The sequence below is a fragment of the Mesorhizobium sp. WSM4813 genome (genome assembly GCF_055811555.1).
Genome location: NZ_JBVVQU010000047.1, coordinates 1 through 54,909 on the forward strand (window position 1 = coordinate 1; position 54,909 = coordinate 54,909).

Here is a 54,909-nt window from a genome sequence, read left to right on the forward strand (position 1 = left end):
AGCAAGCGAGGCGAGGTCATCGCCGAGCTACGCGGCGAACTGATCGGCATCCTTGACTTTGCCAATCCTCGGCAAAACCATCAGACCGGAGAGGTTAGGACAGAGGTCAGAGCCTGTCCCCGCAACCAAAATTAGCCCGCAAGTTCAACGACTTGCGGGCTTTTTGATTCCGGCATCTCTGCTTGTCGAGTTTGGTCCGGAATCAAATCGGAATCACCTGGGGGCAAGCCCTGGCGCGAATTTGGCGGTAAGCTGAGGCGGTGGTCGGTGGTGACGTTGCCGCTGCGATCTAACCCGGATTGAAGTTGGTTCTGGCCCATTGAGAGGACCAGGACATGAAGTGCAGCCGCTTTTCTGAAGAGCAGACCATTGGAATCTGAAGGAGCACGAGGCCGGTGTGTGCCCGCGCCGGTGGGTGCCAGCACTTGACTGATATCGATGCGGCAAGCTGTGCGATCTCCTTCGAGACAAACACCTTCGCGCCATGCCGCTCCAACAGCGGGTTCGATGGAATGATGGTCTCGCGACCGGGACCCTCTCAGACGCGATTGTCGAAAAGTGCGAAAGCCCCCAGCGCATTGCCCGATTGGGTCAGCTCGTTGGCGATGTAGACACCGCCGAGACCGTCGTCGAGAAAACGCACGCCGCGTCTATCGACGACGATCCCGCTCGCCGCCAGCTCGTCGACCCAGGGCAGGGGCCATAAGCGGTTGTTGGTGAAACCGCCGACTGACAGCACATGGCCGTAGAAGCGGGAAAGATTGCACAACGAGGCATTGTGGGCCGCTGCCACAGCAGGCAGTCGCCACCGCCGGTGCCCGCTCCACGCTGTACATACTCGCCCGGCGCCACGCCTATGTGTTCTTTGACAAGCGCGCCATACCCCTGAAAACCACCGTCAGCAAAGACGATGTGACCCACAGCCAGCAAGCCCTCTGTCGCCTGCCACACGATTTACGATTTCGCGACGACAAAAAGCGTCACTGCCGCAGCGGTGACGACGATTGGCGCATACGATAGCAGGCCGAGCTTGCATTTACACGCTGTGCTCGGCCTTTCCGATGGTTCAACTCGCGGCGGCCAAAGGCCTAATCGCTGACATAGCGCGAAGAAAGCCTGCGGCAACCCCGCATACGACGAGTGATGCGCCGTGGCATACTTCAAGCTCTCGCGCAGGCTCTCCATCCGTCCTGCAAGGATCCGCGCCGTGGCCGTGTTCGTCGCAGGTCTGGAGTAATCTCCTTCCGAAGGTGGACGCCGACGCTCCCAGGGTTCCGTAATTCGACGATGCGAGGCCAAACGGCACGCAGTGGCCGATCCGGGTTGACCCTGACTGGGCGTTTGGCGCAAACCTGACAATGGGGAGTTCCAGTGTCCTACATCATTCGTAATGATGGGTCGCGTGTTCGAGTCATGCAAGCGGCACCAAATTTCCTCAGAAAAATCAAGTGTCTAGATCCAACGATCCGGACGCTGAGTTGGAGACATCGCTTTCCGCCAGACATTTGTCTCCGCGTTGTCTCCAGAAAAATGCTTGCTACCGGATACGGACGGCGAGCAGCGGCGGCGTTCCTGGCCTCGACGCTCTGCGCCAATCCATATTCGGCGTGGTCGAAGCTGTTAATTGCCACTGAGAAGTGACCCAGTCGTGGCGTCGGATATCATCGAGCTTGTCCCCCGGCTTCAAGGTGCCGGAATCCGACGAGGCATTAGCCGTTCGGATCGGAATCAATTCGGGCCGCGTCGTCGCTGGAGTGATCGGCAACCGAAAGTTCGCCTATGATTTGTGGGGCGATGCAGTGAACGTGGCAGCGCGCATGGAAGAGACAGGCGAGCCCGGGCGTATCCAGGTGACCGACACGTTTGCAGATCACCTGCGTGACGGATTTATCTTCGAGGCTCGTGGCGAGACCGAGATCCAAGGAAAGGGCATAGTGCGAACCAGTTTCCTCCTTGGCGAAAGAGCAGGAGAACCCGGCGCCAACCAAAATGCTGTGCCGGGAGTTGCGAGCGTATGCTGAGTGGCGGCGGTCGAAGCCGACGCACCTCAGCTTAGCGATGAAATCGTCTGTCCAACTGATGAATCTCCCTCATAGCTACATACCAATCAGGCGGACTAGTTGATCAGGATATCGCGTTTCCGGGAGCTAATTGAAGTGGAACTCTCGAAGTTGCCGTCGAGGCTCGCTTCCACCTCAACGGGGGAGAAGACCAGCCAAACTCTCATCTTCGGGTTTTCGGTAGACAGTAAAGACCGGTCGTGACATGAATCGTAGTCATGTCTCTCTTACGCACCAAAATTCCATCTCCACAGTCGCTGTTTGCGTTTGTCGCCGCTGCTGATGCGCTGAATTTTTCCAGGGCAGCAGAAGAACTCAATGTCACCCAATCCAGCATTTCCCATTCTATCAGGAGTCTTGAGCATCACCTCGGCACACAACTCTTCATCCGTGCGAACCGAGGAGTGATGCTCACTGGCCATGGCAAGCATCTGTTCAAGGCGGTCAGCGGCAGCTTTGCGACAATTGAGACTGCAATCGACGAACTTCAGAGGCAGGAACTGAGCTTTATTACCATAGCCGCATCAACGTCGATGGCCACAAATTGGCTAATCCCTCTTTTCCATGAGTTTCAAAGCGCACACCCAGGGATAAAGCTCAAAATACTGACGATCGATAGGAATGTTGAGCCGGACGACTCTATTGATCTGACCATTCGGCTTCTACCACTCGCGACAGAGCGAAAAAACGCTTGGCTCATGGCTAGGGAGACTGTGTTCCCGGTTTGCTCTCGGCTATATTTGGAAGGTGCTGCGCCGTTGCGGGAGATTGATGATCTGCCAAATCATAAGCTCCTCTCGTATGAAGACCCGTATCGACAAAGGATAAACTGGCCGGAGTTTCTTGCGGCCTTGCGAATGACTCCTAAATCCCTCGAGCCGGCGGCGATATTCAATGATTATCAGCTCGTTTTGCACTCGGCGATTGCCGGCGAGGGGATCGCGATTGGCTGGACTTTGACATGCAAATTTCTTCTGGAGCAGTCCCTGCTTTGCCGTCCTTTGCAGGCCGAAGTGACCACTCAACAAGGCTTCTTTGTTCTGGGGCAGCCTGGTAGAGCTCTTCGCAGAGATTCAAAGTTGCTGGTGGATTGGCTACTCAAGCAGTCGCATGAGCTTCGCTAGAAATCAGAGAGGCCTCGGATGCCCGGTCGGTGAAGAGCCTTGAGGACGAGAACCGCAGGCTGAAGAAGCTTCCGGCGGAATCGATGCTGGACGTTGCGACGGTGAAGGAAGCGCTGGGAAAGTTCTAACGCCCAGGACAACTAACCGCTTCGTGGCCTGGGCAATCGAAGAGAAGTGCTACTCGCAGCGGCGCGCCTACGTTTGGTCGGGCTCGACCCGAAGACCTATGCGTAACGGCGACCGGACAATGCCGCCATGCGGGCGAGGCTAAAGGAACTGGCGATTGAGCAACGCCGGTTCGACAATCTTCGGCTGCATGTCCTGCTGCGGCGGAAAGGCGCCGATCTTAACTACCAGAAGCTGTTCCCATTCTATCGCGATGAGCGGCTGACGTGAAGAAGCGCGGCGGTCGCACGCGGGGGCCGATGACGGGGCGACATCAGCACCCGTTTCGCGAGAGGCCATTTGTGAGGCCATCCCCGGTGCGTCCAGCATGCTTACGGCCGGCGTCTGCCGACAGCTTAAGATCTCGTTGTGCGATCTCTGAACGCGTATCAGCCGAAAGACGCCACGGGTTTTCCAAACTGGGCTTCATCTGGGATGATACCAAGGCCTGGTCCGGTGGGCAGCTTGATGTGACCGCCCTCGATCTTGACCCCGTTTTCCGGATCGTAGTTGCCTTCCACATAGGGCTGGGCGATCCATACACCTTCAAGCAGACGCGGTTGAACGGTTGCACCGATATGGGTGCTAGCAGCCGCGATGATGTCCCCGCCCCACGCATCGTCGCAGGTATGCGGCATTGAACGGGTCTCGCAAATGTCCCGGAAGGTCGCCATCGCATGCAGGCCGCCGAGACGCGTGCCCTTCATTGCGAAGCCATCGCAGATGCCATCGCCGACAACACGGAGCACGGTGTTCAGATCCTCGCAGCTCTCGTCCAAATAAAGACCGTGATTCAGCTGACTGCGGATCGCCTTGTGTTCTTCAATCGTGTTGCAGGGCTGTTCGATAATAAAGGGAATGTCCAGGCACTCGCGGCTGAGACGTAGCGTATCCCGCGTCGTCAGCGACCGGTTGCCGTCGATAGCAAGCCGCATGCGGGTGCCTACGCGCTCCCACACCTTCCTGACACACGCGATATCGACTTCCATCGGACGGCCGCCGCCGACCTTGATCTGCATGCGCGGATAGCCTTCGTTAGCGCGTTCTTCGGCGATTCGGGCGACCTCGTCCGGCTCGCCGATGCCGCATGCATAGTAGGACGGAACGCGCTCGGTCATCGCGCCGCCCAACAGGTCGGCGACGCGCATGTTCACCTGTTTTCCCAGAACGTCGTAAGCAGCGATTTCCAACGGTGCCTTGGCGTAACGGTGACCGTTGAGAAGGCCGTCCATCCTACGACGTAAAGCCAACGGCTGAAGCGGGTCGGCACCGATAAGTCCCTGGGCCATCTCTTCCAGCGCGGCCAAGGCGCCTTTCGAGTGCTGGGGCTGGTAAGTCTGGCCGATCGGGCAGGTTTCGCCCCACCCGAAAAGACCATTGTCGGCGACGATCTTCACCAAGGTCGTCTCGAGCGCGTGGACAGTGCTGCTTGCAATCCTATAGGGGCCGTTCTTGACAGGCAATCTGTGCGAATAGACGTGAATTTCTCTGATCTTCATTTGCGGTATCTCCAAAAAAAGCGGCCTTCCATGGAAGAAGGCCAGTTGGGGAGAAGTAAAAATTAATTCCTCGCCCCCTATAACAGAAATACTATTGAGTAAGCCTGATGGAAATCCAACATTGTCAGCGTTTGCTGCAAGCTTTAGGACCGTTAGTGGCATCATCTCACAGGCTTCAACACCGACCGACAGGGGCACCCCTATAAAAGGCACTGCAAGTGAGTTTGCTGAGCCTACATCTTGGTGCGCTCTGACTTCGGGTCGTACATGGGGCGAAGCGATGCCTCCGCTGCGTATCGAACGCCCGCGATCTCGATCTCGTAGTTTGACGTGAGAACCTGGTCCTCGCTTTCACCCTCGCAGGGCACATAGCCCATGCCAATCGCGCCACCCAAATAGTGGCCATAGTTGCCGGAGGTGATGATCGAAACGATTTTCCCATCGCGAACCAAAGCCTCGTTGTGGAACAGAAGTGGCGCTGGGTCCTTCAACCGGAACTGCAGCATTCGGCGCTTCAGCCCCTCCTGTTTTATCCGCAGCACCGCTCCGCGCCCGATGAAATCGCCCTTGTTCGGCTTGACAGCAAATCCGAGTCCGGCCTCCAGAACATGGTCCTCATCGGTGATGTCATGACCGAAATGCCGGAAGCCTTTTTCGATACGGCAACTGTCAAGCGTGTGAAGGCCGCAGAGCTTCAAGTCGAACTCCTGGCCGGCGCCCTCAATCGCCTCGAAGACATGTGCGGTCTGGTCGCTGGAGACATAAATCTCCCATCCCAGTTCACCGACATAGGTCACGCGATGCGCACGCGCCAAGCCCATGCCGATTTCGATTTCTTGTGCCGTTCCGAACGGGAAGGCTTCATTGGAGAAGTCGTTCGGACTAACGCGGGTGATGACGTCGCGAGCCCTTGGCCCCATCAGAACCAAAACGGATTCGGCGGCCGTGATATCCGTGATGACGGCAAACTCTTCGGTCTTGATCTGTTTGCGCATCCAGGCGAGGTCGCGCTGCAAGGTGGCGCCGGGGACCACAGCGAAGAAGGCTGTGTCCGACAAGCGGGTGATGGTCAGATCGCTTTCTATGCCGCCCCGTTCATTTAGCATTTGCGTATAGACTATCTTGCCAGGAGCGACATCCATCTGATTGGCGCAGAGCCGTTGCAAGAAGGTCAGCGCGTCGCGACCCTCGATGCGGATCTTTCCGAACGACGTCATATCGAACAGACCGACGCCATTGCGGATCGCCAGATGCTCTTCCTTCTGGTTCTCGAACCAGTTCTGCCGTTTCCAGCTGTAGCGGTATTCACGCTCCTGGCCTTCCTTGGCGAACCAGTTGGCGCGCTCCCATCCTGCGACCTCACCAAACACGGCGCCGCGCGCCTTCAAGTGCTCATGCAGGGGTGAGCGGCGCACGCCGCGCGATGTTGCCATCTGCCGATACGGAAAATGGTCGGCGTAAAGCAGGCCTAGCGTTTCCGAGACACGCTCCTTGAGATAGCGACGGTTCTTCTGGAACGGTTGGGCACGACGGATATCGACTTCCCAGAGGTCGAAGGGCGGCTCGCCGTCATCCATCCACTGCGCCAGCGCCATCCCCGCTCCGCCAGACGAGACGATGCCGATGGAATTGTAGCCGGCAGCAACCCAGTAGCCCTTCAACTCCGGCGCTTCGCCAAGATAGTAGCGGTCATCGGGCGTGAAGCTCTCGGGACCGTTGAAGAAGGTGTGGATACCCGCTGTTTCCAGCATTGGCATGCGGTTGACCGCCTTCTCCAGGATGGGTTCGAAATGCTCGAAATCCTCAGGCAACTGATCGAAGCAAAAATCCTCGCGTATGCCATCTATGCCCCAAGGCTTGGCTTTCGGCTCGAAGGCGCCGAGCAGCATCTTGCCTGCATCTTCCTTGTAGTACGCGCATTCGTCGGGAACGCGCAGCACAGGCAGACGGGCAAGGTCAGGAATCGCCTCGGTGACGATGTAGAAGTGCTCACAGGCATGCAGTGGCAGCGTAACTCCGGAACGGCTGGCGAGATCGCGACCCCACATGCCGCCGCAGTTGACGACATGATCGGTCTCGATCGTACCCTGCTCGCCGCCCTGCACCCACGAGACGCCGGTGACATGGCCGTCACGGTCGTGCACCGCGGTGACCTTGACGTTCTCGATCACCTTGGCGCCAAGCTGGCGTGCGCCTTTGGCCAGCGCCATGGCGATGTTGGCGGGGTCGCACTGACCGTCGAGAGGCAGGTGCACAGCCCCGAGCACGTCGGAAATGTTCAGATGAGGATAGAGGTTCTTGACCTCCTGCGGCGAAATCTCGTTGACATCGATGTCAAAGGCGCGGGCAAGGCTGGCCTGACGGTAAATCTCTTCCTTGCGTTCATCCGTCAGCGCCACGGTGATCGAACCGTTTTGGCGCATACCGGTGGCAATGCCAGTCTCCTCTTCCAGCTTGACATAGAGATCGGCCGAATATTTCGCCAGTCGCGTCATGTTCTGCGACGCGCGTAGCTGGCCGATGAGACCGGCGGCATGCCAAGTGGTGCCGGATGTCAGCTGCCTGCGTTCAAGCAGGACGATGTCCGTCCACCCCAGCTTCGCTAGATGGTAGGCGACCGAGCATCCAGAAATGCCGCCACCGATGACGACAGCTCGTGCTTTTTTGGGAATATTGCTTATCATCGTGGTTCCGTAGAATGGGCGCCGGCTGGCAGCGCGGTCCGTCCTGAGTGGACGATGGGAGCGGCGAAAACTATCAAAGTGCCCTCTGCAACGCCGGTAGGACGTCGAATAGATCACCGACGATGCCGTAATCTGCGACCTGGAAGATAGGCGCTTCCTCATCCTTGTTGATGGCGACGATCACCTTGGAGTCCTTCATGCCGGCGAGGTGCTGGATCGCGCCGGAGATGCCAACGGCGATGTAGAGCTGCGGCGCCACGACCTTGCCGGTCTGCCCAACCTGCCAGTCGTTCGGCGCGTAGCCGGCATCGACGGCGGCGCGGGACGCCCCGACCGCGGCTCCTAGCTTGTCGGCGACGGGCAGGATGACCTCTTGGAACTTCTCCGAAGAGCCGAGCGCGCGCCCACCCGAGATGATGATCTTCGCCGAGGTCAGCTCCGGACGGTCGCTCTCCGACAGCCGGTTCTCGACAAAGGTCGAGAGGCCCGGATCGGCGGCGGCCGACACGGTCTCGATCGGGGCCGAGCCGCCCTCGCCCTGTGACTGGAAGGAGGCGGTGCGCACCGTGACGACCTTCTTCGGATCGGCCGACTGCACCGTCTGGATCGCGTTGCCGGCATAGATCGGACGCTTGAAGGTATCCGGGGCGACGACCTCGATGATCTCGGAGATCTGCATCACGTCGAGCAGGGCCGCGACGCGCGGCAGCACGTTTTTGCCCAGGGTGGTGGCCGCCGCGACGATCGTGTCGTAGCCGCCCGCGAGCGACACGACGAGGGCCGCGGTCGGCTCGGCGAGCCGTTCGGCCAGTTCGTCGGCTTCCGCGAGCAGCACCTTGCCGACGCCCTTCAGCTTGGCGGCGGCGTCGGCTACAGCCTGTGCGCCCTTGCCGGCGACGAGCACATGCACGTCCGAACCGATCTTCAGCGCGGCGGCGAGCGCCTTCGCCGTCTGGTCCGACAGTGAGGCATTGTCATGGTCTGCGAGGAGGAGAATGGCCATGGTTCTGAGATCCTTCTCTTAGAGCACGCCGGCTTCGTTCTTCAGCTTGTCGACCAGCTCGGCGACGGTCTTCACCTTGACGCCCGCTTTGCGACCGCTCGGCTCCTCGGTCTTCACGACCTTGAGGCGCGGCGACAGGTCGGCGCCGAAATCGACCGCCGTCTTCTCGTCTAGAGGCTTCTTCTTCGCCTTCATGATGTTGGGTAGCGACGCATAGCGCGGCTGGTTAAGACGCAGGTCGGTCGTCACGATCGCCGGCATCTTCAGCTCGACCGTCTGCAGGCCGCCGTCGATCTCGCGCGTCACCTTCAGCATTTCGCCGTCGATCTCGATCTTCGAGGCGAAGGTGCCCTGCGCCCAGCCGAGCAGTGCCGCCAGCATCTGGCCGGTCTGGTTGGCGTCGTCGTCGATCGCCTGCTTGCCGAGGATCACCAGGCCCGGTTTCTCCGCCTCGACCACGCCCTTCAGCACCTTGGCCACACCCAGCGAATCGGCGGTCTCGTCGGTCTTCACCAGGATCGCGCGGTCGGCACCCATGGCAAGTGCGGTGCGCAGCGTCTCCTGCGCCTGCGCCGGGCCGACCGAGACCACGATGATCTCCTCCGCCTTGCCCGCTTCCTTCAGCCGGATAGCTTCCTCGACGCTGATCTCGTCAAACGGGTTCATCGCCATCTTCACATTGGCAAGCTCGACGCCCGTTCCATCCGGCTTCACTCGGACTTTGACGTTGTAATCAATGACCCGTTTGACAGGCACGATGATCTTCATAGCTAAGCTCCAGATCTCAAAAACTGTGCTGATCCTGTCGATCGCGCACCTGAACGGAAAAGCAGCCCGCATCTTTTACGACCAAAAAAACTCCTTTTCAACCATGAAATTTTTGTCTTGTTTTTTCACCAGGGTGCTGATATCTCTTATTTGTTAGCTGTCGCGCAGTGGGCGGAGAAGTTAGATGTTGTACCGGTGAACGCATGAGGTTATTCGGTAGAGGTGGTTTAGAAGGGACGATCGTGCCACCACGTGCCGTTGAAAGAACTGAAGATATCGAAGAGTTAACTGTCCAGGAGGACTTGATCGGCCTCCAGATCAGAGAACTGCGGAAGGCGAAGGGCATGACGCTTCAGTGCGTGGCGGATGCTGTCGGCATCTCCGTCGGCTATCTAAGCCAGATTGAGCGCAACCAGTCTCAGCTGCCGATCGGAATCCTGAAGAAGATCAGCACAACACTAGGCGTGCAGATTAACTGGTTCTTTCATGCCAGCGATGCTCCGGCGGACGAAAAGGACATAATTGTTCGCGCTGAGAACAGGCGAAAGCTGACTTTCACGAAGCTTGGCATCCAGGAGGAACTGCTCTCGCCCAATCTCAGCGGACCGCTGGAAATGTTGATGAGCACGATCGATATCGGAGCAGACAGCGGCGACTACAGTCACGAAGGCGTGGAAGGTGGACTGGTGATATGCGGCATTCTCGACCTCTGGGTTTCAGGTCAGCATTTCCGGCTGAACGCAGGCGACAGTTTCTCGTTCAAGAGCACAGAAACGCACCGTTGCGCCAATCCGGGCGACGAGCCGACTAAGGTCGTTTGGATAATAACGCCGCCCCAATACTGATCGCGCGCGGCGCCCGATCGAGTTCGCCGATAACGCTCTGAATCAACGCGCCTCGTCACCAAACATAAGCGACCCGCATCGTTTGTCGTCATCCTGACAGCTGATAGGCAACCCTGCGCGACGTATTCCTTCAGGAGGCCTTTTTGGCCGGCCGCGACACGGCGGTTAGACAACGGATGGAATGGGACCGCTATGAGAAAGCTTGGGACAGTCGAGGCACTTTGGCGATACCCGGTCAGTTCAGTCTGCGGAGAGCGTCTCCAACATGCCGAATTCACCGAGGCCGGCCCTGTTGGCGACCGTCTTTTCGGAATCTTCGATGCAGAGACACATGAGATCGTCTTTCCATCGCGTCAGAAGCACTGGAACCTCGCACCGCTGGTTTCAGCTAGACTCGACCATGACGATAAACTCCAAATGTCTCTTGATGAAGAAAACTGGCACGATCCCGACGACGTCCGGTTTCAGCAAGAACTTGGAGAACTATTTGGGCGTCCGGTGACTGTCGTAAGGTATGGAGCTGAACTAGACGGGCAGTCTGCCAAACCCCGATATCAACATAGTCCCATTCATCTTCTCAGCCGCCAATCCATCGAAGCCTTGAAAAGGTTGCTTCCGGAAAGCGTGATCGACGAACGGCGTTTTCGCCCCAACGTGCTTGTCGATTTCGAAGGGAGTGCCGCAACATCACCGGAATACGGACTTCTCGGAAAAGAGTTTCGAATTGGCACCCTCCGCCTTCGCGGCACGCGCGAATGCGGTCGATGCAGCTTCACGACGTTGGCACAGCTCGGCTTGCCAGAAGACCGTAGTGTGCTGCGCGCGTTGATCAGCAAATTCGAGAAGAACTTTGGCATCTACTGTGACGTTCTTGATAAAGGCACGATGGAGACCGGAGACGAGGTAAGCATCGCGATACCGGCCGAGCAGGAGAAAACCGTGCTCATCGTTGGCGCCGGACAGGCTGGCGGAATGGCTGCAAAAAACTTGCGTGACCTTGGTCATGTCGGCCCGATATCCATGTTCGGAGACGAGAGGCACACGCCGTACGAACGTCCGCCGCTGACTAAGCCCGCGAAAACACCTGGCCCTGATTTCGCTCTGACAAAGGTTCTGTCGGGTGCGGAGGCGGTTGATCTTGGCGTCGATATTCACCTGGACGAAACGATCGTTCATATCGACCGCGCCAGCCGGACGATCGAAACCGCCACAGGCGCAAAGCATGCCTTCGATTGCCTCATTCTTGCAACCGGCGGGTCACCGCGCCGCCTTGCTCGCGTCAGCCGCGGCTTTAACCGCGTGCATACGATCAGAACCGCCAACGACGCCATGGCGCTACAAGCAGCAATTGGGAGCGCAACGCGCATATTCGTGGTCGGCGGCGGCTGGCTCGGCCTTGAGATCGCAGCTATGGCGCGTTCAGCGTCCATCGCAGTAGATCTCTTCGCGCGGGATGCCCGTCTCTGTTCAAGAACGCTTCCCGCCGCTGTCGGCGATTTCCTCGCCGAGGCTCATCGGGCGAACGGCGTAGAGCTCCATCTGCTGAGCGAGCCGGCCTTTGTCGAGACGCCGGATAGAGTAGAAGCGTCTCTTGACGGGTGGCGGGCCCATGCGGACCTTCTTGTCGTAGCCATCGGCATCCATCCCAACGATCACCTTGCGCGGCTGTCAGGTCTCGACACGAAAGACGGCATCCTCACCGATGAGAACGGTGCAACGAGCGATCCGGCGATCTTTGCGATCGGCGATGTATCGCGCCAGCGCAGCGGCGCCTTTCCCGAGGGAATCCGTGTCGAGAGCTGGCAGAATGCCAATGAGCAGGCACTACGGGCGGCCCGCGCCATTCTGGGTCTGGAACAGTTGCAGCCCGCGATACCCCGCTTCTGGTCCGAGCAATACGACTTCAACCTGCAGATTGCCGGAATGCCGGATGCTTCTGCAGTTCCCCTAGCCGTGGATGGCAGCGACAATCCACTTTGGACATTCGAGAATTTCGTGATTGGCGTAAACCGGACTCGGGATGTCCATCGCTTTGCACAAGGCTTGGCGAGCAGTTCCAGCGTTGAAGCAACGATCACTCACGAACTGCCTGAGCCTCAAGGCGAGACGGTCCGGCAGTTGCTGGGAGACGACATCCAAATGGCGGACGGTGAAATAAGGCGCATTTCATTCGCTGCGACAGGCGACCTCGCTCTTGTACGGCAGGGGGACAGATATTTCGCGGTGGAAGATCGGTGCCCCCATGCAGAAGCGTCCCTATCAGAAGGTTTTGTGGAGAGCGGTCGCATCGTGTGTCCACTTCATTTCGCCGAATTCGACCTCGTCCACGGCGCAGTATCCAATGCTCCCAAAGGCTGCCCGAACGCACGCACCTTTCGTGTCGAAGCAGTAGGCAGCTCTCTGTTCATACATGTCACGACAGAAATGCACGACAGACAACACGTTTGAAAATCTATCATTCATCTGTGAAATTTTGATTCATTTTTTTACGAAGTTTGCGCAGGAACGGCAGTTAGCAATGGCAGCTTATCTGATTTTGGCCCGACCGCCCGCGGCAAAGCGCTGGCCACCATTGTCTTGTGATCAACACCGGCGACTGCTCTGGAGGTCCCGTTGACCACTAACAATCTTGTCCTCACCGTTTCGTGCAAATCGACGCGAGGAATCGTTGCTGCCATCTCGGGTTATCTTGCGGAAAACAGTTGCAACATTATTGACAGTTCGCAGTTCGATGATCTCGAGACAGGGCGCTTTTTCATGCGGGTCGGCTTCCGATCCGAAGCCGGGGTTGATGAAACCGAAATCTGCGACGGCTTCGCCGAAGTCGCGAAGCGGTTCTCCATGGATTACGGCCTTAGTCGAGGCGACCGACGAACCAAGGTGCTTATCATGGTTTCGCGCTTCGGCCATTGCCTTAACGACCTGCTCTATCGCTGGAAGATCGGCGCCCTGCCGATCGACATCGTCGGCGTCGTGTCGAACCACTTCGATTACCAAAAGCTGATTGTTAATCACGACATCCCCTTTCACTACATCAAGGTGACGAAGGAAAATAAGCCGCAAGCGGAAGCCAAGCTGATGGAAGTCGTTGAGCAGTCCGGCGCCGAACTTATTGTTCTTGCCCGCTACATGCAGGTGCTTTCGGATGCCGTCTGCGAAAAGATGTCGGGCCGGATCATCAATATCCACCATTCCTTCCTGCCGTCCTTCAAGGGCGCGAACCCCTACAAGCAGGCCTTCGAGCGCGGCGTGAAGCTGATCGGCGCGACGGCGCACTATGTTACGGAAGATCTCGACGAGGGTCCGATCATAGAGCAGAACGTCGCCCGTATCACGCACGCGCAGTCGGCGGAAGACTATGTCTCGATCGGCCGCGATGTCGAAAGCCAGGTTTTGGCCAGCGCTGTCCACGCCCATATCCACAACCGCGTCTTCATGAACGGCAACAAGACCATCGTGTTCCCTGCGAGCCCAGGGTCGTACGCCTCTGAGCGTATGGGCTGAGCGACGTCTTCAAAGGTGATCGATGGAAAGCAAGTCGCCGCTTCAGTCATCGCCGCTGTGAGATCGGCGGCTGCGGTCCTTGAACAGGATACAGGCGTCAAGACCGGCCTCGCTGTCGTGATCGTCGGAAACGACCCGGCAAGCCATGCGTATGTCCGCGCCAAAAGCAAGATGGCGAAGGAATGCGGCTTCACCTCGGTCCAGCACACGTTGCCGGAGGAAACGACGCAGGAAGAACTGGAAAGCCTCGTCGCGGTACTGAATGCAGATGACAGCCTGCACGGCGTTCTCGTACAACTGCCCCTGCCAAAGCACCTGAATTCCGATCCGATCATCCAATCGATCCTGCCGGAAAAGGACGTCGACGGCCTGCATGTCGTCAATGCCGGTAAGCTCGCGACAGGCGATCTCGACGGCGGTCTCGTCTCCTGCACGCCGGCCGGCGCAATGGTTTTAGTGAAGCGGTCCCACGGCAACGATCTCTCTGGCCTCAACGCCGTAGTTATCGGCCGCTCCAACTTGTTCGGCAAGCCGATGGCGCAGCTTCTACTGGCTGTCAATGCGACGGTCACCATCGCCCATTCGCGCACCAAGGACTTGCCAAGCGTCTGCCGCAATGCCGACATTCTCGTCGCTGCGGTCGGCCAACCTGAAATGGTCAAGGCCAACTGGGTCAAGCCGGGCGCCACCCTTATCGACGTTGGCATCAACCGTATTGCGACACCCGAAGGGGGCGAAGGCAAGACGCGCCTAGTTGGCGACCTGGCCTTCGCCGAATGCGCCGAAGTCGCCAGCGTCATCACACCAGCTCCCGGCGGCGTCGGGCCGATGACCATCGCCATGCTGATGGCCAATACCGTCATCGCCGCGCATCGCAAGGCCGGCAGGGCGGCGCCGAATTTCCGATAAAAGGGGATGGCCGCTTGATGAGTTATCTTCCCGAACGCCGAAGTATGGAATTTGACGTCGTGATCGTTGGCGCAGGGCCGGCTGGCTGTCGGCTGTGATCCGCTTCAAGGCTCTCCTTCTCGAGCGGATGCAAGGGCTTGTCCGAAGAAGCCGCTATGTCGCGCAAGGCTCGACCGGGACGGGTTATCGTGCTCGATGATTGCGGCAGACGGAAAGGCTGCGGCACCGCCTGGAAACGCCGAGGACGGCCATAACGTCATCATCGTCACGCCCGATGCGCTGGTCGGGAACGAGCTCCAGCGAATGTCCGTGAACCTACCGCTGCGGCGCGCGCTCGCCCGGCTCGTCCCGCGTTTCGTCGCCGAAAGTGCGATCGGGCGCTCTGACGGCAAGACGGCGCGGATCGTTTGCTGCTCAGCGGATATGAACAAGACATTGAAGCGGTTGCGCTCGTCTGTGCTGCCACCGGCGTGGCGGACGATGAGGCGTCGCGAAAACTGGCCTAACGTGGCATTGTCCTCACGGCGATCGGCGGCTGCACAGCCGCTCGCCAGGCTTTCGCTATCCACGATGGGCGCAAGCTGGCACTTGGCCTGCAACCGCCGCAGGATATTGTGTGCAGCGCAACTGGGTAGCACCGGGTGACCGACGAGCGCGAAACGATCGAGGTTGCGGGTATTCGCCAGCTGGCGATAAACGCCTGCATTGCCTGCGGTGCGAGCCCACATGTGGCGGGCTCCCTCGTGGAGGCCACGCTATCGGCGGCGTTGTTTGGCAGCGAGGCGGTGGGATTTCCGCATTTTCTTGACTATCTGGATAGCTTCGAGCGGGCAGGATCGACGGCCAAGCGGAACCCCATATCGAGCACCCCCTGCCCGCCATGATTTCGTCCGACGCACAAGGCGGCATCGCGCAACTCGGCTTCGACCTCGCCTTCGACAGACTTGTCGAGCAAACAAAGAGCTTGGGCGTCGGCCTGTTCACGCAGCGAAACAGCTACACGGCAGGTGAGCTGGGCTACTATGTGCGGCGGCTGGCGCTGGACGGCCTCGTCGCGGTGGCGGCAGCCAACGGTCCGGCGGTGATGGCGGCGGCGGCCGGCAGCCCACGGATATATTGTACAAATCCGCTGGCCTTCGGCGCACCGGCAAGTCCGCCGGCAAGTCCGTTGGTTATTGATCAGGCGACAAGCGCGACCGCCTTCGTCAATATCGTTCGGGCGGCCTCCCGCAACGAACCAATTTCCGAGGGATGGGCGACAGACAGTCAAGGCAGCGCAACGACCGACGCCGCAGCCGCGCTGCAGGGCGCGCTGCTGCCCTTCGGGGGTTACAAGGGAGCGAATCTAGCGTTGCTAGTCGAGGTGCTATCGGCGGGCCTGTCGGGATCGTCTTGGTCGGTCGACGCGAACGATTTTCGGTCGGGTCATCAATCGCCCGGCATCGGGCTCACGGTCATCGCAGTGTCGCCAACCGCCATTTCCAAGGATTTCAGCGAGCGCTGTGCCGCACACATGGCACGGGCTGCGTGACCTCGGCGTGCACATTCCGGGCGCAAAGGCGGGTGCGGCGGCGCATGGCGCACCGCCGGCCGTCAGTATCAATCGATCCGATCTCGACGCGATCCGCACATATGCAGGTCTGCATATACACTAATTATCCAACCCAATACGACGGGTGCCTGACAGGCAGCGCCTTGCAACGCCTGCGGAGTTGCTACGCAAACCAGAGCGAAGCGCTGGCGGACGAATACGATCTTGATCCGTACTGAAGTAGCGCGCCGGGACACAAGATAGAAAGGATTGATGCCGGCAAGAGCGCATTAGGAAAAGCTGGTTACCGGTTCTCCTATCAAGCCTCGGTCAATTTCTATACCGAGGCCTGGGCCAGTCGGAGCTGCTCCAAGTCCATGTCGAACGCGAGGCTGGTAGCCGGCAACGTGCTCTTCCGTCCAGTCGTTGAAGAACGACGTCTGAAGCAGGTGGGCCGGCCGCGAGCTTGCCGCAACATGCGACACGGCTGCGGCACTAACATCTCCGCCCCATATATCTTCGATGTTGAAATGCATCCCCAGGTTTTGTGCCGTATCGCGCATATTTGCTGCACGGGTGATACCGCCAACCCGCCCGAGCTTAAGATTGATAGCACCTGCACCAACCTCATATTTCGCGCGGTACAAATCCGCCAACGTTACAACACTTTCATCCATGATCAGGGGGAGTGGGCTCACTTTCCGGAGTAAAGCGCAGTCAGCAAGGTCTGTGCACGGTTGCTCAAACCACAGATTCAGGTCTTGCATTTCACGCATCCCTATCGACGCCTCGAGCAACGTCCACCCGGCATTGGCGTCAACGTAGAAAAAGATGTCGTCGTCCGAAGCCTCAATGACCGAACGCACACGCGCCGCGTCGCGTTTCGGGTCGTCACCGACTTTAATTTGAAACCGTCGGATGCCGGCCGCACTTCTTTTGGTCACGAAGTCAATGTTGGCTTCAGTGGATGAAAGCGGAATGGCCTCAAAGATCGGCAAATTCTCGCTCATGACCCCTCCCAGCAGCGCAGCGATTGGGAGACCCACAGACTTTCCAAAAAGATCCCAACACGCAATATCAAACGCGCTTTTGGCGTTGTTCTGGCCAGTGAGGACACCATCCATTATCGCCTCAATGCGCCTTACGGCCCGGGGATCTTCACCAATCAAATGCGGTGCCAGCTCCTTTAGAGCTTCGCGTGTCCCGCCGGCGAAGAGGGGGAGATAGTTTCCAGAAAGAATGGCGGCCTCTCCCCATCCCTCCAGCCCGTTATCGGCAACAACGCGCACCAAGTTGGATGGCTGCCGGCTCGCCGAGCGTCCTTTGGACATAGCATATGTGCCGTGGGCATAAGTCAGCCTGTATTCATAGAGTTCTATTGCTTCGATCTTCATAGAACCGACCTCCGATGCTGCCATTTGCTGCGATAGCGACGCAATCCGTGAAACCACACATGCCCACGTCCCCAGGTCTTGCCTCAACTGAAATTTGTGAAATATTAGGGCCAGAAAATCTGGGGCTTCTATGTCAAACAGCGCGCCGGTCCGAAACGTGCTTCGCCTGAACGCGCTGAGGGCATTCGAAGCGGCAGCCCGTCTTGGGGGATTCTCGCCGGCTGCAAATGAGCTTTCGGTCACAGCGGGCGCTATCTCCGCGCAGATCAAAGGGCTTGAAGACGATTATGGCGCACCTTTGTTCGAACGCCATGCGAAGGGTGTACGCCTCACTCCGCTTGGCCTGAGCGTCAGCAAAAATTTCACGTCAGCGTTCGACGCGCTTGAATCAGCGGCGCGCGATCTACGGCAGCAAGCTGCGCCCCAGAGGGTTCACATCGCGACTTCCCCTGCACTGGCCCAACTTTGGCTCGAACCTCGACTAGGCGCAATCGCGGAGATGGCAGGGCCTGTCGATATATCCGTAACCGCTCTAGACGAACCACCAAATCTTAAGAGGAGTCCATTCGATATCTGTCTTTTTTACACTAAAAATCTCGAGAAGACACAAAGTAGTCTGTTTGAGGAAGAGATAGAGCCGGTCTGCACGCCTGCTATCGCGAAAACGCTGCACGAACCGCCCGATCTTATGCGCGTGCGCTGCATTCCCGACGTGGTGTGGACTGATTGGTCGGTTTGGACAGTTGCCAATATGCCAGGATTGGATTTTACCCCCGATGGTCCGGCATTCTCTCTTTATTCTGTTGCAGTGCGGCAAGCGCTGAATGGCGTAGGCGTGCTAATTGGCCGGAAAAGTCTGTTGCGGGAGCATCTTGCCACTGGCGCGCTGGTTGCACCGTTCGATGCACCGACCCCATTAGGGCTCACGCTCGCTACATGGATGGTGCCTGGGAGCCGCTCTACCTCCGTCGTAAAGGCAGTGGCAAACGCGCTTCCAGCGGTGGCTCGATCTTGACTTCGAAAGCCTCGCAACATCATGCATCGCTGGAATTGAGACGCGCTCGGGCGACAAAGAGCTGCCTGCGGACGGTTCTGGGAGACCTGCGATATCGACTGTCAAGATCGTAGCGATCGGAAAGAAACGCGGCACGCTAAGCAACAAGGGCAGGGTTTGAGGTTTGGGTAAAAATGCTAGGGCGGCCAAAGCGCAAACCGAAGGCAATTTCGCCTACGAATGCTCGGCGAACCAAATTAGCCGATCACGCGTCAGCGGCTGCGATCACGTGCTGAAGCAATCTAGTGGTCTGATTCCGACATTTGCATCCCGCTGATACGAGCCAATCGGGCAAATGTCGGAATCCAAGGACCACTAGCAAGTAGATGATTCTAGTGGAACTTTGAATTTGACATCCGCCTCTCCCACCTGATGTCGAACTGAGATGCGAATGTCAAATTCGTTCCACTAGGATCGCTCGGAAGCTTTTGCCTCTTCAACGATCCAGTCAACGAGCAGCTTCATTTCCGCCTGTTTGGAGTTCCTCTCGTTCACGACCACGAAGAACGCGTTGTCGGTGTGACATTCTTCTTTGAGGGGCGTCACGAGCACCTTATTGCTCCGCAGCAGGTTGGTTGTTAGCGCCCACCCAAGCAAGATACCTGCACCGGAAAGGGCTTCCTGGATGGCCAATTGGTAATCGTTGAAAACCAGATCCGGCTGAATGTTCGCGGACTCGGCGCCGAAAATTTCAAGCCATTCGCTCCATCCCATCCGCTTGCGGTAAGGATCGGAGGAATGAATGAGTCGATGGTTCGTCAAGTCATTGATTGACCGGATCGACGGTGCGCTCGCCAGATAGGACTGGGTACAAACCGGATAGATGACCTCGCCGCACATGTACCAACTGTTGGCGCGCTCAAACTTACGCGGCCTTATCCAGATCGTCATATCCACCTGATGATCAGGTTCAATGTCACGATCAGTAGTAACGATTTTGATTTTGATGCCGGGATTGTGACGCTGGAAAACTGAAAGCTTAGGGACCAGCCAGTGGGCTGCAAGGGACGTGGATGCCGCGACGGTAATGTACTTCGTATCGTTGGAAGTGATCGCCTGAAGACTGCTTTCGATGCGGTTGAACCCTGAGCGGACGCTGTCATAGAGAAGTAACCCCGCTTCGGTGAGCTGTACCCCCCGGTTCTCGCGAACGAACAAAGCTACTTCGCAATAATCTTCCAAGGCCTTGATCCCGTGCGATATGCTCGGTTGCGTTACATTCAGCTCCTCGGCGGCCCGTTTGAAATTTAGGTTTCTCGCAGCGGCCTCGAAAACGAAGAGCGACTGGCTTGAAGGCAGCATGTAACGCAACTTGGACATGAGCCTAGTTTATGTCAGACGCGTGCTTTTCCGTCTACAACGTTGCCTTGATGACTGTTAACCCTCTAGCAAGCGCACAAGAAGGCCTATGGCCGCCGGATTTCCGGCTTCACGAGATCCATTATGAGTTCAGCTTCACCTCAGCCCGGCAGACGCATTGCCGTTTCGCCCCCGCAAGGCGAAGTGACACTTTCGGGTTGGTACCGAACGGCCGGTCCGGAACTGCCGTTGGTACCGCTGAAAGGGGATGTCGATTGCGATTGTCTGGTAATAGGCGGCGGCTGGATGGGACTTCACGCCGCTCGCCGCTATGCTGAATTAAATTCTGATGCTGGAGTCGTTCTTGTCGATGCCGGTCGTATCGGAAACAATTCCGCTGGCCGTTGTATGGGTTTTGCGATCGACCTAGCCCATAATCCGCGGAAGCGCGATTTCGTGGAGGACGTCCAAGGCAATCTGGATGAGTTGACTGCTAATCTAGATGGTAATGCCTATCTCCGTTCAGCGTCCGAAGAGCTCGGCGTCGAGTGTGATTGGGACCCACAGGGCAAATTTCACAGCGCCGCTACGGACCATGGGGTCGCCGACCTCGTGGGTTTCTCCAAAGCGCTCGATCGGATGGGCCAGCACTACCGTTGGGTCGATTGCGATGAGATTCAGGCGATTACCGGAAGCGCGCATTATATCCGCGCGCTTTATCACCCCGGCACGATCCTCATCCAGCCCGCCAAATATCTGAAAAACGCAACGAGATTGTTGCCGAAGAATGTGACGGTACACGAAAATACTGCGATCACGGGCGTCCAGTACGGCAGGCCGCGCCATACCTTTGAAGCAGCCACCGGTACGATCCGTGCAAAGAAAGTCATCATTTGCACGGCCGGGCATCTCACGAAATTTGGATTCTACGCAAAAAGCGCGATTCCAATATATACCTTCGCCAGCATGACGCGGCAGCTAACCGAGGCCGAGCTGGCGAAAGTCGGTGATCAGTCCACCTACGGTCTTATACCGGCCAACAGCTTTGGCACCACTGTCCGGCGCACGATCGACAACCGTTTGTTCCTGCGCAACGTTTACTCTTATGCCGACAATTTCGAGATATCACATGCTGAGGTCATGAATGCACGCAAGCATCAGCAGACGGCGTTCGATCGCCGTTGGCCGGAGCTTTCGTCCATCGGCTTCGAAGCAAGTTGGGGTGGCCTCCTAACCCTTGCGCAGAACGGCGGCATGGTCTTCGGACAGCTTGCGGAGGACGTCTACGGCGCTGCGTTCTGTAATGGGACAGGAATATCGCGCGGTACCGCCTTCGGCAAAGCCGTTGCCGAACTTGCCTCTGGTCAATCTTCGCCCGTAATCGAGATTCTGAAGCGAAAAACGCCTCCGAGCAGGGCCTATCCCCGACCCATAACGTTGCTTGGCGTGCGCTTCGTCACCGGCCGCAGGTTCCGGAAGGCCGGCCAAGAAGTCTAGTTCATTTGAAAGGGTTTTTGCGATGGCAGATCTAAAGGGCATCAACTTGGCGATGCAGACGCCGTTCAATGACGACGGCAGTCTCAACATCAGCGTTTTCGAGGAACTGATCGACAAGTACGTCGATGCTGGCGTGCACGGGCTGGTTCTGGGTGCCGGGACGGGCCAGCATCCCTATCTCACCGAAGACGAGTGCAATCGCCTTTACGAGATCGGGGCAAAGCGGATCGGCGCTCGGTGCAAAATCATTTGCCAGACATCTGCGCTGAACATGGACGAGGTCATCCGTCGCTCTAAACATGCAGAGTCGGTCGGCGCCGACGCGCTGATGATACTGCCGCCCTATTTCGAAGGCCCTTCGGAGGACGACGGTCTGTTTGAGTTCTATCGCGAGATCGACGCGGCCATCGGTATCGATATCATCGGCTACAATATTCCGCAGGCTACTGGGATTTCCGTCTCGACCGATCTGCTCAAGCGCCTCGTCGAACTAAAGAACTTCAATTACATCAAAGATAGCGCCGGCGATCTGACGACCCATCAGGAGTATCTGCGGGTGACTGAGGGTGTCCTCAATGGCGCGGACACGACGACCGTCTATGCCCTCATGGCCGGCACCAAAGGCGTGATTTGGGGCGGCGCAAACTACATGCCGCACGAAGCCGTCAAACTTTACGAGCTCGTTACGGAGAAGAAATACTCCGAGGCTCTTGCACTCTGGCAGCGCATGCTGCCCTCGCTATTGGTCATATGGCGCACCAAATACACGCCCTCTGTCCTGCGCGCTTCGCAACTTCGCGGTTACGGAACGGGCAAGGTGCGCCGCCCACTTCAGAAGCTGAACGATCAGGAAGACAAGGAGCTGCAGCGCGCGCTTGAACCGCTGAAAGTCTAGCCGATCTCAACGTGACTCCAGCGCGACCCGTCCCGGAAGAACCATTGCGACAAGAATGAAAGCGCCGACCAAAAGGGAAGTTAGATTGTTGACCGAAAACCTGCTCGGAGTGGGCGACGATCTTGGAAGGCCAGCGATGAATCCGTTTTGTCATCGGTTCAGCGGATCGCCAAGCTGGCGACTCTGGCTATGGTCTCTCTTGTGCTGATGGTGCTTGCTGGCCTCGTCTGCGTCACGGCCTCCGATCGGGAGACACGAGGGGTCTGACCCCTGGCGAGACCTGGTATAGGCCTGCGGGCATGCCTTTCGATCGTCGCCCTCACGATCGTCATGAACCAGGTCTTCCGTGGATCGATCCAGTAAATCTATCTCGCGAAACCTCAGGGACGCAGCCGACCTGTCACCAAGGAGTGTATCATCGTGAAAATCGTCCTCATCGGTTCCAGCGGCGTGATCGGCAGAGCAGTCGATGCCGAACTCCAAACGCGTCACGACATCGTGCGCGTGAGCCGAAACGGCGGCGACTTTCAGGTCGACATCGCGAATCCGGCCTCGATACTCGACCTCTACAAGGAGATAGGGGAATTTGACGCCCTGGTCTGCACGGCGGGCGCGGTCCATTTCGCCTCCCTCGACCAGCTTACTCCCGAACAGTTCGAGATCGGTCTGCGAAGCAAGCTGATGGGACAGGTCAATCTCGTGACTTTTGGCCTCAAGCATATTCGCGATGGCGGCTCGTTTACCTTGACATCGGGCCTGACCAACGACGATCCGATCCCGCAAGGCGTGTCAGCCGCGCTGGTGAACGGCGCGCTCGAGGGGTTCGTACGCGGCGCGGCGATCGAGCTCGGGCGCGGACTGCGCATCAATCTCGTAAGCCCGACCGTAGTGGAGGAGTCGGTGCCCCTCTATGGCGCCTTCTTCAGGGGAACCAAGCCGGCCCCCGCCAGCGAGGTCGCGCTTGGATACGTCAAGAGCGTTGAAGGTGCCCAGAACGGTCGCGTCTACCGTATCGGCTGGTCCCGAGAAGGAGCCTCCTAGCCTGTCTTTGAACGGCACGATCCGAAGGCGAGACCGGGCTCGGCGACGCGTCAGAATGAAGGAGGACGACATGCATAATCAGCTCTATATCGACGGCAAATGGGTCCGGCCATTGAAGGGCGGCAAGCTCGATGTCATCAATCCGGCCACCGAAGAGGTCTTTCACAGCGTGGCAGCGGCGACAGCGGACGACATCGACACTGCCGTCGCATCAGCCCGCAGGGCGTTCGACGCCGACGGCTGGCCCCGCCTCTCCGGCGCGGAAAGAGCGAGATATCTGCGCGCCATCGCCGAAGGTATCCGCAGCCGGCTAGCGGAACTCGCAAGGCTTGAAGTGCTCGACAACGGCAAGCCGCTGCCGGAGGCCGAATGGGATATCGGTGACGCGGCAGGATGCTTCGATTTCTATGCAGGCCTTGCCGAGCAGTTGGACAACGGCTTCGAAGAGGCGGTTGAGTTGCCCGACGCGCGGTTCTCGTCGAAGGTCGTCAAGGAGCCCGTCGGTGTCGCGGGCGCGATCATTCCCTGGAACTACCCGCTGCTGATGGCGGCGTGGAAAGTGGCGCCGGCACTCGCAGCAGGCTGCACCATGGTTCTCAAACCGTCGGAACTCACTCCCCTGACGGCGCTGGAGCTTGGCGCGATCGTCGACGCAGCCGGCTTGCCGCCAGGCGTTCTCAACATCGTAACCGGTCTGGGGAAGGACGCCGGCCAGGCGCTCGCCGATCATCCCGGCGTCGACAAGCTCGCATTCACCGGTTCAGTTCCGACAGGTTCGAAGGTGATGGCCGCCGCCGCGCGCGACATCAAGCGCGTCAGCCTGGAACTGGGCGGCAAGTCGCCCTTCCTCGTTTTCGAGGACGCCGACATTGAGCAGGCCGTCGAATGGATCATGTTCGGCATCTTCTGGAACCAGGGCCAGGTGTGCTCCGCCACATCGCGCGTGCTGGTGCAAAAAGATATCTATGAGCCGCTGATGGCGCGCTTGGTTACCGAAGCGCAAAAGATCGTGATCGGAGACGGCCTGGAAACCGGCACGCTGCTCGGTCCCCTAGTGTCAAAGCGGCAGTACGACCAGGTCTGCCGCGCTGTCTCGGCCGCACGCGACGTCGGCGCCACGGTGAGTTACGGCGGTGGGCGCCCCGACGGCTTCGCGAAGGGGTACTTTGTTCAGCCAACAATTCTCACGGACGTTCCGGTCGACAGCGCCGCATGGACCGAGGAGATTTTTGGGCCCGTCCTCTGCATACGCCCGTTTTCGACCGAAGAAGAAGCGGTCGGCCATGCCAACGACTCCCGGTTCGGTCTTGCGGCCGCTGTGATGTCGAAGGACGACGCGCGGGCCGAGCGCGTTGCGGCTGCGCTTCGGGCGGGCATTGTCTGGATCAACTGCTCGCAGCCGACCTTCACCGAGGCGCCATGGGGCGGCTACAAGCAATCCGGTATCGGCCGGGAACTGGGCCGCTGGGGACTCGAAAACTATCTCGAGACAAAACAGGTCACCAAGTATGTCACGGACCAGCCCTGGGGCTGGTATATCAAAGAGGGCGTGTCGGCGTCGTAGGTGATGGATTTTGACCTTGCCGTTCTTCCGACCCTCTCACCCCTGGAAGCGGCCTGGAGACCCTTCTCACCAGGGATCACCTCATCTGATATCCGCGATCGCCTCGAAGGACGCTTCTCATGAGAACATGGTTCATCACAGGCGTCTCGCGCGGACTGGGTCTCGCACTCGCCAAAGCGGCAACCGCAGAAGGCGACCGGGTGATTGGAACCGTGCGTCAGGAGACGCCATCATGGGCGGCAGATGACGGGCAAGTCCGACTCCTCCGTGGCGATCTTTCCGATCCCGATCGGATCGCCTCGATGGCACAAGAGGCGTTCGATCTGGCAGGCAAGATTGATGTCGTCGTCAACAACGCCGGTTACGGCTTGCTCGGGGCGGTCGAGGATTCGACAGACGAGGAACTCGTGAGCCTTTTCGCCGTGAACGTCTTCGCTCCGGTGCGGATCGTGCGCGCTGCCCTGCCATACCTTCGTGCTCAAGGCAGCGGCCACATCGTCAATATCACCTCTGTGGCAGGCCGAGCGCCAAGCATTGGAGCGGCCCTTTATTCCGCGACAAAGCACGCAATGGAGGGGTTCTCCGCCTCTTTGGCGGAGGAAGTGGTGCCGCTCGGCATTAAGGTCACTGCCGTGGCGCCCGGCCAGCTCCGGACGGATTTCCTGGCGGATGGTTCAATCCGTCGAAGTCGGACTGCGGATTCCTCATACAAGGAGTCGGTGGGAAGGGTCGTCTCGACGCTTGATCGTGTAAATCACAATCAGCTCGGCGACCCCGATCGCGCCGCCCGCGCCATTCTCGCGGCGGTACAGACTGACAAGCCGCCGCGCCACCTGCTTCTCGGTTCCGATGCGTTGAAACGAGCCCGCGACAAGACCGAAAACCTCACCCGCGAAATCGAACTATGGAAAAGCTGGACGCTCAGCACCGACCATGAGCGAGGTTGTGGTCTGCCCTATTGCCGCAAACACGGAATCTCGGACGCGACGTTCTACAACTGACGTAGCAGTACGGTGGCATGGAGGTCTCGGACGCCCGGCGGCTGACGGAAACTGGCGCGAGAGCGGTGGCGGTCGGCTAACGGCGACTGCATAAACGTGCTGCGGCGGGAACGGCATCGAGGTCGAGCATTATCACGGTCAAACGGCCAGTGCCAAATGTCCATGAATCAAATTCATATCAAACGCTATTTTTCCTCCTACAGCCCGGTGATGATGAATGGTAATTTTGCCCGATCGTAAAGTCTGATGCCAAATAGCGAAGAAGCAATATCAGCGGCTTAAGCGACATCGGCAACGATAAAACAGACGTGGGAGGGAACTTGACATGACTAAATTCTTGTATGCCGCTGCCGTTGCGATGATGCCGTTCACGGCTGGTGGAGCTGCGCATGCGGCCTGCGGCGACATCACCGTCGCAGCCTTTAGCTGGCAATCGGCCGAGGTCAACGCCTATGTGGATCAATTCATCCTCAATAACGGGTATGGCTGCAACGTCTCTGTGGTTGCGGGCGATACGGTCCCGAGTATCACTTCGATGATTGAGCGGGGTCAGCCCGATGTTGCGCCAGCATTGTCGCCTTCCGCGGTCGGCGAACTATATGCTAAGGGCGCTGCTGAACGGAGGATCAGCCAGATCGGCACCGCTATCAGTGACGGGACCGTGACGGGCTGGTATATTCCGAAGTATACCGCCGACGCTCACCCCGACATCAAGACTATCGAGGACGCTTTGAAGCATCCGGAGCTGTTTCCGGCTCCCGAGAATCCATCGAAGGGCGGCATCATTCAGGGCCCACAAGGCCGAGGTTCGACAATAGTCACGGGGCAATTGTTCAAAGCCTTCAAAGCTGACGAGAAGGGTTTTGAACTCGTTCCAAGCGGATCTGGCGCCGCTCTCGAGGGAGCCATTACTCGGGCCTATGAGCGCAAGCAGGGCTACATAGCTTATCACTGGGTTCCGACATCCCTCCTCGCCAAGTATCCGATGGTACGCCTTGAAGGGCCCGAACACGATGCGGAAGAATGGGGCCGCTGCACGACGGTGCCGGATTGCCCCGATCCGAAGCCGAACTACTGGAAACCTGCCAAAGAGATCACGGCGGGGTCGGCAAAGTTCCTCGCGCGGGACGACGTAGAGCCGGCGAAGGAATACTTCGCCAAGCGCAGCTGGACGCAGGCCGAAGTTGGCCAAGTCATGTTGTGGATGACGGAAAACCAGGCGAATGGTTCGAATGGCGCCCGGTGGTTTATCGAAAACATGCCGGATGTCTGGACCAAATGGGTTCCTGCAGATGTTGCAGAAAAGGTCAAGGCCGCTCTCTGAGCCCTAATGTGATGATGGTGGCTCCGCATTTCGGGGCCACCGAATCTATGTTGAGCTTTCCGTGGCCGGAGCTTCCGCATCCTTGTCAACCACCCCGGCCGTTGCGCCGGAAATCACGCATCGCTTTAAATATGATCGAGGTGTGCACACACACATGAATCGAGATTATATCAGGCGCTAATTTTTCCGCCTACAGCCCGTAGATGATGAAGGGTAATTTGGCCAGGTCGTAAAGTTTGATGCCAATGGGAGCAACGTACGCGATCGACCAGGCATCGGCATCGATAGACCAGAGGTAAAACAATGAGAGGAACTTGGCATGACTAAATTCTTGTATGCCGCTGCCGTTGCGGTGATGCCGCTTGTGACCGGTGGTGCGGCGCATGCGGCCTGCGGCGACATCTCGGTTGCCGCCTTTAGCTGGCAGTCAGCAGAGGTCAACGCCTATGTGGATCAATTCATCCTCAACAACGGGTATGGTTGCAACGTTTCAGTCGTTGCGGGCGACACGGTTCCGACGCTCACTTCGATGATTGAGCGGGGCCAGCCCGATATTGCCCCGGCTGTGTCGCCGTCCGCGGTCGGAGCAGTGTATGTCAAGGGTGCTGAAGAAGGGCGTATCAGCCGGATCGGTACCGCGATCTCCGATGGATCTGTGTCCGGCTGGTTTATTCCGAAGTACATCGTCGACGCCCACCCCGACATCAAAACTATCGATGAGGCTCTGAAGCACCCGGAGCTGTTTCCAGCCCCCGAAGATCCTTCGAAGGGCGGCATCATCCAGGGCCCGCAGGGCTGGGGTTCCACCATAGTTACGGGGCAATTGTTCAAGGCCTTGCAAGCTGACCAGAAGGGGTTTGTGCTTGTCCCGAGCGGATCTGGCGCCGCTCTCGACGGAGCCATCACCAAGGCCTACGAGCGCAAGCAGGGCTACATAGCCTACGCCTGGGTTCCAACATCGCTTGTCACGAAGTATCCGATGGTGCGCCTTGAAGGGCCCGAACACGATGCTGAAGAATGGACGCGCTGCACGACGAAGCAGGACTGCCCCGATCCGAAGCCGAACTACTGGAAGCCTGCCGAAGAGGTCACGACCGCCTCATCAAAGTTCCTCGCGCGGGACGACGTAGAGCCGGCAAAGCAATACTTCGCCAAGCGCAGCTGGACGCAGGCCGAAGTTGGTCAGATCATGCTGTGGATGACGGAAAACCAGGCGAATGGTCAGAATGGAGCCCGTTGGTTCATCGAAAACATGCCGGACGTCTGGACCAAATGGGTCCCTGCAGATGTTGCAGAAAAGGTTAAGGCCGCTCTCTGAGCCCTGACGTGATGGTGGCTCCGCCTTCCGGGGCCACCATATTCGCGCTGCATCCTCCGTGGCAAGCAAGTACGAAATCCTTGCCAACGGCCGGGCCCGATGGCCGGAACTCACGCATGAACCCGATTGCAACGCTTGACGATCGAGTGCAGTCAATGGTGCTGGGTGGTGAGTGTTCATCAAGGTATTTGGTATGGATTGGTTATACAGATTTCCTCAATTGAGCCCTGACCTGCTCCTCGCCGTCACACGCACCGTCGATGGTTTTCTCAGGACCCTCACGCGGACATATGGCGACAGCATCGAGGCCTTTTTCAAGCCTCTCTTTTATGTTCTCGTGTTCTTCGAGAATATGATGTCCCACGCTCCTTGGCCGATCGTCGTGTTCGCAATGGCCGCGATTGCATGGATTGTGGCGCGGAGTTGGGCCGCTGTAGCCGCTGTTATTGGAACGTTGCTGGCGATCGGGCTCCTAGGGTTGTGGCTTGACGCGATGAAGACGATCTCTCTCGTCCTTTCATCGACGCTCTTCGCAATTGCTATAGGAATTCCGCTCGGAATCTTGATGAACCGTTTCAGGAAAATCGCTGGAGTGATGCGGGCCGTCCTCGACGTAATGCAGACGATGCCGCCGTTCGTCTACCTGATTCCGGTTGTCATGTTGCTTGGGATCGGCCGCGTGCCCGGCTTCATCGCGGTCGTGATCTATGCAATTCCTCCAATTATCCGACTTACCGATCTCGGGATACGCCTTGTGGACAAAGAAGTTCTGGAGGCGGCGGACGCCTACGGGTGTTCCCGATGGCAGAAACTTTGGAAGGTTCAGATGCCGCTTGCCATGCCAACTATAATGGCTGGTATCAACCAGACCATCATGATGGCGCTTGCAATGGTTGTCATTGCCTCAATGATTGGCGTCCAAGGGCTTGGCCTAAATGTGTTGCAGGCGATCGCAAATCAGTACTTCACGCAAGGTATCTTCAGCGGGTTTGCTATTGTAGGCATCGCGATCATATTCGACCGCATAAGCCAAGCCTACGGCCGCCGGTTGCAAAAACATCGGGGCGCTGGGCATGAATAGAAGCGACGCATCAATCGAGATCCGAGACCTCTACAAGATATTTGGTAATTCTCCAAAGCAGTGCGTCGAAGCGATCCGCAACGGCCTCTCCAAGTCCGAACTGTCAAATATGCATGGACACATCCTTGGGCTGAACAACATCAACATCGCAATTCCTGCCGGAAAGATACAGGTCATTATGGGGTTGTCGGGGTCCGGCAAGTCTACACTGATTCGTCACATCAACCGTCTGATCGAGCCCACATCAGGCTCTATCGTTATCGAAGGACGCGATATCCTGGGCATGTCGGAACTGGAACTGCGAGAGTTCCGTCGCCAACAAACGGCGATGGTGTTCCAAAATTTCGCATTGCTGCCGCACAGGACCGTTATCGACAATGTGACTTTCGGCCTCGAAGTCCGGGGGCTCGACAAGGCTAAGAGCCGAGAAACCGGCATGAGATGGATCGAGCGGGTGGGCCTCCTGGGGTTTGAAAACCGCTACCCAGATGAGTTGTCGGGTGGCATGAAGCAGCGAGTTGGTCTCGCGCGCGCGCTCAGCAACGATGCATCGATCCTCTTGATGGATGAGGCGTACTCGGCTCTCGATCCTCTGATCCGAACCGACATGCAGACCATGCTGCTCGATCTGCAGATGGAGCTAAAGAAGACGATCGTATTCATCACCCATGACCTCGATGAGGCATTGCGACTGGGCGACCGCATAGTCATCCTGCGCGATGGGACCATCGTTCAGCAGGGGGACAGCCAGGACATTCTTTTGCGCCCCGCCGACGACTACATCCAGAGGTTCGTTAAGGACGTCAATCGAGGTCGATTCATCAAGGTGGATGCGATCATGGATGAAGACTGTCCAGCTGAAAGGCCCTCGCTACCAAGACTAAATAAGAGCACGACGCTCGAGGCCGCGGCTAAAATACTAACGAATTCCAAGTACGATGAAGCCGTTGTTGCTAATGATGTTGGCAAATCTGTGGGGCTGGTGTCCCTTCGCCAGATCACGGCGGCTTTGTCAGCAACGGGAAAGTCAGGTTCAGATAGCATGGAGCTTCCTTTGAGATAACATTGTCTCAATACCGCAGTGCTTCCAGGCAGGCGCGTATCGCCGTCCAAGTGGCACGATATCCTGCTGCACGCGCCCAATCGACACACGTTTGCAACCGACGCAAGGTGGCCTGACCGTCCATTTGGCAGTGCTGAAGGAGGAGCATTCGAAGGCGAAGGTCTCGATCTGTGTAGTTTGTACGCCGGATAATGAAAGCGCGACGCACTGGTTGAGATAGCCGCAGGAGAAGGTGGATGCAGACGTGGTTCCGGAGCCTAATCGACTGCCCTGGCGAGATCCACACGCCGATGTTGGAAGCGGGTGTCAAACGCGCTGGCAAGACCATCGCCGATCTCGATCGGCTCGTGCCGCTCGGGCGCATCGGCCGGCCCGAAGAGGTCGCCGCCCTCGTCGCGTTCCTAGCTTCCGACGAGGCGCCATTCATCTGCGGCTCGCTGGTCGAGATCACCGGCGCGCAAGCCGTCGCCTGAGGGTTTCAGTATGGCAGCGCACAATCAATTCGACACGGAAGGCTGGTTCGACATGGGTGACGTCGCCCATATCGATCGGCATGGCTATTTGCAAATCACCGATCGCGCCAACTGGAACAATTGATTGATTATGGCGCGAACGCGCTGGATTTCTTGAGTCTGAACTACTTGCCTTGCTGATTTTTGGCGCCGCTCCTCCCAAGGCGCCCGGAGCCAGTCGGTCGCGGCGGCTGACTGGCTCCCCACATTTGGCGGGGATTGCGGAAGCTTCTGAGGATGGCGTTGATGACGGTTCTCGACCTTACTTTCCGAGACTTCGTCGATGCCCTTGAAACGGCTCACGCATTGTCGGGCGCGAAGCTGGCCCCGGTGATGGTCACCAGCCGCCCGCCGGGGCGCCAGGCGCGCCAGCGCCGAGGCGATGTGGCGCCAGGCGGCATCGGCGACACGGCCCTCGACATTGGCCATGACGGAGAATGGCGGGTTCATCAGCACGACGCTCGGCACGGTGCCATCATCCAGATGGTCGTCGATCTGGGCGGCATCGAAGCGGGTGACGGGGATGGCCGGAAAGAGAGAGGAGAGAAGGGCCGCGCGTGTGTCGGCCAGCTCGTTGAGGACGAGCGAGGCGCCGGCGATCTCGGCGAGGATGGCGAGCAGGCCGGTGCCGCCGGAAGGCTCGAGCACCCGATCGGACGGCGTGATGGCGGCGGCGGTGGCCGCAACGAGGCCGAGAGGAATCGGCGTCGAGAACTGCTGGAAGGTCTGCGCCTCCTCGGACCGGCGGGTATGCGTCGGCATCAGCCCGGCGATCTTCGACAATGCAGAAAGCCGGAGAGCCGGAGATGCGGCTTTGCGGAACAACGCTTTTCCGTATTTGCGGAGGAACAGGACCGTCGTGGCCTCGCAGGCATCGTAGGCCGTCTTCCAGTCCCAAGCGCCGGCGGCGTCCGAGGCGCCGAATGCCGCTTCCATCGCCGCGCGCAGCTTCGGCGCGTCGATGCGCTCGCCGCGTTCGAGATGGGGAAGCAACATGCGGCGGCGGCAACGACCGCCATTGCGGCGCGACTATCGGCGAGCGGGAGCGGCGCGGCAGCGGGCGCCGCGGATGCGGAGATGGGCGTCATGACGGGAACCTCGGGAGAGCGGAACGGGAGCGAGCCGCACGGCGCTCTCTCTCGACCGCGCCGGCTCAAACCCGTCCCGGCCTTCCTCTCCCTCTCAGGGGAGGCCGAAATCGTCCGCGAGGTTCAGTGCGTTCAGCCGTTCGGCATCGTCCGCGCGAAAGATCTCGTAGTCGTCAGACATCCAGCCAAAGTCACCGGCCCAGACGTCCCCGAGCGTCGCCCAAGTGCCGTCCGGCCAAACGACAATGTCATCCGGGTGATAAGGCCGCTGCGTGCTTGCCATGGGTCCATCCTCCATTCCTTGCGCGGAAACCGTCCCGCCGACGCCATCAGAAAGGAGCCGGCCGCTGCCGTCACCGAGGGACCGAGGGGAACCCCTTGCGGGTTGACGGCATGAGGCGGGCGGCCCCTTACCGGGCGTCAAACAGAGCGGGCGTTTTCTGCGCCGGGAGGATCTTGGGATCGGGCAACGCGCGAAGCGGCCGTAGGTCAGGCTGTCTTGACGGAAGGCGATGGCCAGTGGGCGGGACGTTTACAACGGGAGCCGGTGGCTCGGGCCAGCGGGAGCACGACGATCACGCAGTTTTGCGCCACCACTCGATGCGCGCCTCGCGCGTCGCGTTGGCGAGCCGCAGCAACAGATCGCCGTGGCACGGCAGCGGCGAGCAGAAGCAGACGAGATCGCGGCCGCTGAGCTCATCGAGCGCGCGCAGCAGATCGTGCTGGTTGGCGAGCCAGCGTTCGTGTTTCGCGATGACAGCGGCGCGGTCGCCATCGGGGCCGATCCGGAACGGATTGCCCCACTTCGATCGGCGGCCGATATAGACGGCGCCAGCCGGAACGCCCGCGTGATGCTTGTTGAGAACCCTGCACATGGCCGTTGACTCCCTGATCCGTTGCGATGGCGCGCAGGCGGATGCGAGCCAGGACCGATGTCACCCATTGCTCGCGATGGGGGAACGGCTTGCCCGTTGACAGCGGGGAAGCCGCGTCCAGACCTGCGAACGCAACGGTCAGGGCAGCGATCGGTCCGGCAGGGTGCGTCAGGCAGCGCTCACGGGGCGAACGGCACCTAGCCGAACCGGCGGCCGCCCGCGGTAAAGGTGTATTCGTTGGCTATGATCGCCTCGTCGACCACCGCGTCCGAGGTCAGATACTCGTATTCGCGCTCGAGCTGGCGATAGAGCCAGCGGGCGAGGTCGCGAAGCGCCTCCGTGACGGCCTCCTCCGCATCCGCGGTCATGTCCTGATAGACCGGACTGTCGCGCTCGACTGCAATCGCCATGGTGTATTCGTGGTAGTAGCGGTCGCGATGGGAGATGGCGGCGTGGAGCTGTGGAAGTTGCGGCGCTGGATCGCCTGCAGCGCGTAGGCAATCCTGTGCAACTCGCGGTCCTTTGGAGCATGTTCGCGAATTCTGGCTGGTGCTCCCTTGGAATGACCGTAACGCCCCTCGAAACAGGCGCCGTCGCCCTGGCTCCAGAAACCTGAAAACCAGATGAGTTCGAAATGCGCGGCCTTGCGCTGTACCGCCTCTTCGAAATGACGAGCGACGCGGATAGCCTGTCCGCGATAGGCGGCGTCGGCACCTTCCCAGATGCCGGTCACATAGGTTTCGCCGGAGGACTCGTAGTCCTCCCTTTGGCCAGACCAGTCCTTGTCTTCAACGCCCAGCCGGCAGGCGGCTTCGGGCGTGTCGGCCGAATAGGTTGAGTGCCGGAAAACCGGCAGGTGGTAGGTGGTTTCGATGGTGAAGTCGGGCATCGTGCTGCTCCTGAAAAAAGCAAGCGGCCCGGCGCTCGTCTCCAAGCCCGGGCCATGATGTTGAACGGGTTGATATTCTCTGCGCGGGTGTGGCTCTGCGCGGCTCACGCAGCCGCCCGGCCCTCGACGACATCCGCGCCGATCTCGTCGGCGGTGACGTCTTCAAGACGCGCATTGCGGTATCCGGTCTTGGCCAACCAGAGTTCGGCCGCCTCGCGCCTTTCGGCGAGGTGCAGCAACTCGTCATCGTCGCCGACCTGCTGCAGAACCCGGACCATGCCGATCGTGGGCCTCTCGACGATCTCGTAGCGAAGATCGCTGTCGAGGCTGTGCTCACGCAGGACGGTGACGAGAATGACGCTGCCGGAGGCGAAATTGCCTTCGTTGAGAATGATCGACGCCGGCGCGCAATAGGCCGGCCGGTCGCGCGGCGGCTCCTTGCGGACGAGACGGCCGAGGCCGTTGCGCCGTTCCCAGGCGGCGAGCTTTTTGGCGAAGCGGGCCGGCGGCCGCGGAGCGCCGTCCGCATAGCGGATCAGCGCGCCCAGCGGCGCGGTGTCATAGACGATATGGGCGGACATGGTGGTCTCCTGAAACGAAAATGGCCCGGCAGGACGCCGGGCCGTGAGGTGAGGAGTGGACGGGGCGACCGAAGCCGCCCCGCCGAGCCGCTGTCGGCCAGCAGGCGTTCGGCCTCCTTGGCCATGTCGCCCTTCTTGAGGTGGTCGATGAGTTGGGCCGCCGGTTCGCCGGTCCACTCGCGCACCGCCTCGAGGATACGGGCCTTGGTGACCCGTCCCAGATAGTTCGCGACGGTGGGGCGCCAGCCGACGTCCACCATGTCGAGCCCGGTGGCACGGGCCAGCCGGTCGGCCTCGCGCAGACGCTGGTCGAGCCCGTGCTGGCTCACGCCGCTGCCGCTGTAGGGATTGGGCCGCTCGAAGAGGGCGTTGATCCCGTAGCTGACGCAATGGGCGAGCAGCGCCAGCCGGCTGGCATCGTCGAGTCCGTCGATCCAGGCCCACAGCGCCTCGTCGTCGCCGAAGGGGATATCGCCCTTCCACGCCTGCTCGCGTTCGGTCACCGCCTTGGCCGAGGGGCTGTCCTTGAGGTCGGCTTCCTGCACCGACAGATAGACCTTCCGGACCGAGGCCTCATCGAAAAGCGAGAGCTGAAGCCGCGTGCGCAACGCGCAAGTATTTGCACGCCACCGTACGACAAAGCGAGCTTAGACCTTTTCTTCTGACCGTTTTGCGACTCAATGCCTGTTTGATCTCGAAAAAAGAGCCGGCAGCGCCATGGCGGATGAGAAGAACCCGGCCAATGAAAATCAGAATGCGGGTATTGCTAACGTCGCGGTACGGGACAAGTTAGACAAGGTCGTACTGTCGATCGCTCGCCTAATCGGCCACCAGATCGCGCGGGAGCATTTCGAGGCGCAGCACGCAGCCAATGACAACCGGGTGTCCCCGAGCCGAGCAGATGTGCCAGGTGAGGAGGGCGGTGAGCGGTGCTGAGGATGGAGCAGGGTAGGGGGCTAAACAGGGCAGGCAAAAGCGGCGCATGAAAGAGGCGAAGAGTTTTGGCGAGTTCGGCGAGAACTGGCTCACAGGCGCGCCGATGGCCGACAGCACTTGCGATGCGGCGCTCCATCTTCGAGCGAGAGCTCCTTCCGGTCTGGCGCAACCGCCTCCTCACGGAGATCACGCCAGGATCTCCGAGCGCATTGCGGCAGCATCTTTGAGCGCGGTGCTCCGCCCACCCCTATTCACGTACGAGACATCCTGAAGCAGATTTAAGGCTTTGCGATGCATGGGGCGAAGGTGGCCAACCCGGCTGATGAAGTTAGGCCTGCATCGAGTCGTGCCAACGGACCGCTCCCTTTCGCCTTGGGAATTCGCGTGATGCTGAGGCAGCTCGAACACATCGCCACACTTGCCGCGATCCGTTTGGGAATGCGGCTCGACTTGCTCCCTAGAAGCCGGAACCAGAGGCGGAAACGCGGGCGGAAGCGGTGGGAGTGACAACTGTGGCGGGATTCATCTTCGGAGTGCCTACGGGTAGGTTCCCCTCACCTCTCGTGGAGAGGTTGACCTCCATTGCCTGGACGTCGTTTCGATCTCCACCGCCAAGGCTATGCTCTGGCATACGGTCGATATCCGCTCACGCGGGCGAACCGACAGTCATTCGGGACTGTCGGCTGAGACCGCGGCGAGCTGGTGGCCGATCTCCACGCCTTCGTGCATGGTCACTTCTGCGACGTTTTGGACCGGTGAAACCGGAACCGGCGGCGAGCTGGTCATGAGCGCCCCATGACGGTGGGTGCTGTGCCTGTCAAGCATGTCGCCGCGGCTCAGGTAAGACGAGCCGTGCCGCACGTGAGGGACCAGTAGAAAGTTCATTCCAGGATAACTTTAAAAAAACGCTGGCCGGGACCGCTGATTTTGCGTGGACAACTAGAGACAGGCAGCAACAGCCTTCGTTTCCGTGTAGTGTTCGACTGCCTCCTTGCCCATCTCGCGACCCCAGCCGGACTGCTTGAAGCCTCCAAACGGCAGCGCCGGATCGACATAGTTGTGGGTGTTGATGCACACGGTGCCTGCCCTGATCTTGCGCGCGAGCGTGTGTGCGGTTCTCAGGTCTCGCGTCCAGATGCTGGCAGCTAGGCCATAGTCGGTGTCGTTCGCGAATCTGGCGACGCAATCGAGTTCGTCGGAATCGAAGCGCTGGACGCAGACCACCGGCCCGAAGATCTCCTCCCTAACCACCTTCATGTCACCGCGTGTTGTTACAAGCACTGTCGGCTCGACGAAGTAGCCCGATTTGTCTGTCGAGGTGCCGCCGGTTAAAACTTCCGCTCCCTCATTTCGTCCTGACTCAATGTAACCAGTGACGCGGTCCCACTGCTTCTGAGAGACGAGAGGACCCATGTTAACGGACGTATCCAGACCGTGCCCGAGCTTAAGGCGCGCGGCTTTCTCAACCACCCCCTCCACGATCTTGTCGAAAACAGACGTGTGCGCGAACAGCCTCGACCCTGCTGTACAGCACTGGCCCATATTGTAGAAAATGGCATCTGCTGTTCCTGCGATAGCATGCTCCAAATCAGCATCCGGAAAAACGATCGCGGGCGACTTGCCCCCGAGTTCGAGCGAGACGCGCTTGAGGTTCGACGCCGCGGCCTTGACGATCCTCTTGCCCACAGCAGTCGAACCGGTGAATGCGATTTTGTCCACGTCAGGATGCTCCGCAAGAGCCGCCCCGGCCTCCTCCCCATAACCAGTTACAATGTTCACCACACCATCCGGGAAACCCGCCTCTTGGATAATCTCGCCGAAGCGCAAAGCGGTGAGGGGGGTTTGCTCGGCCGGCTTCAGCACTATCGTGCAGCCCGCAGCCAAGGCGGGAGCCAGCTTCCAAGCAGCCATCATCAACGGAAAGTTCCAAGGTATTATTTGTCCGACGACGCCGACCGGCTCACGTGTTGTATAAACATGCCAATTGCCGGCGCTCGATACCGGGACGGTTTCACCAGTCAGCCTTGTGGGCCAGCCTGCCATATAGCGAAAGACGTCGATCGCACCTTGTACATCGCCCCGGCGAGCATTGACTACAGGCTTGCCATTGTCGATTGTTTCCAACTCGGCGAACTCATCGGCATGGGTCTCAAGAAGGTCGGCGAGCTTCCAGATTAGGCGAGACCTGTCCGCGGGACTGATCCGAGACCATGGTCCCTTGTCAAAAGCTAAGCGTGCCGCGCGAACGGCCGCATCGATGTCGGCAGCAGAACCGGCCGGAACCGATGCGATGATCTGTTGCGTGGCGGGGTCCTCTACGTCTATCGTTTGGCCGCTCTTTGCAGCAACCCACTTGCCGTCGATCAACATCCGCAGATCTTTGGCTAGGAACGCCGTGGCACCCTTTCCGAGTTGCGGGTGGCTAACAGACATGTAGTTCATCATTCTTCTCCCTTGTTGAATTCGTTACTTAACGTTCCATCGCGCAAGCATGGCCTCGAGCGACCCGTTCTTCTCTTGCTCGAAGCGCTCCTCTGACGCGGGGTCCCCACATTGGGTCAGCCTGGCCGTCAGCCAGTCGCGATAGCTGGTATGGCGGCGAACAATGCTGACCAGGGTCTCTGTGGCGCCGTTATCAGCATTTGCAGCGTCTGCAAGCGACGTCTCTGCCGCAATGAGCTGCTCCATCAGCAACAGGTCGTTCGAGAGGGCCTCTTCCTTGTTGCGTCCGACCGCAACTCGATGAGGGATGAGGTGCGGTTCCGACCGCATCTGGCCGGGGTCGCCTCCGAGGACGAGAATGACTTGCGAAATGCGGAATGCGGCGCGCATTTCTTCGACCGACTGCCAAAAGCACCTCTCTGCAGTCGCGTGCAGGCCCCACCGTTGAAAAACAAACCCGTGGATCAGGAACTGCTCGATCGCGAGGAATTCATTCATCAGCAGTGAATTGAGGCCGGTGATCAAATCCCGAAACTCCTCCTCTTTTCGGGGGGCGAGTGTTTCGCGCCAGCGCTGGTCCACTTCCTTGGAATAGCCGATAAAATGTTCGAGGGTGATTGTTTCTGCCTCAGATTGGATCTCGGTCTGCTTGGCCGTTATTTCCCCTCCGGAAAGGCGTGTCCGCAGTTCAGCGAGATACGCGACCGTTTCATCATGAACAGTTTTCAAGGCAGGTAGCGAAGCTTGGCCGTTAGCTGACTCGCCAACAAGCCGGATTGTATCCTCAAGAGCAGGGAAGCATCGCTGAACGACCTCAAGGTTGCTGGAGAGAATCTCGAGAAGATTTCTCCCGAGCTTCGGTCTGGCGTAGTCGTCCGATCCTCCGCTGCCATCTGGATTGAAGCCGACGTCAAGGCGGGACATATGCAGCAAGAATGTCAGAAGACGGCGTGTTTCAGCCAGATTGTCTGCATATTCGGCTTGAGCAATTTGCGGACCCTCGCGGTAGCGAAGGACAACCGCGTGAACAAAACCCTGGTTGATTAGTATCATTTTCTCGCGGGCAACTTTGTTCATGGCCCGGGAAATCGAGGTCGTAACTAGCATTTGGTTCACCATATGTGTGCAGCATACAACTATAAGGGTGCAGGACCTCGTATCAAAGGTCTTCATTTCGCACTTCGCGCGACGGGGCACCTCTCGAGCGGGCAGACGGCCAATTCACAAAGCCTACAAATAACGTACCCGTCGGAGACTGTGTGATTGAGCGAGGAGAGGATTTTTTCTATGAGGCCGCAGAACTCCCCCCGTTCCTGCTCCGACAGTGGGGCCAGAATCTTCGTCAATGCATCGCGACGCAGTTTGAGAACTTTCTGGACCCGCTTCTGTCCGCTCTTCGTGAGCGTCAGTGTCACGGCACGCGCATCGTCGCTGTTAGATCGGGCGCGGACCACCAAGCCTTCATTTTGAAGACGGTCCACCAGCCGCACTGTCCCTGAGTGCGATTGCTGTAGCGTGTCGCTGAGCTTGCTCACCGAAATTCCTGGATATGTGAAAATGGTGACGAGCGCCGTGGGTGCCGAGGCTTCAAGCTCCGCAGCCGCATTGGTCGCGGCTTTTTGCCTGTCGGCCACGACCAAGGAAAACGTCCCGACTATGTTGGCTATCCTAGATCCGTCGTTAAAGTCCATCACACTTTGCGTTCCTATCGACCGAGTTTTACATCCTCGAACATGGTGATATAGCGGCCGCGAAGATCCTGTGACCACGTCTGGAAGAAAGTCGAATCAGCGAGGTAGGCGGTCGGGTCCCGGGAAAGGCCGCGCGCTGCCAACACGTCGTCGCTAACCAGAGCGAACGTGTTCTTGTTGCAATGGGCATAGCCGAGGTTTTCGATGAGGAACTTTCCGGATTCTGGATCGGTCATCGCATTGAGGAAGTCGTACTTTTCCTGCTCGTCCCCGGGTCCATTCTTCAGCATCACGATTCCGCAGACGTAGGAGATAACGCCCTCCTTGGGCTTCAGCATGTATTGGACTGGAACGCCCTGCTGCTTCAATCGCAGAACCGGTGCGTTCCACAAATAAGACGCCACCAATTCACCCGATGCAAGGGCCGTCTCAGCGTCAGTCTCAGATGTCCAGTAGTAGGCCACAAGTGCTCTCTGCTCGGCGAGAAGCTGCCGGATCTTGTCAAATTCGACGTCCGAAACCTTGGCGGTATCCTTGATGCCCAGAATCGCGGCCGCCATGGCGACGGCACCGTCAACCGAGTCCCACATTCCCAGCCGGCCAGTATAGCGGGGATCCCAGAGAAGCCGGTATGAGTTTTCTTTGAGGTACTGGCCGTCCACTAGGTCTTCGCGAAAGGCAACCCCGTTGCTTCCCCAGTCGAAAGGGAGAAACCATTGCTGACCCTCGAATGTGGTGCCGTCGACCGACTTGAGCGCCGGGATGATATCGTCCCAATTACTGAGGCGATTGATGTCAACGGGGACGATTACGCCGGCCTCGCGCCACTTGGTCACACTGTTCGAGCACGGGTGAGCCAGGTCGGCATCATATCCATTCTTAAGCTTGAGAAGTGCCGCTTCGTCGTCTGCGAAGAATGCCGACTCAGGCGAGCCGCCATATTTCTTCTGATATGCGCGATGCATACCTGGATCCTCATAGCCGGCGTAGGCAAAGTAGGTAATGCGCTCTGCGGCCACGCTCGTCTGAGAACGCATTGGCAAGGCTACCATCCCAAGGCCGAGCGATAGCAGCATCTTGTTGAAGCCGCGCCGGTCTAATCCTCCGCCGGAAAAGATATTTGAAGCCGTAGTCATTTTTCGCCTCCCATCTGTTGTTTTATTTAGATGACGCCGTCGCGCCGCAGCGCAAACATGTCCACGTCCTGGTATCCAAACTCCCTCAGGACTTCGTCTGTGTGTTCGCCGTGAAACGGCGGGGGTGAGGTGATCTCCGGCCCGTCGGCAGCGAAGGTGAAAGCGGTGACTGGGACAGTGATCTCTTGGTCGAGCGCCGCTATTTTGCCGAGCTTGTGCAGCACTGCACGGTGTGAAAGTTGATCGTGCGCCAACGCCTCCTCGAGCGTGCGCACGCGCTCGGCCGGAAGACCCGCGTCATGGAACTCTAGTGCCCATTGGTCGGCTGTTTTTCGGAGAAAGATTTCAGCCAGAATGGGAGCATGCTCGTCCCGCTTGGACAGAACCTGCTCAAATGTCTGATCGACAGCGAGATCGTCACGGCCGAGCATCTTCCACATACGCCTTTGCTGGCTTGGCGCCTCAGCGCCGACCATCAGTAGACCGTCCGCCGTGTCGTAACAGGAATACCCAGCATTATCGCTGTCGTTTCCCCAAAGCCTTGGAGCGCCGCCGCCGTTCAAGAAATCGGTAACGGTCCAGGCCATCAACATGACGGCCGAATCCATCATTGAGACATCGATCCTCTGTCCACGACCTGTCTTCGTACGTTGAAACAGCGCGCTAGCGATCGAAAGCGCTGCCATCGTGCCACTGAAATAATCGAGGATGGGTGGTCCGACTTTGAGGGGCGAGCTAGAGCCGACATGGCCCGTTGTGGTCATCAGCCCGGAGATGGCCTGGATGACATTGTCGTAAGCCGTATGGCCGCGCTTGGGTCCGGTCTGGCCGAACCCTGTCATCGAGCAATATATGATGGAAGGGTTGAGCTCGGCGATTTCCGAATAGCCTAGGCCAAGTGCTTCAATAGCTCCGGCGCGATAGTTTTCTACGATCACGTCCGCCGAGGCCGAGAGTTCGCGAAACAGCTCTTTGCCCCGCTCGGTCTTGAGATTGAGCGTGATTGCTCGCTTGTTGGAGTTCTGCGTGAGAAACGAGGTTCCCATGCCTTTGCGGTTGAGGTGCTGGACGCTGCCAACGGGGCGCGCCACATCTGGATGGTCGGGCGATTCTATCTTGATGACGTCAGCGCCCATTATCGCGAGTTGATAGGCGCTGAAGGGACCCGCAAGCACGTGCGTGAGGTCAAGCACGCGAATTCCAGAGAAAGGCTTCATCGAAACGTTTCCGGGGTTGAGAAGAGAGGGGGAAGGGTACGTTGCGACATACGGAATGAGCAGCCGCAGACGGGCTGCTGCAGGCCAAACCGTTGGGTCCAGGCATCGATTATGCGCTGGCGAAGCGTCTCTGTGATTTGCAGTGCGGGATCGATAGGGGACCCGACGATGGCTTGACTATCAGTGCGCACAACCCAGCGAGCGGTGTCCCAGCGAGCGGTGTCGCGTCCCACAAATACGACTGATTGCTCTTCCATTAGATCGGCGGCCTCGCTGTTATTCGCAGGGAGGCTGCGTCCGTGTTGCCATAGGCGCGAATGCACTGACCCCAAGCGTTCGAGCCCAGCGTCGATGGCTGCCTGAAGGTCAGGCTCCGTCAGGGTATTCAGGTCAACGCTTGCAGCGTCGGCTATGAAGGCGGCCACGAACCTCAGGCCATCTTCGCTCGGCGGCCTAACATAGGTGAGACGTCCCGGATACCGGCCGGCATAGTCCTCAATCAGCGTCACGAGCGCGTGCGCATCTTTTACGTAAGCCGCGTCCGCGCTCGCATTCGTTATCGACGCGAATGCAACTAACACCGCGGCGCCGGTGCTGCGCCGGATGATGTGTGGTACGCGATCAATTTTGTCATACTTCATAGCGTTTGCCAGGGCGAACTCTTGATTTAGCCTCAACAGGAACTTGACATAGTTGTATGCGTCATGCAAGTAGTTTTAAAACGGAGCCTGCTCATTTGTCGATCAACCGAAACACCGCGCCCCATCCCACCATCGAGCCTGTGTTCAGCCGATTTGCAGTCAGGGGTTCTCCGACCAGCGTCGTCCGCCGTGAGGAAGTCACTCCGCCTGCAGTGAATCCCCCAGGGGCGAAGCCTCCGCCGCCACTGCTCGGATTGCGAAGATCCGTCGCCAGGCTTGTTCCAGGCCACTACGCTTTGGTTGCTCCCGCCGGGCTGTTCCTGTTGGCGTTCATCGTGTTGCCTTTTATTCTTCTCGCAGTTGCAAGTATGAATGGGCCGAGAGGTTGGCCGAGCGCCTTCAACTACCAGCAGATATTTGCCCTAGTATCCGACCCCGCTGCCGGGAGGATTTTCTCCGGTCCCTATCTTCAAGTTCTGGGAAAGTCGCTGCTCGTATCTGCTGTAACCACGGTAAATGTGGTCGTCTTGGCATACCCGCTGGCTTACTACATCGCCATCTATGGAGGGCGACACAAGACAACGTTGATTACGCTAATTACGATCCCGTTCTGGACAAGCTACCTGCTTCGCATTTTCTCTTGGAAGCTCATCCTTGGTTACAACGGCATTCTCAACGCAGCATTGTTGAAGCTTGGCTGGGTATCGCAACCCCTCGATTTTCTGCTCTACAATTCGATTGCAGTCGCCATTGCACTAACGCACGCTTGGATGGCCTTTGCTGTATTGCCAATTTTCATCGCGCTCGAACGGATCGATCGCAGCCTGCTCGAGGCGGCCTCCGATCTGGGCGATGGCCCCATGTGGCGCTTCCTGCGGGTTACCTTGCCTATATCAATGCCTGGTGTAATCGCAGCCGCGCTGCTGGTCTTCATTCCGACCGTAGGCGACTATGTTACTCCGGCTCTGGTCGGTGGACCCAGTGGTGTAATGATCGGCAACATGATCGACACCTTGTACGGGCGAGCGGATGATCCCCATCTTGGCGCAGCCGTCGCAATGGTATCGCTGTTTGCTATCGCGGCTCTGATTGCGGGCCTTGGCGCGGCCTATCTCGTTTATCGCGCATGGCGCATTCGACCATGACAGACAAATCCCCAGTTCTCCTCAGCGCCTACGTCGTCCTGCTTATCGCTGTCATCTACGCACCAGTGATGTTGATTCCGCTGTTCTCTTTAAACGATGCCATCTATGTGACGTTACCACTCAAGGGACTGACGTTCGAGTGGTACCAGCAACTGGCTGGCAACCAAAAGATGCTTGAGGCCCTCTCCAACAGTCTCGGTCTGGCCGTCGCATCGTCTGTTGTCAGCACTGCTCTCGCAACACTGACCGCCCTTGGACTGCGCCAGCAGCCATTTCGGGGGCAGTATGGGCTTGTAGGCATCATAGTCCTGCCCCTGGTGATCCCCCCGGTCGTGCTCGGCGTTGCACTCATAGGCATTTTGCGCAACTACTTTCATCTTCCGGCCTCGCTCACCAGCATTGCGATCGGCCACATCTTGCTTTGCCTTCCTTTCGCGTTTCTGACCGTGGCCACGAGGCTGCAAGCTATCGACAAGAACTTTGAGGAGGCGTCACGGGACCTTGGCGAGGGGGCGTTAGCGACGTTCCTCAGAGTGACATTGCCGCTTGCCCTGCCGGCTATAATCTCAAGCTTGTTGCTGTGCTTCACCATCTCCTTCGACGAATTCGTTCTCGCATTTTTTCTTGGTGGCAATGAGCCGACGCTCCCGGTTTTCATCTTCAGTCAGCTGCGATTCCCGAACCGTCTTCCAAGTGTCCTAGCACTCGGCACTTGCATTCTCACCGTCTCGTTTCTGATGCTGCTCACCTCTGCGTGGGCGAGCCGCTCGAGCTATCCAACCACATCGCGAGGCCCGGATGCCCAACTTTCCCAGCTCTGATTTCATTGCGTTCCAGTCGGTGTCAAAATCCTTCGGTCACTTCAATGCAGTGCGCGACCTGAGCTTCGGGATACGAAGGGGGGAGTTTTTTTCGCTTCTCGGTCCTTCCGGCTGTGGGAAGACCACACTGTTAAGAATGCTGGGCGGCTTCGAGCGTCCTACATCCGGGCGGATTGTCATTGATGGCGAAGATGTGACGGCGGCACCGCCCAACCGCCGGCCGACGAATATGGTATTTCAAAGCTACGCCGTCTTCCCTCATCTGAACGTCGAAGAAAATGTCGCGTACGGCTTGAGGCGCGGTGGTCTTGAACGGGACGAAAAGCACGCGATCGTTCATAAGGCTCTCGAAACCGTGCAACTCGCGGGCTTGTCGCGCCGCCGCCCACACGAACTGTCTGGAGGTCAGCGGCAGCGCGTTGCCTTGGCCCGCGCGCTTGTGTGCAATCCAAAAGTTTTGCTGTTGGATGAACCCCTGAGTGCCCTGGATAAAAAGCTTCGCGAGGAAATGCAGTTGGAACTGCGTGAGCTTCAGCGATCGGTCGGAATAACCTTCGTCTTCGTCACCCACGACCAGGAGGAGGCTCTTGCGATTTCCGATCGCATCGCCGTTATGTCCAAAGGTGAGATCCTGCAGATTGATTCAGCGACGGATCTCTATGAGTCACCCAATTGTCGGACGGTCGCCGAGTTTATTGGCACGATGAATTTCTTAGATGGCGTCGTCGAGGGCAAAACTGTCGACAGTTTATCGATAATGGTTGAGAGCGTTGGTCGTTGTAAGGTCAATTCCGGCGGCGCCGAGTTAGACATCGGCGACAAAGTCACCATAGCCCTTCGTCCCGAAAAGTTCTTGCCCCTTTGGCACCCAGTCGAATCTACTGACAATCTCATTGGCAGCGTTGTGATCAACGAAACATATCTCGGAGATCGCTGCATCTATCACATCGAGCACCCCTCGCGTCGGGGCCAATCCCTGTCTGTAATCCGGCCAAACCTGGACCGGCATTTTTCGTTCACGTCTGACAGGGGAAAGCCAGTTTGGCTTCAGTGGTCTCCCTCGTCTGCAGTGGTATTTCGCCCATAACGATGACAAGAGAAGTGACCAAAACTGATGATGGCAATTAGCATTCGCGAAAATTGTTGGGTTGGCGGGCAGTGGGTGGGTCGTCCCGAATTGCCGGTCATAAATCCTGCGACAGGAGAGGAAATCGCGAAGGTGCCTGACGTAGGCAGCAAGGGGGCAACGGAGGCAGTTGCCAGCGGAGCAAACGCGCTCGAGGGTTGGCGCTCAACGACGGCTTCCGTCCGGTCGTCGATCCTCAGGGGGTGGTTTGATCTCATTGGCCGGCACCGTGACGAACTAGCGCGGTTGCTCACCACCGAGCAGGGCAAGCCCCTGGCGGAAGCCCGCGTAGAGATCGACTACGCAGCGTCGTTCGTTGAGCTATACGCAGAAGAAGCAAAGCGGATTTATGGCGAAATCATTCCTTCGCCTCGGTCTGACTGCCGGATAATGGTAACACGGCATCCCGTGGGAGTTGTCGCGGCAATCACGCCCTGGAACTTTCCCGCCGCTATGGTGACCCGCAAGGTAGCCCCGGCGTTGGCGGCGGGCTGCACCGTTGTGCTGAAGCCGGCCCCCGATACTCCGCTGACGGCGCTTGCTTTGGCCGAACTTGCCGACGAAGCGGGCCTGCCGCCAGGTGTACTGAATGTCGTCACGGGCAACGCCGTGGCAATTGGTGACGTCCTAACTAGCGACCCTTTGGTCCGGCTGTTGACCTTCACGGGATCGACAGCCGTCGGAAAGCAGTTGATGCGTCAGTGTGCCGGCACCGTAAAAAAGGTGGGATTGGAGCTTGGGGGGAATGCACCCTTTATCGTGTTTGACGACGCCGATCTTGATGCAGCTGCGGTCGGCCTCATGGCTTCGAAATTCCGAAACTCCGGGCAGACCTGCATCTCAGCAAACCGCATCTTTGTGCATGCTGCCGTCCACGATGCGTTCATGGGGAAGTTGATAAAGCTCGTCAACGCTCTTTGCGTCGGGAATGGCTTGGATCCTGTCGTCGATCAGGGACCGCTTATAAACAACGGCGCTGTGGAGAAGGTGGAACGTCACGTAGCGGACGCCCTCCGACAGGGTGGCGTTCTGGTCACGGGTGGGAAGCGGCACAAGCTCGGAGGTAACTTCTTCGAGCCCACCATAATCGCGGCTGCCCACGACAAAATGTTGCTGGCCGGTGAAGAGACGTTTGGTCCTGTCGCTGCCATTTTCCGGTTCGACAATGAAAAGGACGTCTGCATGATGGCAAACATGACGCCATCTGGACTTGCTGCCTACATCTATACTCGCGACTTGGATCGAATTGGGCGCTTGGCAGACTCCCTTGAATTCGGAATGGTGGGTGTCAACACCGGCTCCATATCAACCGCAGTTGCACCGTTTGGGGGCGTAAAGGAATCTGGGATCGGACGTGAGGGGTCGCGGCACGGCATTGAAGAGTTCACTGAACTCAAGTACCTCAATGTATCTTTTCAGGCCAACCTTTCATAGAACCCGTTCGAAACAGAGGCTAGCACGCTGTCATGGTCGAAAATGTCTTTGTAAATCGAGATTTGGAAGTAATACGCATTGACTGACGTAGGAATCGTCACATTCGCCGGGCTAGTCCATCCTTGGATGTGCGATGCAATGGGCCACCTCAATGTTCGGCACTACGCCGCGATGTTCGACGACGCAAGCTTTCAGCTGCTAGGACGACTTGCTGGAATGGAAGGCGATCTCGATCGTTTGGGTTGGGCCGATGTTGGCACCGAGATTCACTATAAGCGCGAGACCCGGGTGGGAACGTTGGTGACAATTACCTCTCAGGTGTTTAAACTAGGAACCAGTTCAGTCACATATGACCATACTCTTTCCGGAACACTTGATGGACTGGTTAGAGCAACATGCCGCACTGTCACGGTCAGGTTCGATCTTACGTTGCGCGCCAAGACTGATGTGGGAGCAACTATCAGACAGCGGGCCACCGAGTTAATGGGGAATTCTAAGGTGGTTAGCGGTTCTCCTAACGATACTACGTAGCAGGACCCGGCCGTGACAGGTTCGTCAAGCCCTGCAGCGGCTTACCCCGCCGCATGCCTGCGGGCTCCGGGCTTGACTGATCTGACGCCAGTCCGGCAGAGACTCCTGAATCAGACAAAGCCTGGAAGCCAGCGCTCACCTCCAACGATATCCGCCGGCTTGTTGGAGGTGAATTGCGTGGCTAGCGGACGTCATGAGGTAGTTGGCTGCTTCGGCAGCTTGTTTGCCAACGCATACGCTCTCGCCGACTGAAAGTCTTTGCGCGTCGAACTGCGACCGGTTGAATCTTGTCTTGCAAAGAGGTGTCTAGCGGCCTCTTGTGCGCGTTTTGATCTCAACCGACGAGAGCGTCGGCGCATGGAAAAGGATGGATCAGGGGCTGACAAGAATCGTGCTTTGAATGATAATGCCGGCTTTCCCGACGAACTCAAAACCTGCGGATCTCACCTCTTGGACAAGGCCGCTGTATCCGTCGCCCGCCTGATCGGAAACAGATTGGCCCCAAACATTTCAAGACGCCCCGCGCGGCCAACGACAACGCGACTGGATCACCGGAGACATAGCAAGATGCCGAATGGAGCGACAGGAGTTTCCCTTTTATGAGACGTGTCGCTCTCTATGCCCGCTACTCGTCGGACAATCAGAATGAAGGTTCGATTGAAGATCAGTTCCGGATTTGTTGCGAACAAGCCCACCGTGACAAATGGGAGGTCGTTGGCAGCTATCATGATGCAGCCATATCGGGCGCAAGTGTGATCCTGCGGCCAGGGATGCAGTCCCTGGTGCATGATGCACAGAGCGGGAAATTTGATGTCGTTATGGCCGAGGCGCTCGATCGCATATCGCGTGATCAGGCTGATGTTGCCACGTTGTTCAAGCATTTGCGTTTTGTTGGCATTCCCATCATCACGTTAGCCGAAGGTGAGATCAGCGAGCTTCATGTCGGTCTAAAGGGCACAATGAACGCGCTTGCCCTGAAGGATCTTGCGGATAAGACGAGGCGGGGCCTCAGGGGACGAGTGGAAAAGGGAAAGGCCGGGGGTGGCCTTTGCTATGGCTACCGCGTCTTGAAGACGTTCGATGCCGGGGGCGAGTGCATTCGAGGCGACCGCGAGATCGAGGAGGGGCAAGCCGAGATCGTCCGTCGCATTTTCCGCGAATTTGCTTCGGGCAAAAGTCCCAAGGCGATAGCAGTCGACCTGAACAGGTTAGGGGTTGAGGGACCGCTTGGTCGTGCTTGGGGAGATACGAGCATCCGCGGGCACCTCTCACGCGGCACCGGCGTCCTCAACAATGAGCTCTATGTTGGTGTGCTGGTCTGGAATCGGCAGCGTTTCGTCAAGAACCCGAGCAATGGCAAACGCGTCTCGCGAATGAATCCCCAAAACCAGTGGATCAGGACAGAAGTACCGCATCTCCGAATCGTGAGCGACGAGCTTTGGCAGGCAGCGAAAAAACGCCAGCACGAGATCAGGCAAATTTTCGAGGCGACCGCTATCGGCGTCAGGGAAGCGAGGTCGAAGAAGCTGCATGCCACCAATCGTCCGGTTTCGCTCCTTTCCGGGCTACTCGTCTGCGGTAGCTGTGGCGGAAGATATGGCCTCATCCAGAGAGGCCGCTTTGGGTGCCTCAATCATTCACGTCGTGGGAGTTGTGAAAACAATCGCACCGTCTCTCGCGTGCGGATCGAGGAACGCGTCCTAGCCGGCCTTAAGGACAGGTTGGTGTCGGCTGACTCGATAGCAGACACGGTTCGGGCGTATCATGAAGAAATAGCTCGCCTCAATAATGAGCGAAGGGCACAAAACAATGCCGACCGCCGTTCGCTCGAGAAGATCGAGCGTTCAATTGCGGGCATCATTTCGGCCATCGAAGACGGAATGTATCAGCCAGCCATGAAGGCCCGAATGGAGGAGCTGGAGCGGGAAAAAGGCGAGATAATCCGACGGCTTGATAATGCTCCTCGCGACCTGCCGGATGTGCACCCAAACATTGCCAACATCTACCGAGCAAGAGTCACAAACCTTGCGGCGGCTTTAAACGATCCGGACGGCGGGAGGGAAGCGGCGGAGGCCCTTCGTTCCTTGATAGGCGACGTCGTCCTAACCCCAGGTACACAAAGAGGTGAAGTTCATGCTGCGCTACGCGGCGAGTTGATGGGCGTTCTAGAACTCGCGGGGTCTCAAGGTATTCCGCGATTTCGAGAAGGTATGACAGCGGTGGCTGCGGGTCCCCGCAACCAAATCAAAAACGGCCCGCCTCAGTGCGGGCCGTTTTGCGTTTGCGGCCTGGCGACCGGTTTTGATCCCCATCAGGAGCCTGCAAGGAGGCAAAGCCGACGCAGCGGACAGAAATGTCAAACCCTCTCCCGGCAGCCAGTTTCAACCGTGTTAGACTGCCTGACATGGAGATGGACACCGACAAGATCGACGATGCCGTTCTGGGCCTGCTTTGGCTAACGCTGCATGAAGAGAGGCGCGCCTGGAAGGGGTTGGATTGGGATGCCCTGGATCGCTTGCATCAGAAGGGGCTGATCGCCAATCCAGCAAACAAGGCGAAGTCGGTGATTCTGACAGATGAAGGTCTGCGACGTGCCGAGGAGCTGTTCCGCACCCTGTTCACGCGGCCGGCGCCGTGAGCGCTGGGCTGACCTTCCAATCCGCGGCAAGCGCCGCGCAGATGAAAATCGATAACTTAACCCGCAGGCTCCCCGCAAACAATTGCGGTCGGCAAGCCGTCCGCCGACCATCGTCTGGCGGCGGTCTCCAGACCAGAGCGGCGGATCTTCAAGTCGAATCCTACCGCCGGCGCCCATGGGAGGTTCAGTTGATACGGTTTTCCAACCCCGCCGTCAGCGGTATCTCAAGCCCCCGCCGCAATCCCGTCGCAACGACCGACACCCTGAATTTTCCCGCGAGCGCCTTGTCGAAAATGGCGCCGACGATGATATCGGCATCGGCGTCGACCTCCTCGCGGATGCGGGTGGCAGCTTCGTCGACCTCGAACAGCGTCATATCAGTGCCGCCCGATATCGAGACAAGGACGCCCTTGGCGCCCATCATCGACGCTTCGTCGAGAAGCGGGTTTGCGATCGCCGCTTCGGCCGCCTTCCTGGCGCGGTCCTCCCCGGTGGCTTCGCCGGTTCCCATCATCGCGCGACCCATGTCGCGCATCACCGACTTCACATCGGCGAAGTCGAGATTGATCAGCCCTTCCTTGACGATGAGATCGGTGATGCAGCCGACGCCCGCGTAGAGAACGCGATCCGCCATGGCGAACGCGTCCGCGAAGGTCGTCTTGGCATCGGCAATCCTGAAGAGGTTCTGGTTCGGGATGACGATGACGGTATCGGCGCTTTCGCGAAGCCGCTCGATGCCTTCATTGGCCGCATGCATTCGGCGGTTGCCTTCAAAGACGAACGGCTTGGTGACGACGGCGACGGTCAGTATTCCCGCGTTGCGCGCGGCCTGCGCTATGACCGGTGCTGCACCAGTTCCAGTTCCGCCTCCCATGCCCGCGGTCACGAAACACATATGCGTCCCTGCAAGATGGTCCATGATTTCGTCGATCGATTCCACGGCCGCGGCATGGCCGACCTCGGGCAGGGATCCTGCACCAAGGCCTTCCGTGACGTGCGCTCCCAATTGGATCAGCCGCGTTGCCTTCGACATGGTGAGCGCCTGGGCATCGGTGTTGGCGACGATAAATTCGGTGCCCTGCAAGCCTTCGGCGATCATGTTGTTGATGGCGTTGCCACCACCGCCGCCAACCCCGATGACGGATATTTTGGGCCGCATCTCCGAGATTGCCGGCCTCGTTGCAGTGTTCATTTGCCGTCTCTCCCCTTGAATGCGCCAGCGCAGCGGTCGGTGGAAGGCTTACTCCTGGCGCACTGCAAAGACTTTGGACAGTGAGCGAATCAGGACAGCCCAGCGTAACCAAGGGAATCAGACGCTTGAACCGGCTGCAAGTGCAGTATGCAAACTCGCGCATGTTAAGCGCCATTGGTTCGCCGTCGGCGCTTCGCCTGGCGGCCTGGCCGAAAATTGGCCAGCGTCAACGTCCCGGTGAGGCCGAGACCGATCTTACTGTTCTACTTCACGCCGATGCCGGCCGTCAGGCCGCCATCGATCCTGTAGTCCGCACCTGTGCAGAACCCGGCTTTCGACGAACACAGAAAGGCGATGAGTTCCGCCACTTCCTCCGGCTCGCCGATGCGCCCGATGGGGTGCGCTTCGCCGAAGCGCCTGTAGGCGGCCTCGACATCGGCATCGGTGCCGTTTTCGCCGCGCGCCGCCTTCTCCAGGATCGGGGTGCGGATCGAGCCTGGGCTGACGGAATTGACGCGAATGCCGGAGCGCGCGTAGTCGAGCGCTAGCGAGCGCGTCAGCGTGTGGATGGCGCCCTTGGTGGTAGCATAGGCGGCGACGTTCTGCTGGCAGGCGAAGCCCTGCACCGAAGCCACGTTGACGATGGCGCCGCCGCCTCTCTTCATCATCTCGGGAATACCGAAATGTGCCGTCAGGTAGATCGAGCCGACATTGACTGATATCGCCTGGTTCCAAGTGTCGAAATCGGTGCTAACAGCGGTTCCGTATGGATGGACCGCCGCGGAATTGACGATGACATCGAGGCCGCCGAACCGCTCGACACCGGCCGCGACCGCGTCGCGAACCTGATCCGGCACTGAGACGTCGACGGCCATGACCAGCGCCTCGGCGCCGGAGCTGTCCAGTTCCGCTGTCATCGCAGCGTTGGCTGCGCGGTCGATGCCGCAGGCGATGATCGCCGCGCCGCCCGCGCTAAGACGTCTGGCGGTTGCCAGGCCGATCCCGGTCGTCCCCGTCACCAGAGCGATCTTGCCGTCGAAATCCTTCATTGCTGAAACTCCTTTAATTTGACTTCCATTGTGGCCGAACAATACGGTTCTGTTTTATCGCAAAGGAAAAGCCTCAATGGAACAATGCTGGCGCTGGTATGGTCCAGATGACCCGGTGACGCTCGATCATGTCAAGCAGGCCGGAGCCACGGGCGTCGTATCCGCCCTGCATAATATCTATGACGGCCGCGCCTGGCCTCTGACGGACATTTTGGAGCGCAAGCGAATCATCGAGGCCGAAGGGCTGACCTGGTCTGTCGTGGAGAGCATTCCCGTCCACAATTCGATCAAGATCGGCTCGGCGGAACGGCTTCGCTATGTCGGCTGGTACAAGGACACGATCCGTGCGCTCGCCAAGGCTGGCATTGCCACGATCTGCTACAATTTCATGCCGGTGGTCGACTGGACCCGCACCGACCTTGCCTATCGGCTTCCAACGACAGGCTACGCCCTGCGTTTCGATGCGATCGATTTCGCCGCATACGACCTGTTCGTCCTGAAGCGCAGGAATGCCGAAGCCAGCTACAGCGCGGCACGCATCGCCGAAGCGGAATCGCGACTGAAGGAGTTGAGCGAAGAGCAGATCGACAGGATCGAGCGCAATCTCATTGCCGGCCTGCCGGCGACCGAGCGCAGCTACGACCGTGATAGTTTTCGCGAGGCATTGGCGGAATATGACTCGATCGGGCCGAAGGAGTTGCGCGATAATCTTGCCTGGTTTTTGCGCGAGATCATCCCGGTGGCAGAGCAGGAGGGAGTGCGCATGTGCATCCATCCCGACGACCCGCCATTCTCGCTCTATGGCCTGCCACGGATCGTTTCGACCGCCGAGGACGCGCGTTTCATCCTCAACGCCGTCGACAGCCCGGCGAACGGCCTGACATTCTGCACCGGCTCCTATGGTACGCGCGCCGACAACGACATTGTCGGCATGGTCAAGGAATTCGCCGACCGGATCCATTTCGTCCATCTGCGCAGTGTAACCATCGAGGATGACGGCTCCTTCTATGAAGCCGAGCATCTGGAGGGCGGCACCGACATGGCGCATGTCATCCTCGCTTTGATGCAGGAAGAGACGCGCCGCAGCAGGGAAGGCCGCGCCGACTGGCGGATTCCGATGCGTCCCGATCATGGCCATCTGCTCGCCGACGACATCGGCAAGACCAGGATCAACCCCGGCTACTCGTTGATCGGCCGCCTGAAAGGCCTCGCCGAACTGCGCGGCATCATGCGCGCTGTGGAACGTTTTGAGCTGGCCTGAGGATCGCAAACAGGAAGGCCCGGGCGATCAACATCGAGTGGCCCTATGGCCGATGGCTTGATGAAACAAGCTCGGCCTTGCGCCGTGCTGTCTCCAGCCCGATGGCGATGAAGCGGCGCGCATGCCGGGCCAGCTCCATATTCCCGGTCCACAGATTGCGCCAGATGGCGGTTTTCTTCGACAGGTTCTCGTCGACGATCTCCGACGAGAAGGATTCGAAGCTGAGGTCGTCGCTATAGCCGATTGCGGTCAGCGCATCGAAGATCGCGGCGAAGTCGATGTTGCCGGTGCCGAGGAAGCCGCGATGGCTCTCGCCGATATGGACATAGCCGATCTTGTCAGCCGCATGGCGGATGGCCAGCCCGACGTCGGCCTCCTCGATGTTCATATGGAAGGTGTCGAGATGCAGGAAGATGTTGTCGGAGCCGGTGTCCTCGATGAAGGCCAGCCCTTGCGCCGCGGTGTTGAGCAGATTGCTCTCGAAGCGGTTGACGATCTCGAGGTTGAGCGTGACGCCGGCGGCCTTGGCGGTCTCCGCGACCTTGGCTAGCGTTCCGGCGCTGCGGTTCCACTGATCGCGCGTCGGCGCCTCAGTCTGCAATCCATGGCTGGTACTGAGGATGCCGGCGACCTTCTGGCCGCCGAGATCGCGGGTGAGCGCGATCGTGCGTTTCAGGATTTCGACGCCATGCGCGGCCACCGCCCTGTCGGCGCTTGAAATGTCGCCGTCGGCCGGCAGCCCGATGCTGATCGCCACGCCGAGATCGAGCTCGGCGATGCGCTTGGCCAGTCCGCCAATGTCGACATTGGCAGGGTCGAGATAGGAGAATTCGATCAGGTCGAAGCCGGCCTCTTTGGTGTTGGCCAGCGTCCGCTCGAGGTCGCCTTGCGCCGAGCTCGCCGACCAGACGAAAGAATGGATTCCAATGCGCGACATGATCGTCTCCTGCTGCTCGAGAGCATCGGACCCACAAGCGGGAACCGGTTTTGGGAAAACAAAAAGTGGTGGGGGGGGGGGGGGGGGGGGGGGGGGGGGGGGGGGGGGGGGGGGGGGGGGGGGGGGGGGGGGGGGGGGGGGGGG

The 54,909-nt window shown here is 58.8% G+C and carries 45 protein-coding genes and 7 pseudogenes; 29 read left to right on the forward strand and 23 right to left on the reverse strand.

Annotated features, from left to right (window positions below; translation table 11 throughout):
* Window positions 1–538: 538 nt before the first annotated feature.
* Window positions 539–793 (reverse strand): hypothetical protein, encoded by a 255-nt coding sequence (locus AC0L25_RS23785; protein ID WP_473597760.1) that lies wholly within the window; start codon window positions 791–793, stop codon window positions 539–541.
* Between the two features lie 877 nt (window positions 794–1,670).
* Here AC0L25_RS23785 and AC0L25_RS23790 point away from each other — a divergent pair.
* The 3 genes and pseudogenes from AC0L25_RS23790 to AC0L25_RS23800 form a co-directional block, all read left to right on the forward strand.
* Entirely contained in the window at window positions 1,671–2,021 is a 351-nt protein-coding gene (locus tag AC0L25_RS23790) for an adenylate/guanylate cyclase domain-containing protein (protein ID WP_473597761.1), read from the forward strand.
* Between the two features lie 257 nt (window positions 2,022–2,278).
* Window positions 2,279–3,184, forward strand: coding sequence for a LysR substrate-binding domain-containing protein (locus AC0L25_RS23795; protein WP_473597762.1), 906 nt, complete (start codon window positions 2,279–2,281; stop codon window positions 3,182–3,184).
* A gap of 8 nt (window positions 3,185–3,192) precedes the next feature.
* Window positions 3,193–3,603, forward strand: a pseudogene (locus AC0L25_RS23800) (transposase family protein); the annotation flags it as partial.
* Between the two features lie 135 nt (window positions 3,604–3,738).
* Here the strand turns inward: AC0L25_RS23800 and AC0L25_RS23805 are convergent.
* The 4 genes from AC0L25_RS23805 to AC0L25_RS23820 form a co-directional block, all read right to left on the reverse strand.
* Window positions 3,739–4,848, reverse strand: coding sequence for a mandelate racemase/muconate lactonizing enzyme family protein (locus AC0L25_RS23805; protein WP_473597763.1), 1,110 nt, complete (start codon window positions 4,846–4,848; stop codon window positions 3,739–3,741).
* A gap of 233 nt (window positions 4,849–5,081) precedes the next feature.
* The gene (locus AC0L25_RS23810; RefSeq protein WP_473597764.1) at window positions 5,082–7,532 is read right to left on the reverse strand and encodes a GcvT family protein; all 2,451 of its coding nucleotides are present in this window, start codon (window positions 7,530–7,532) and stop codon (window positions 5,082–5,084) included.
* A gap of 73 nt (window positions 7,533–7,605) precedes the next feature.
* The gene (locus AC0L25_RS23815; protein ID WP_473597765.1) at window positions 7,606–8,535 is read right to left on the reverse strand and encodes an electron transfer flavoprotein subunit alpha/FixB family protein; all 930 of its coding nucleotides are present in this window, start codon (window positions 8,533–8,535) and stop codon (window positions 7,606–7,608) included.
* Window positions 8,536–8,553: 18 nt separating this feature from the next.
* Window positions 8,554–9,303 (reverse strand): electron transfer flavoprotein subunit beta/FixA family protein, encoded by a 750-nt coding sequence (locus AC0L25_RS23820; RefSeq protein ID WP_473597766.1) that lies wholly within the window; start codon window positions 9,301–9,303, stop codon window positions 8,554–8,556.
* A 242-nt stretch (window positions 9,304–9,545) separates the two neighbouring features.
* Here AC0L25_RS23820 and AC0L25_RS23825 point away from each other — a divergent pair, with 242 nt between their 5' ends.
* The 4 genes from AC0L25_RS23825 to AC0L25_RS23840 all read left to right on the forward strand — a co-directional run bounded on the left by AC0L25_RS23825 (window position 9,546) and on the right by AC0L25_RS23840 (window position 14,561).
* Window positions 9,546–10,148 carry a helix-turn-helix domain-containing protein gene (locus AC0L25_RS23825; RefSeq protein ID WP_473597767.1) on the forward strand — a complete coding sequence of 201 codons (603 nt, stop codon included), beginning with the start codon at window positions 9,546–9,548 and terminating at the stop codon, window positions 10,146–10,148.
* 192 nt (window positions 10,149–10,340) lie between these two features.
* On the forward strand, window positions 10,341–12,596 hold the full coding sequence (locus AC0L25_RS23830; RefSeq protein ID WP_473597768.1) for an FAD-dependent oxidoreductase: 2,256 nt from the start codon (window positions 10,341–10,343) through the stop codon (window positions 12,594–12,596).
* A 165-nt stretch (window positions 12,597–12,761) separates the two neighbouring features.
* Window positions 12,762–13,652 (forward strand): formyltetrahydrofolate deformylase, encoded by an 891-nt coding sequence (gene purU, locus AC0L25_RS23835; RefSeq protein ID WP_473597769.1) that lies wholly within the window; start codon window positions 12,762–12,764, stop codon window positions 13,650–13,652.
* 15 nt (window positions 13,653–13,667) lie between these two features.
* Window positions 13,668–14,561, forward strand: coding sequence for a bifunctional methylenetetrahydrofolate dehydrogenase/methenyltetrahydrofolate cyclohydrolase (locus tag AC0L25_RS23840; protein WP_473597770.1), 894 nt, complete (start codon window positions 13,668–13,670; stop codon window positions 14,559–14,561).
* Between the two features lie 104 nt (window positions 14,562–14,665).
* On the opposite strand, the gene AC0L25_RS23845 is transcribed toward AC0L25_RS23840, so the two are convergent.
* Window positions 14,666–15,289: a hypothetical protein gene (locus tag AC0L25_RS23845; protein WP_473597803.1), complete on the reverse strand. Its 624-nt coding sequence runs from the start codon at window positions 15,287–15,289 to the stop codon at window positions 14,666–14,668.
* Between AC0L25_RS23845 and AC0L25_RS23850 the strand changes: the two are divergent.
* A pseudogene (locus AC0L25_RS23850) lies at window positions 15,203–16,216 on the forward strand (Ldh family oxidoreductase). The gene AC0L25_RS23845 and the pseudogene AC0L25_RS23850 overlap by 87 nt on opposite strands.
* 166 nt (window positions 16,217–16,382) lie before the next feature.
* Here AC0L25_RS23850 and AC0L25_RS23855 read toward each other — a convergent pair.
* Entirely contained in the window at window positions 16,383–17,486 is a 1,104-nt protein-coding gene (locus AC0L25_RS23855) for a mandelate racemase/muconate lactonizing enzyme family protein (protein ID WP_473597771.1), read from the reverse strand.
* A 130-nt stretch (window positions 17,487–17,616) separates the two neighbouring features.
* Between AC0L25_RS23855 and AC0L25_RS23860 the strand changes: the two genes are divergently transcribed.
* Window positions 17,617–18,501 carry a LysR family transcriptional regulator gene (locus AC0L25_RS23860; RefSeq protein WP_473597772.1) on the forward strand — a complete coding sequence of 295 codons (885 nt, stop codon included), beginning with the start codon at window positions 17,617–17,619 and terminating at the stop codon, window positions 18,499–18,501.
* Between the two features lie 447 nt (window positions 18,502–18,948).
* Here AC0L25_RS23860 and AC0L25_RS23865 read toward each other — a convergent pair whose 3' ends face one another.
* Window positions 18,949–19,860 (reverse strand): LysR substrate-binding domain-containing protein, encoded by a 912-nt coding sequence (locus AC0L25_RS23865; RefSeq protein ID WP_473597773.1) that lies wholly within the window; start codon window positions 19,858–19,860, stop codon window positions 18,949–18,951.
* Between the two features lie 123 nt (window positions 19,861–19,983).
* Here AC0L25_RS23865 and AC0L25_RS23870 point away from each other — a divergent pair, with 123 nt between their 5' ends.
* The 10 genes and pseudogenes from AC0L25_RS23870 to AC0L25_RS23915 all read left to right on the forward strand — a co-directional run.
* A complete protein-coding gene (locus tag AC0L25_RS23870) occupies window positions 19,984–21,336 on the forward strand; it encodes an NAD(P)/FAD-dependent oxidoreductase (RefSeq protein WP_473597774.1) in 1,353 nt (450 codons plus the stop codon).
* Between the two features lie 22 nt (window positions 21,337–21,358).
* Complete coding sequence (locus tag AC0L25_RS23875) at window positions 21,359–22,231, forward strand: dihydrodipicolinate synthase family protein (protein ID WP_473597775.1); 873 nt, start codon at window positions 21,359–21,361, stop codon at window positions 22,229–22,231.
* 420 nt (window positions 22,232–22,651) lie between these two features.
* Window positions 22,652–23,272: a short chain dehydrogenase gene (locus AC0L25_RS23880; protein WP_473597776.1), complete on the forward strand. Its 621-nt coding sequence runs from the start codon at window positions 22,652–22,654 to the stop codon at window positions 23,270–23,272.
* A 70-nt stretch (window positions 23,273–23,342) separates the two neighbouring features.
* On the forward strand, window positions 23,343–24,836 hold the full coding sequence (locus tag AC0L25_RS23885; protein ID WP_473597777.1) for an aldehyde dehydrogenase family protein: 1,494 nt from the start codon (window positions 23,343–23,345) through the stop codon (window positions 24,834–24,836).
* A 119-nt stretch (window positions 24,837–24,955) separates the two neighbouring features.
* A complete protein-coding gene (locus AC0L25_RS23890; protein ID WP_473597778.1) occupies window positions 24,956–25,837 on the forward strand; it encodes an SDR family NAD(P)-dependent oxidoreductase in 882 nt (293 codons plus the stop codon).
* A gap of 325 nt (window positions 25,838–26,162) precedes the next feature.
* Window positions 26,163–27,161: a glycine betaine ABC transporter substrate-binding protein gene (locus AC0L25_RS23895; protein WP_473597779.1), complete on the forward strand. Its 999-nt coding sequence runs from the start codon at window positions 26,163–26,165 to the stop codon at window positions 27,159–27,161.
* 319 nt (window positions 27,162–27,480) lie between these two features.
* Window positions 27,481–28,479: a glycine betaine ABC transporter substrate-binding protein gene (locus AC0L25_RS23900; RefSeq protein ID WP_473597780.1), complete on the forward strand. Its 999-nt coding sequence runs from the start codon at window positions 27,481–27,483 to the stop codon at window positions 28,477–28,479.
* Window positions 28,480–28,672: 193 nt separating this feature from the next.
* Window positions 28,673–29,560 (forward strand): ABC transporter permease, encoded by an 888-nt coding sequence (locus AC0L25_RS23905; RefSeq protein WP_473597800.1) that lies wholly within the window; start codon window positions 28,673–28,675, stop codon window positions 29,558–29,560.
* Complete coding sequence (locus tag AC0L25_RS23910) at window positions 29,553–30,623, forward strand: quaternary amine ABC transporter ATP-binding protein (RefSeq protein ID WP_473597781.1); 1,071 nt, start codon at window positions 29,553–29,555, stop codon at window positions 30,621–30,623. The genes AC0L25_RS23905 and AC0L25_RS23910 overlap by 8 nt, the downstream gene beginning before the upstream one ends.
* Window positions 30,624–30,889: 266 nt before the next feature.
* Window positions 30,890–31,096 (forward strand): annotated as a pseudogene (locus tag AC0L25_RS23915) (SDR family oxidoreductase); the annotation flags it as partial.
* Between the two features lie 347 nt (window positions 31,097–31,443).
* On the opposite strand, the pseudogene AC0L25_RS23920 reads toward AC0L25_RS23915, so the two are convergent.
* The 6 genes and pseudogenes from AC0L25_RS23920 to AC0L25_RS23945 all read right to left on the reverse strand — a co-directional run.
* Window positions 31,444–32,223 (reverse strand): annotated as a pseudogene (locus tag AC0L25_RS23920) (methylase); the annotation flags it as partial.
* A gap of 94 nt (window positions 32,224–32,317) precedes the next feature.
* A complete protein-coding gene (locus tag AC0L25_RS23925) occupies window positions 32,318–32,506 on the reverse strand; it encodes a hypothetical protein (RefSeq protein WP_473597782.1) in 189 nt (62 codons plus the stop codon).
* A 292-nt stretch (window positions 32,507–32,798) separates the two neighbouring features.
* Entirely contained in the window at window positions 32,799–33,098 is a 300-nt protein-coding gene (locus AC0L25_RS23930) for a DUF4326 domain-containing protein (protein WP_473597783.1), read from the reverse strand.
* 197 nt (window positions 33,099–33,295) lie between these two features.
* Window positions 33,296–33,987: pseudogene (locus AC0L25_RS23935) on the reverse strand (antitoxin of toxin-antitoxin stability system).
* A 104-nt stretch (window positions 33,988–34,091) separates the two neighbouring features.
* Window positions 34,092–34,568: a hypothetical protein gene (locus AC0L25_RS23940; RefSeq protein ID WP_473597784.1), complete on the reverse strand. Its 477-nt coding sequence runs from the start codon at window positions 34,566–34,568 to the stop codon at window positions 34,092–34,094.
* An 86-nt stretch (window positions 34,569–34,654) separates the two neighbouring features.
* Window positions 34,655–35,143 (reverse strand): annotated as a pseudogene (locus AC0L25_RS23945) (DNA-binding protein); the annotation flags it as partial.
* 142 nt (window positions 35,144–35,285) lie between these two features.
* Here AC0L25_RS23945 and AC0L25_RS23950 point away from each other — a divergent pair.
* Both AC0L25_RS23950 and AC0L25_RS23955 read left to right on the forward strand, forming a co-directional pair.
* Window positions 35,286–35,504: a hypothetical protein gene (locus tag AC0L25_RS23950; protein ID WP_473597785.1), complete on the forward strand. Its 219-nt coding sequence runs from the start codon at window positions 35,286–35,288 to the stop codon at window positions 35,502–35,504.
* A 31-nt stretch (window positions 35,505–35,535) separates the two neighbouring features.
* A pseudogene (locus AC0L25_RS23955) lies at window positions 35,536–35,972 on the forward strand (tyrosine-type recombinase/integrase); the annotation flags it as partial.
* A gap of 471 nt (window positions 35,973–36,443) precedes the next feature.
* On the opposite strand, the gene AC0L25_RS23960 reads toward AC0L25_RS23955, so the two are convergent.
* The 6 genes from AC0L25_RS23960 to AC0L25_RS23985 all read right to left on the reverse strand — a co-directional run bounded on the left by AC0L25_RS23960 (window position 36,444) and on the right by AC0L25_RS23985 (window position 42,700).
* Window positions 36,444–37,946 (reverse strand): aldehyde dehydrogenase family protein, encoded by a 1,503-nt coding sequence (locus AC0L25_RS23960; protein WP_473597786.1) that lies wholly within the window; start codon window positions 37,944–37,946, stop codon window positions 36,444–36,446.
* Between the two features lie 24 nt (window positions 37,947–37,970).
* Entirely contained in the window at window positions 37,971–39,023 is a 1,053-nt protein-coding gene (locus AC0L25_RS23965) for a ferritin-like domain-containing protein (RefSeq protein WP_473597787.1), read from the reverse strand.
* A 92-nt stretch (window positions 39,024–39,115) separates the two neighbouring features.
* On the reverse strand, window positions 39,116–39,580 hold the full coding sequence (locus tag AC0L25_RS23970) for a MarR family winged helix-turn-helix transcriptional regulator (RefSeq protein WP_473597801.1): 465 nt from the start codon (window positions 39,578–39,580) through the stop codon (window positions 39,116–39,118).
* Between the two features lie 71 nt (window positions 39,581–39,651).
* On the reverse strand, window positions 39,652–40,773 hold the full coding sequence (locus AC0L25_RS23975) for an extracellular solute-binding protein (protein ID WP_473597788.1): 1,122 nt from the start codon (window positions 40,771–40,773) through the stop codon (window positions 39,652–39,654).
* A 26-nt stretch (window positions 40,774–40,799) separates the two neighbouring features.
* The gene (locus AC0L25_RS23980) at window positions 40,800–41,990 is read right to left on the reverse strand and encodes a CaiB/BaiF CoA transferase family protein (RefSeq protein ID WP_473597789.1); all 1,191 of its coding nucleotides are present in this window, start codon (window positions 41,988–41,990) and stop codon (window positions 40,800–40,802) included.
* Complete coding sequence (locus AC0L25_RS23985) at window positions 41,987–42,700, reverse strand: hypothetical protein (RefSeq protein WP_473597790.1); 714 nt, start codon at window positions 42,698–42,700, stop codon at window positions 41,987–41,989. Before AC0L25_RS23985 ends, AC0L25_RS23980 begins: the two co-directional genes overlap by 4 nt.
* A 26-nt stretch (window positions 42,701–42,726) precedes the next feature.
* Here AC0L25_RS23985 and AC0L25_RS23990 point away from each other — a divergent pair, with 26 nt between their 5' ends.
* The 7 genes from AC0L25_RS23990 (at window position 42,727) to AC0L25_RS24020 (ending at window position 50,326) form a co-directional block, all read left to right on the forward strand.
* A complete protein-coding gene (locus AC0L25_RS23990) occupies window positions 42,727–43,776 on the forward strand; it encodes an ABC transporter permease (RefSeq protein WP_473597791.1) in 1,050 nt (349 codons plus the stop codon).
* Complete coding sequence (locus AC0L25_RS23995; RefSeq protein ID WP_473597792.1) at window positions 43,773–44,597, forward strand: ABC transporter permease; 825 nt, start codon at window positions 43,773–43,775, stop codon at window positions 44,595–44,597. Before AC0L25_RS23990 ends, AC0L25_RS23995 begins: the two co-directional genes overlap by 4 nt.
* A complete protein-coding gene (locus AC0L25_RS24000; protein WP_473597793.1) occupies window positions 44,575–45,684 on the forward strand; it encodes an ABC transporter ATP-binding protein in 1,110 nt (369 codons plus the stop codon). Before AC0L25_RS23995 ends, AC0L25_RS24000 begins: the two co-directional genes overlap by 23 nt.
* A gap of 27 nt (window positions 45,685–45,711) precedes the next feature.
* A complete protein-coding gene (locus AC0L25_RS24005) occupies window positions 45,712–47,157 on the forward strand; it encodes an NAD-dependent succinate-semialdehyde dehydrogenase (RefSeq protein ID WP_473597794.1) in 1,446 nt (481 codons plus the stop codon).
* A 126-nt stretch (window positions 47,158–47,283) separates the two neighbouring features.
* Window positions 47,284–47,688: an acyl-CoA thioesterase gene (locus AC0L25_RS24010; protein ID WP_473597802.1), complete on the forward strand. Its 405-nt coding sequence runs from the start codon at window positions 47,284–47,286 to the stop codon at window positions 47,686–47,688.
* 599 nt (window positions 47,689–48,287) lie between these two features.
* Window positions 48,288–50,147 (forward strand): recombinase family protein, encoded by a 1,860-nt coding sequence (locus AC0L25_RS24015; protein WP_473597795.1) that lies wholly within the window; start codon window positions 48,288–48,290, stop codon window positions 50,145–50,147.
* Window positions 50,093–50,326, forward strand: coding sequence for a DUF6429 family protein (locus AC0L25_RS24020; protein WP_473597796.1), 234 nt, complete (start codon window positions 50,093–50,095; stop codon window positions 50,324–50,326). The genes AC0L25_RS24015 and AC0L25_RS24020 overlap by 55 nt, the downstream gene beginning before the upstream one ends.
* A gap of 184 nt (window positions 50,327–50,510) precedes the next feature.
* Here the strand turns inward: AC0L25_RS24020 and ftsZ are convergent, their stop codons facing one another.
* Both ftsZ and AC0L25_RS24030 read right to left on the reverse strand, forming a co-directional pair.
* Window positions 50,511–51,518: a cell division protein FtsZ gene (ftsZ, locus tag AC0L25_RS24025; protein WP_352956391.1), complete on the reverse strand. Its 1,008-nt coding sequence runs from the start codon at window positions 51,516–51,518 to the stop codon at window positions 50,511–50,513.
* 263 nt (window positions 51,519–51,781) lie between these two features.
* Window positions 51,782–52,567, reverse strand: a complete 786-nt coding sequence (locus AC0L25_RS24030; RefSeq protein ID WP_473597797.1) for an SDR family NAD(P)-dependent oxidoreductase — start codon at window positions 52,565–52,567, stop codon at window positions 51,782–51,784.
* Window positions 52,568–52,643: 76 nt separating this feature from the next.
* Here AC0L25_RS24030 and uxuA point away from each other — a divergent pair, with 76 nt between their 5' ends.
* Window positions 52,644–53,828, forward strand: a complete 1,185-nt coding sequence (uxuA, locus tag AC0L25_RS24035; protein ID WP_473597798.1) for a mannonate dehydratase — start codon at window positions 52,644–52,646, stop codon at window positions 53,826–53,828.
* A 43-nt stretch (window positions 53,829–53,871) separates the two neighbouring features.
* Here uxuA and AC0L25_RS24040 read toward each other — a convergent pair whose 3' ends face one another.
* A complete protein-coding gene (locus tag AC0L25_RS24040; RefSeq protein ID WP_473597799.1) occupies window positions 53,872–54,765 on the reverse strand; it encodes a sugar phosphate isomerase/epimerase family protein in 894 nt (297 codons plus the stop codon).
* Between the last annotated feature and the right edge of the window lie 144 nt (window positions 54,766–54,909).

Excerpts from the sequence above, each read along its gene's own strand:
- AC0L25_RS23795 (WP_473597762.1), top strand. The coding sequence starts at position 2,279 with ATGTCTCTCTTACGCACCAAAATTCCATCTCCACAGTCGCTGTTTGCG.
- AC0L25_RS23805 (WP_473597763.1), bottom strand. The coding sequence starts at position 4,848 with ATGAAGATCAGAGAAATTCACGTCTATTCGCACAGATTGCCTGTCAAG.
- AC0L25_RS23810 (WP_473597764.1), bottom strand. The coding sequence starts at position 7,532 with ATGATAAGCAATATTCCCAAAAAAGCACGAGCTGTCGTCATCGGTGGC.
- AC0L25_RS23815 (WP_473597765.1), bottom strand. The coding sequence starts at position 8,535 with ATGGCCATTCTCCTCCTCGCAGACCATGACAATGCCTCACTGTCGGAC.
- AC0L25_RS23820 (WP_473597766.1), bottom strand. The coding sequence starts at position 9,303 with ATGAAGATCATCGTGCCTGTCAAACGGGTCATTGATTACAACGTCAAA.
- AC0L25_RS23830 (WP_473597768.1), top strand. The coding sequence starts at position 10,341 with ATGAGAAAGCTTGGGACAGTCGAGGCACTTTGGCGATACCCGGTCAGT.
- AC0L25_RS23845 (WP_473597803.1), bottom strand. The coding sequence starts at position 15,289 with ATGTGGGCTCGCACCGCAGGCAATGCAGGCGTTTATCGCCAGCTGGCG.
- AC0L25_RS23855 (WP_473597771.1), bottom strand. The coding sequence starts at position 17,486 with ATGAAGATCGAAGCAATAGAACTCTATGAATACAGGCTGACTTATGCC.
- AC0L25_RS23860 (WP_473597772.1), top strand. The coding sequence starts at position 17,617 with ATGTCAAACAGCGCGCCGGTCCGAAACGTGCTTCGCCTGAACGCGCTG.
- AC0L25_RS23865 (WP_473597773.1), bottom strand. The coding sequence starts at position 19,860 with ATGTCCAAGTTGCGTTACATGCTGCCTTCAAGCCAGTCGCTCTTCGTT.
- AC0L25_RS23870 (WP_473597774.1), top strand. The coding sequence starts at position 19,984 with ATGAGTTCAGCTTCACCTCAGCCCGGCAGACGCATTGCCGTTTCGCCC.
- AC0L25_RS23875 (WP_473597775.1), top strand. The coding sequence starts at position 21,359 with ATGGCAGATCTAAAGGGCATCAACTTGGCGATGCAGACGCCGTTCAAT.
- AC0L25_RS23885 (WP_473597777.1), top strand. The coding sequence starts at position 23,343 with ATGCATAATCAGCTCTATATCGACGGCAAATGGGTCCGGCCATTGAAG.
- AC0L25_RS23890 (WP_473597778.1), top strand. The coding sequence starts at position 24,956 with ATGAGAACATGGTTCATCACAGGCGTCTCGCGCGGACTGGGTCTCGCA.
- AC0L25_RS23895 (WP_473597779.1), top strand. The coding sequence starts at position 26,163 with ATGACTAAATTCTTGTATGCCGCTGCCGTTGCGATGATGCCGTTCACG.
- AC0L25_RS23900 (WP_473597780.1), top strand. The coding sequence starts at position 27,481 with ATGACTAAATTCTTGTATGCCGCTGCCGTTGCGGTGATGCCGCTTGTG.
- AC0L25_RS23905 (WP_473597800.1), top strand. The coding sequence starts at position 28,673 with ATGGATTGGTTATACAGATTTCCTCAATTGAGCCCTGACCTGCTCCTC.
- AC0L25_RS23910 (WP_473597781.1), top strand. The coding sequence starts at position 29,553 with ATGAATAGAAGCGACGCATCAATCGAGATCCGAGACCTCTACAAGATA.
- AC0L25_RS23925 (WP_473597782.1), bottom strand. The coding sequence starts at position 32,506 with ATGGCAAGCACGCAGCGGCCTTATCACCCGGATGACATTGTCGTTTGG.
- AC0L25_RS23930 (WP_473597783.1), bottom strand. The coding sequence starts at position 33,098 with ATGTGCAGGGTTCTCAACAAGCATCACGCGGGCGTTCCGGCTGGCGCC.
- AC0L25_RS23940 (WP_473597784.1), bottom strand. The coding sequence starts at position 34,568 with ATGTCCGCCCATATCGTCTATGACACCGCGCCGCTGGGCGCGCTGATC.
- AC0L25_RS23950 (WP_473597785.1), top strand. The coding sequence starts at position 35,286 with ATGGCGGATGAGAAGAACCCGGCCAATGAAAATCAGAATGCGGGTATT.
- AC0L25_RS23960 (WP_473597786.1), bottom strand. The coding sequence starts at position 37,946 with ATGAACTACATGTCTGTTAGCCACCCGCAACTCGGAAAGGGTGCCACG.
- AC0L25_RS23965 (WP_473597787.1), bottom strand. The coding sequence starts at position 39,023 with ATGAACAAAGTTGCCCGCGAGAAAATGATACTAATCAACCAGGGTTTT.
- AC0L25_RS23975 (WP_473597788.1), bottom strand. The coding sequence starts at position 40,773 with ATGACTACGGCTTCAAATATCTTTTCCGGCGGAGGATTAGACCGGCGC.
- AC0L25_RS23980 (WP_473597789.1), bottom strand. The coding sequence starts at position 41,990 with ATGAAGCCTTTCTCTGGAATTCGCGTGCTTGACCTCACGCACGTGCTT.
- AC0L25_RS23995 (WP_473597792.1), top strand. The coding sequence starts at position 43,773 with ATGACAGACAAATCCCCAGTTCTCCTCAGCGCCTACGTCGTCCTGCTT.
- AC0L25_RS24000 (WP_473597793.1), top strand. The coding sequence starts at position 44,575 with ATGCCCAACTTTCCCAGCTCTGATTTCATTGCGTTCCAGTCGGTGTCA.
- AC0L25_RS24005 (WP_473597794.1), top strand. The coding sequence starts at position 45,712 with ATGATGGCAATTAGCATTCGCGAAAATTGTTGGGTTGGCGGGCAGTGG.
- AC0L25_RS24010 (WP_473597802.1), top strand. The coding sequence starts at position 47,284 with ATGTGCGATGCAATGGGCCACCTCAATGTTCGGCACTACGCCGCGATG.
- AC0L25_RS24015 (WP_473597795.1), top strand. The coding sequence starts at position 48,288 with ATGAGACGTGTCGCTCTCTATGCCCGCTACTCGTCGGACAATCAGAAT.
- AC0L25_RS24020 (WP_473597796.1), top strand. The coding sequence starts at position 50,093 with ATGGAGATGGACACCGACAAGATCGACGATGCCGTTCTGGGCCTGCTT.
- ftsZ (WP_352956391.1), bottom strand. The coding sequence starts at position 51,518 with ATGAACACTGCAACGAGGCCGGCAATCTCGGAGATGCGGCCCAAAATA.
- AC0L25_RS24030 (WP_473597797.1), bottom strand. The coding sequence starts at position 52,567 with ATGAAGGATTTCGACGGCAAGATCGCTCTGGTGACGGGGACGACCGGG.
- uxuA (WP_473597798.1), top strand. The coding sequence starts at position 52,644 with ATGGAACAATGCTGGCGCTGGTATGGTCCAGATGACCCGGTGACGCTC.
- AC0L25_RS24040 (WP_473597799.1), bottom strand. The coding sequence starts at position 54,765 with ATGTCGCGCATTGGAATCCATTCTTTCGTCTGGTCGGCGAGCTCGGCG.